Origin of the sequence: Endozoicomonas sp. G2_1, assembly GCF_017744155.1 — a bacterium.
Classification (GTDB): domain Bacteria; phylum Pseudomonadota; class Gammaproteobacteria; order Enterobacterales; family Alteromonadaceae; genus JAGHQT01.
This window is the reverse complement of sequence record NZ_JAGHQT010000015.1, coordinates 1-57,671: the sequence shown is the minus strand read 5'-3', so window position 1 is coordinate 57,671 and position 57,671 is coordinate 1. Positions and strand designations below refer to the sequence as shown.

Sequence of the window (57,671 nt, the reverse complement as noted above, 5' to 3'; positions counted from 1 at the left end):
CGCGACCATTGTCGTACATAACCAGCACAATATTGTTATCGGCCAAATCAAGAGTCATCCAAAAGTCAGTGGCACTGCTGTGACGCAAGGTATTGGTCATCGCCTCTTGAATAATGCGAATAATATCATTGGCAATCTGTAGCCCTTCGATATTGAGGACTTGGTCCACTTGCTCACTGCTTTGATAATGAATAGTTAGTTTGGGGACGTCTTTAATCAACATTTCAATGGCGCTGGTTAAATCCATGCCATCGTTCGCCTTAATCGTACTGACCGCTTCTCGCACATCGCTCAACAATAACTTAGCTAAGGCATAGCTTTGATCGACTTTGTCTTTTGCTTCTTGATTGCCAGCACTGGCGCACAAATGCGCGCTAACCTGTAAATTAATGGTCAATGCAGTTAAGTGGTGGCCCAGTAAATCGTGAAGTTCGCGGGCAATTCGAGTGCGCTCATGTTGCTGAGTTGATTGGGTTAATAAGTGTTGAGTGGCGAGCAGTTGTCGGTTGAGCTGATCAGCCTGTTCTCGAGCTTGCTCTGCTAGTTGAGTTTGCCGGCTCATCAACAGTGAAAACAAGTGGAACGTACCATAGAGTGACGCGGTAAAGTAAACGTGCTCTTTGTCCCAACGCCAACTGTAGAGTGAAAACCATACGATGACGACCGCAATTAAAATAACCACAGAAGTTCGAAAACTGAAAAAGTGAATTAGCATTCCCGCCCAAATAATCGTAAGAATTGGCGTATAGTCGGCGGGAAACATCAACATAATGCCAACAGCACTCAATAGCTGAACAAAATAAAATAACTCTTGGATGTACTTGAACGTGATAAATTGACCACTTCGAGTCGCGCCGAAAAACGCAATAATATAAAGCACAAAACAACCAACAATCGGTTTGCTAAACTCCTGATAATCAGCGCTGCTGCCCTGTAAAATAAACAGCGAAATAGCAAAAACTAGCCCCCATGTGACCACCGCTAAGCCATCTAACCAACTCAACTGTAGCGAGACTCTTTTCAGCTTCATACTTTCATTAACCTAATTGTGATAACCATATATTTTTATTGATTTTATTTACAAAAATACGTCATATAAATCGATTATCGCAAATACCTCAATAATTTCATATAGGCCAAAAGTCACGGTTTTAAAAAGTGACTTTTGGCACTGAAACTCAAGCTTTGTGCTCAATAAAATGGCGTCAACAGTCAAGGAGCAACACTATGTACTACACAACTTACTCATTTTTATTGTACTTACACATTTTGGTCGGCAGTGTCTCGTTAATCACTTTTTGGTTACCGGTAATTGCCAAAAAAGGCAGTGCCTTTCACATTAAAGCCGGCAAGTGGTTTGAATACGGTATGCTAACAGTCGCCGGCACCGGCATTATTATTACCTTGATGGTCTTAATTGACCCGCTCGCGGTTAAAGACCCTCAAATGGCCCTCTCTAGTTATCAGGTTGCTGTGGTCAGTGAACGCAGCCGACTATTTGCATGGTTTTTATTGATGTTGTCATTATTGGTACTTAACACCACCAGACATTCGATCTTAGTACTAAAATGTAAGAATGACCGGCAACCACTTCGCAAGTTACCTCACTTATTGCCAATTGTCATGATGGCCCTTATTTCGCCTTATGTTGCCTACCTCGGCATCACATCACAATTCGTATTACTGCAAATATTCGCTGCTTTGTGCTTAGTGAATTCATACCGACTACTAAGTTATATCTTTAAAAAGGAGCTTAAAGCACGTGAGTGGTTAGTTGAGCATTTGACCAACATCATCGGCGCTGGCATTGGTGCTTACACCGCATTTTTCGCTTTTGGTGGCAGACGTCTGTTAGAGGGTTTTATTGCCGAGCAATGGCAAATCATGTTCTGGGTATTACCAGGTGTTATCGGCGGCATTTGTGTGAATCGCCTCGCTAAAAAATACCGCCAGCAATATCGCGTTAACTAAAAGGAATGACACAATGCTTACACATAAACGAGATAAGCTAAATAAAGCGTGTAACTTAATTATTGAACGTAACTTAAATACAGAAAACCGTTTAAATTCAAAATACAAACTTAAGACAATAAAAGCGATTTTCCAAACAACAACAGTAAAAGGCACAAGCATGAAACAAGCGACCAATCACAATTCAACCGTTAAAAAACGTGGCAAACTAATGACCTGTGCTGTTTCGTTATCGGCAATGTTGGCGTTTACCGCTCTGCCGTTGTTCTCGCTAAATAGCTTGGCAGCACAAAACGGTATTGCTCTGTTCGACCAAAAACAATATCAACAAGCCAGCCAAGTGTTCAAAAGTAACATTGAAAATAAACAGTCATTAGCACAAAGCCACTTTTACCTCGGTCGTATTGCGCTAAAAAAGCATAATTTTAAACAAGCGGTAACTAACTTCGAACAAGCCGTTGAACATACTATTGGACAAGGCTTGAGTCAAAGCCTTGTCCAAAATAATAAAACAGGCCAAGTAGAAAGTGCTGATTATCATTATTGGCTTGGGGTCGCTAATGCTGAAATGTTGCAACGAAGTTCAATATTTAAAAAGCCGGGATATGCCAAAGCAACCCAAAAGGCTTTTGAGCGAGCCGTTGAGCTTAACAGCAAGCATCTGAAAGCGATGCAGGCGCTGGTAGTTTATTATCTCGAAGCCCCATCCATAGTTGGTGGCTCAAATAAAAAAGCCTTGGCAATGGCCGAAAAAATAGCTCAAGTTTCACAACTTGACGGTTTACTCGCTGAACTAAAGGTTTACTCAAATCAATCAGATACAGAAAAAACGCAACAAATTATCGCCAAGCTGACAACACTCGAGACCTTGTCACCATCGGCCAATGTTGAACTGGGTTTCCATTACCAAGCCCAAGAAGACTACGACAAAGCAATAGCCTATTTTACTCAAGCAACGCTAAACAATGAAAATGAAAGTCAACCGGTTAGTCCTGAACATTCACAAGCGAGCGTCAGTAAATACCACCAAACCAATCGTTATTACCAACAACTCGCTTATTACCAAATTGGCCGCACCGCGATGTTTGCCGATAACTATTATCAGCAAGGTATTAATGCACTGACTCACTATCGCGAACAAGAATTAAACGAAAATTTGCCTGACAAAAACTGGGCAGACTACCGCTTAGCAAGTCTTTACCAGATGGCCGATAACTCTTTAAAAGCAAAGGAGCTTTTTGATCAGCTCACCAGTAAAGAGCTAGAAGCTGATTTAAAGCGCAATGTAAAAAGAGCAATGAGGCGCTTGTAATGCAAATATATCCCCAATAGTCTTGAGAACATTGGGGATAACTCGACGCAACCTACCTTTTAGTCTTGTCGAATAAACACTTAGTAATAGCCCGTCAGTTTATATTTTTGACCTAGAACAACAAATAGAGTTAAAACTCTATTTGTTGTTTAATTTGCGTTCAGCCTCCCGTAAAATATCTGCACTAACAATTGATTAGCCAAAAGCTAATCTACAACATCTCAATTCGACATAAGCAATCACAGGAGCTTTACTTTGCGCGCGGCAATCAATGTATCAACTATCTCAGGGCTATTACTATCGTTGGTAGCTGCTAGCAGTAGTGCCATTGAATTAATTGAAAACCAAAGAGACAGTGGGCGTTTCTATGGCAGATTTACTGCCGATTACATTAATAATGATGACATTAGCGAGCTTACCGATAGCTTATCGCGCATTGGCATCAAATTTACTCGTAAGCTCGACAATCAGTGGCTAGCTTATGCTGGCGCCGAATGGGGCTTAGACATTATTGACACCGATGGCAGCCTAGCCTTGAGCGGTGACTCATTGCGAGCCGCCGATGATCAAGACGAATCAATATGGCAACGCCTTGGTTATGTCGGCTTATCTCACCCCAAATGGGGTAAATTTTCAGTTGGCAAACAGTGGTCAACCTATTACGACGTCACTAAATTCACCGACGTTATGAATACCTTCAGTGGCCGCGCCAGCGGTACCTTTAACTTTGGTACCGACGGCGGCGTTTCTGGTACTGGTCGAGCAGAGCAAGTATTACAGTGGCGCAACCAGTTTAATAAGTTTGAAGTTAGCGCTCAAATTCAAGCAACTGATGACGTCATTAACGTCGAAGACAATGATTTAGATATTGCCGGCGAAGGTGAATTAGACACCTCAATTGGCGCCTCGGTGATCTACAACATTAATCCGCTGGCCAAAATTGGCTTAGCAATCAACTTTGCCGACTACAAATTTACCGACAATAATGGCGAAAACATTACTATTGACGATAAAATATGGGCCTTGGGCGGTTACTACGGCCAATTCGATTTGGGCCTCTACGCCGCTCTTGTTTATTCGCAAAGCCAAGCCCATGAGATTGACAACCTTGGTCATTTAATCGACGCCAAGGGCCTCGAAGCTTATCTTCGTTATACCTTCACCAATCGCTACTCGATTTATTTGGGCTATAACCACTTGCAAGAAGACGATCAAGAATACGGCGAACAGCTCGGCCAAGACTATGAGCTTAAATATACTGTCCTGGGCGTCGCCTATCAATGGGCTGAAGATTTTAAACTGTACAGCGAATACAAGTTTGAAAGTTCAAGCTTAGCTTTTGCTGCTAGCGCCACTCAGGCGGTTGCGCAACCCGATAATACCTTGAGCCTTGGTTTGAGCTTTGAGTTTTAACCAACAATTTTACCCCACAAAAAGTTAAACATTTTACTGAGGAAATAACATGGAACTCGATGGTCGACAAACCATCTTAATGGCACTTTTGGTGCTATTTATTGGTCGAAAAATCAATAACAAAATCGCTTTTTTACGCAATTACAATATTCCAGAACCAGTAACTGGTGGCGTTTTAGCATCGCTATTGTTTAGTCTTATCTACTTTAGTAATGGCCTGTCACTGCAATTTCAGCTCGATATCCGCGATGAGTTACTACTAGTATTTTTCACAACCATCGGCTTGAGCGCGAGTTTTAACTCGCTAAAACAAGGGGGTAAACCACTGGCAATACTACTGGTATTAGCTGTAGTCTATTTGTTTGTGCAAAACCTCACTGGTATAACCGTTGCGGTACTCACAGGTATGCCAGCACCACTAGGTCTAGTGGGTGGTTCAGTATCATTGAGTGGCGGCCATGGTACAGCCATTGCGTGGGCACCAACCTTTATCGAAGATTATCAACTGGCTAATGCCATGACCGTTGGTTTAGCGTGTGCTACTTTTGGCTTGGTGCTAGGTGGTGTTGTTGGCGGGCCAATTGCCGAGTGGCTGATCAAGCGTCATGATTTAACGCCTAATCACGTCGATACGCCAAAACTAGCGATTAGCTACCAAGAAGAAACTATTTCTGAAATAACCCCTCAAAACATGTTCAGAAGTATTTTTATTATTGGTGCTTGCATTGGTATAGGGGTTCATCTCAATTACCTATTTAGTTATTTGGGCGTGAAATTACCTGCCTTTGTTACTTGTTTATTTGCCGGTATTATTGTCACCAACGCTATGCCTACGCTGTTTAAAAATATTCGCTGGCAACGCAGTGAGGCGAGCTTGCGCCTAATTTCTGAAATGTCGTTAGGCTTGTTTTTAGCAATGTCTTTAATGTCATTACAACTTTGGACACTCATTGATTTAGCAGGGCCAATTCTACTGATTTTGTTGGCTCAACTGGTGATAGTGACCCTGTTTACCGTTTTTGTCGTGTTTCGCGCTATGGGTAAAACCTACGACGCCGCCACTATGTCTGCGGGCTACGCTGGCCTAGCTTTAGGGGCAACACCGACTGCCATTGCCAATATGACAGCAGTAACAAAGAAATTCGGCGCGGCACCAACAGCTTTTATTGTTGTGCCCCTAGTTGGCGCGTTTTTTATCGACATTTCCAATGCGGTGATTATTAAAATGCTGTTGTCTTGGGTTGGTTAACCCCGAGTATTTACTGTTGCTAAAGCCAGGTAACGCTGTTTGATGTAACGAATCAAATGCTTGATTTGACTTTGAGCGTGTCTGCGCCCCAAATAGTAGGCGTACATCACTCTGGTTCGCGGTGTTAAGTCCTGTAGAGGTATCTCAACCATAGTGGTTGAATCAAACATTACTTGGGGCAACATCGCCATATATTGTCCCGAATTTACCGCGTGCTGGGCTAGCGCCAAATCATCAACCACGAGTGCTTTGTTGGGGTTTGCCGTCATTTGCTTTTGGCTAGTATCAACTAATGCCCAGCTAGAGGCAGGTTTTGCTATCACACTGGGCAGTTGTTCAAGTTCAGGAACACTGAGTGCTTTATCGAGCAATTTGTGCCGATTAACATAGTCGCGATGAGCACAGACAACGTAAGGTATATCCCATAAATGCAATGCTATTGCTGACGAATCGGGTAGTGGCCCAACTCGAAATGCTAAGTCTATTTCGTCTTTGATCAAATCTTTATTGGTATTCGACAGAGAAACATCAAGCACGAGTTCTGAATGCTGTGCCGCAAAGTCAATTAACCAAGGACCTAAAAAGTCCAAACCAGCCCGCACTGGCATCGAGACATTGAGCTTGCCTTTGAAGCTTACTTCCGCGTCAATTGCCATATTTACCGCACTAGCAATACTTTCAAGCATTGGTGAGCAGTCTTGATAAAGCTCAAGCCCTCGCGTTGACACTTTTACTTCGCGGGTTGTTCTGTGTAGCAGTGTCAAACCCAAGCTCTGCTCTAGCGCCTCAATACGGCGGCTAACCGTACTATGCGGCACTGACAAGCGCTCAGAAGCACGTTTCAAACTTCCTGTTTCAACCACGGCACAAAAAATATTGAGATCATCCAATATTCGCTTCATCAACTTTACTCGATTTAGTTAACACTCAATAATTAACCCGACAGGAGCAAACCGTGAAAGCAATCGTTATAGAACAAACTGGTGGTAGTGAAACGCTACAATATCAAGAAAGAGACAAGCCAAGCCTGCAACCGGGACAAGTCTTAGTAAAAGTTGCCGCAGCGCCTGTAAACTTCATTGATACCATTATTCGTCAAGGCAATATGCCACCGGGCATGATGCCAGCGTTACCACATGTTTCTGGTGTTGAGGGCAGCGGTATTATTGCCGATGCAAATGGCTCCGAGTTCAAGGACGGCGATAAAGTTACTTACCTTGGGCCAATTGGCGCAGCCATGTATGCCGACTACACAGTGGTAGAAGCCGATAAATTAATTCACCTAGATGACGATGCCAACCTTTTAGAAGCGGGAGCTATGCCCGTGACCTACTTCACGGCTTATCACATGTTGCACAATGTTGCCCGCGCCGAACAAGGCAAGTTTGCCTTGATTTACGCCTCAACCGGCGGCGTTGGCACTGCGTTAATCCAGCTCGCGAAAGCCGCTGCCATTAAAGTGATCGCACTAGATCGCAAAGATGAAAAAGTTGAGCAAGCACTTAAACTTGGTGCTGATTATGCTTTTAATTCCACCAAAGACTGGACTGAGCAAGTAAAACAGGTCACTAATGGCAAAGGTGTGAATTATATTTTTAATCCTGTTGCCGATGACACCATCAAACAAGATATCGAAGTATTAGCTACTCTCGGTCATATCGTAATTTTTGGCTTTTTGGCGGGGGCTGGCGACACTAACACACAAGCGCAAGTGCTCAACCACTTCGGTAAGTCACCAACTATTACCTACTCAGAGATCTACGCCACCTACTTTAGCAATTTTGATTTGGTAAAAGAATCACTTGCATCAGTCTATGAATTATTGGCACAAGGCAAAGGTCACCAATATTTCATCGAGTTCTTGAGAGTTCCATATAATATTATCGGTGACATTTTTATACCAAGTTAAAAAATCTGCATGAGACTTAATGTCGAAATCTGGGTAAATCATGGCAATAGAAGGTGTTAATCGATTTATGTAATACCCAGCCTCTCGCTGATGGTCTAGCGCTGCGAACCACTAGTAAATAAACGCTTTAACATCATTTTCACTCAACTGTGTGCGGGCTTGCTCTTGATAGCCCGAACTTAGACTATTCAAGTTAAGTGTGTTTGCTGGTTGCGCATCAACCGAACTTGATACGCTCGTCAAAAAAAGCGCTAGTAATAAACTTTTATAAAACATTTGAAATTCCTATTGTTGTTAATGCCAGTGAACGGGATCAACTTGGTAAAACTGTTTCAGCTGTTGATAGAGCTTGGGGTACTGCTGATAAAAAGACGACGCCTTTTCAAAAAAGACTTCACTGGCTACGGCAAAAAATTCAGCAGGCTCAGTAGCACCATAGTAATCAAATAACGACGGTTCACCTCTTTGCGCTTGCGCTCGCAAGTGCTGAAATTGCTCGTTAAAAACGCTTGACCACTCTTGGTAGCTTTGGCCGTTAACTAATATGGGAGCACCATTAGCAGCGCCGTTTTCTTGGTCGAGCTGATGAGCAAACTCGTGAATCACTACATTGTGACCATCATCGGGAATATCTGCGCCAACGACAGTATCTTGCCAAGACAAAATGACTTTACCAAACTCCCATGACTCTCCAGCCAAAGTTACTTTTTCAGCATAATTAACACCATCGGCGTTTTGTTTTTGCTGAGACTTAATAAATGCGCTTGGGTAAACCAAAATCGTTTGTAGCTTGGGGTAGTAATCGGTATCGCGATTGAGCAATAGCAAACACGCTTGTGCCGCAATGGTTACGCGAATTTCATCGTTAATCACCACACCATTGCAGCCAACAAATTGCTTTTCAGTTAAAAACACTTGTATATGCTGCTTTAACTGAAGCTGTAAATCAGCCGGCATTTGACGAAAATACGGCATTCGTCGCTGTAAAATTTGTCGCCATGACTTTTTAAATGGTTTGCGTTTAATCAACGCCCGTTGACGAGCACGCCAATAAGGTTTTGCCAGTAAGTAAGTGATTAACGTCATACCAATAGCAATTGGTAAAAGATAAGCAAGCATTAACTAATCAACCTTAAACTGTTATTAAACACCTAATAACTACATGGCTACCTTCGCTGAAAAATCAAGCAAAACACTGGCAACAACACTAAATTGCTGCCAGTGCTGAGATACGCAAAATTCACCAAATTGCAGGCTTTGATTAACTGACGCGTTTTTCGTGGCCATAACCGCTACTCACTCTAGCCACTTGTTTACCCAACAAACCAGATTTGAGCTGATTGTGCATTGCCGCCGTTAAACACTTTGGATTAAATGGCATCAAAGTAACCTCAGGCGTGCGCAAGGCTTTATCTGCAATCAATTCCAGCAAGTGATTCGCCATCATACTCAATTTTTGTTGAGCGCATAAATCATTGGCCAGCCAAGCACCACCAAGCGAAATCATGTTAATGGCAGGTGCTTTGGCAAAAAGTAGACCTTGATCAATGATTGGCAACGGGTTCAAACATGCAATTTTGCCGTTGAACTTGAGCAAACTTATGTTGCGCGCGGTTGACTCACCGCCAACAGAGTCAAGCACAGCATCTAAAGGCTGATAGCCAAGGGCTTTATTAATCCGCTCGGGTAAGTCTGGCTCGCGATAATCAAAAACGTCATCAGCCCCGAGGCCTTTTAGCAATTTGTGATTGCGTTTTGACGCTGTCGCCAACACAGTTAAACCCTTCGCTTTAGCTAACTGAATGGCAAATTGGCCGACTGCACCAGCACCAGCTTCAATTAAAATGGTTTGGCCTGCTTCTAGCGATAGTTTGCACAGCGCCAACATTGCTGTCATACCGGCGCAAGGGATAGTCACAGCGTCAGCTGGCGGTATCTGCTCAGGTACAATTGCCAGCGCATGGGCGTCCATTGCAATATATTGTGCAAGCGCCCCTTGCTTGGTTAAATCACTGTGCCAAAGTACCCTTTTACCTAGCAGTGGGCAGTGCTTTTGTTCGCTTTCAACAACAATGCCAACACCATCTAACGCTGGTACGTGCGGATACTGCCAGCTTTGGTGTCCAACCTTGGCAAGTTTAGTATCAACGGGATTCAAACCGGCATACTCAACCTTAATCAGTACCTGACCAGCAGCTAACTGCGGCGTAGGCAATGTCACTTGGGCAAGTTTGAAGCTGTCGCCAGCACTGGCTAAAGCCAATGCTGACATGGTTGAATTAGCTGAATGAGTTGAACTCTCAATATCTTGAGTTAACACTTTCGCAAGGTTATCCATGTTGCTCCCCCTGCAAGGTCACTGACTTTTTACTGGCCATCAGCATGTAAAACACTGGCGTAAACAACAAGCCAAATACCGTGACACCAATCATACCTGAAAATACCGCCACGCCCATTGCTTGTCGCATTTCTGCGCCTGCACCAGTTGCTAACACCAATGGCACAACACCCGCGGTAAACGCAATCGAGGTCATTAAAATAGGTCGTAAACGCAAACGACAAGCCTGCACGATTGACACCAGTGGCGATTGACCTCCATCTTGAATTTCTTTGGCAAATTCAACCATTAAAATGGCATTCTTACAGGCTAATGCCACCAGCACAATTAACGCGATTTGAGTGAAAATATTATTGTCACCACTGAGTAACCAAACACCGAGTAATGCTGAGAAAATCGTCATAGGTACAATTAAAATAATCGCTAAAGGCAAACGCAAGCTCTCATATTGCGCCGCTAGCACGATAAACACCAAGAGCACCACCAATGGGAAAATATAAACCATGGTATTACCGGCTAAAATTTGCTGGTAAGTCACTTCGGTCCACTCATACTCCATCCCTGCGGGTAAGTCGTCAGCTAATACTCGCTCAATCGCTCGTTGTGCTTGGTCAGAGCTATAGCCCGGTGCCGGACTCCCGTTCAATTCAGCACTTGGGTAACCGTTGTAATGCATAACGCGATCGGGGCCTGTGGTCGCGGTAACATCAACAACCGCGCCTAACGGCACCATTTGGCCTCGGGCATTTCTTACTTTTAGTCCTAATACCTGTTTTGGATCAGCGCGATAACTGGCATCTGCTTGCGCGTTTACCTGATAAGTACGGCCAAATAAGTTGAAATCGTTAACATAAAGCGAACCTAGGTACACTTGTAGTGCGTCAAAAACTTCAGTTAATTCAATGCCCAGTACCAATGCTTGCTCGCGATCAACAACAATATCCATTTGTGGTACTTGAATGCGAAAGGTTGAATACAAACCGGTTAATTCAGGCTGTTTTTCACCTTCATTAATCACTTTCGATAAGGTGTCGAACAAGGCATTAAAGCCCAAGTTTGCGCGATCTTCAATTTGCAGTTTAAAACCACCCGTTGATCCTAAGCCTTGAATTGGCGGCGGTGGGAAAATGGCAACGAATGTTTCATCAATAACTGAAAATTTATTGTTGAGCTCAGCGACAATGGCATTGGCTGACAAGTGCGGTTGATTGCGCGCTTCAAAGCCTTCTAAGGTAACAAAAACAATGCCGCTGTTGGGGCTGTTGGTAAAACCATTCACTGATAAACCCGGGAATGAAACTGTTTTCGCAACACCTTCCGTCGCTAAAGCCAACTGCTCCATTTCGCGAACCACGGCTTCAGTTCGATTTAAGCTTGACGCATCGGGTAACTGAGCAATTGCCACTAAGTACTGTTTGTCTTGCTGAGGAATAAAACCGCCGGGAACGCTGTTAAACAAGTTAACCGTGCCTGCTATTAAAGCGAGGTACAGCACCGACACTAACAATGAAAATCGAATCAGTTTTTTTACAATCGCTTCATAACCGCGTTCGCTTTTTTCAAATAATCGGTTAAATGGCTGAAATACTATCTTGCCAAGAGCTTTGTCAAGCGCACGTGTCAACAAATCGGGCTTGCTTTCGTGACCTTTTAACAGCAAAGCCGATAATGCTGGTGACAAAGTCAGTGAGTTAAACGCTGAAATCAAGGTTGAAATGGTAATCGTCAGCGCGAACTGCTTGTAAAACTGTCCCGATAAACCAGTAATAAATGCCGTTGGAATAAATACCGCACACAACACCAACGCAATGGCAATAATTGGGCCGGTAACTTCTGTCATCGCCTTACGGGTTGCTTCAAGTGGCGATAGACCCTCGTGGATATTGCGTTCAACGTTTTCGACCACTACGATGGCGTCGTCAACGACAATACCAATTGCCAACACTAAGCCAAATAGCGACAAAGTGTTAATTGAAATGCCAAGCCACTGCATAACGGCAAAAGTACCAATAAGTGATACCGGCACCGCAATCAATGGAATAATTGATGCTCGCCACGTTTGCAAAAACAAAATGACCACAATAACCACCAAGACAATGGCTTCGAGTAGGGTTTCAACAACCGCGTCAATTGAACCGCGAACAAACACCGTTGGGTCATAGGCAATATCGTAGGCAAGGCCCTTAGGAAATGCTGCCGAAAGTTTTTCCATGGTTAAACGTACTTGATCAGATAGCTCTATGGCGTTCGAACCCGGTCGCTGAAATATAGGCATAGCAACGGCTGGTTTACCACTTAGCAATGCTCTAAGCGCGTATGTATTTTGTCCCAACTCTAAGCGAGCAACGTCTTTTAAACGAGTCAGTGAGCCATCATCACCAACCTTAATAATAATGTTTTCAAACTCTTCAATAGAATTTAAACGGCCTTTAACATTCAATAATATTTGAAATTCATTGTCTAAAGCTGTTGGTTGTGCCCCCAAAGAGCCCGCTGCTACTTGGCGGTTCTGGGCGCGGATAGCGCCAACTATATCCATTGCCGTCATGCTGCGAGCGGCAATTTCTTCAGGGTTTAACCACACTCGCATCGAGTATTCGCCGCCGCCAAACAATTGAACATCACCAACACCATTTAAACGGGCGATTTGATCTTTGATGTTTAAGCTAGTGTAGTTAGACAAATAGCTAATCTCACGTGACTCATCTGGCGAGTAAATGTGAACAACCATGGTTAAGTCAGGTGATGCTTTTTCTGCAACTACCCCTAGCCTTTGCACGGTTTGAGGCAAACGCGGTAAAGCGCTATTAACTCGGTTTTGCACTTGCACTTGTGCTTTGTCTAAATCTGTCCCCAAGGCAAAGGTAACGGTTAACGTCATGCGGCCATCACTGGTTGCTTGCGAAAACATGTAAAGCATGTTTTCAGTTCCGTTTATCTCTTGCTCTAGCGGCGTAGATACAGTTTCAGCAATAACTTTCGGGTTAGCGCCCGGGTAGTTAGCAGTAACCACCACTGTTGGCGGCACAACTTCTGGATATTCACTGACCGGCAATTGAAACAGAGAAATTGATCCCCCAATCAACACCACCAGCGATAGCATGGCGGCAAATATCGGTCGTTGAATAAAAAAGTGAGAAAAATTCATGGTTTTCTCCTAGTGAAAACGGGCAGCAAGCAATGGCTGACGGCTATCGTCACGTTCGCTGTTTTGCTCTACTTTCTGCTTGAGAGTAAGGGCAACTTCAGACAAATCTAGTGATACTTCTCTTGGGGTAATCGCCATGCCAGGCCAAGCTTTGCCAGGGCCGTTGACGGCAATAACATCATTCGGTGTTAAGCCACTAACAATTGCACGGTAGTGCCCATAGCGCTCACCTACTTCAACCAAACGGTAATCAAGCGTGTTGTTTTCCGTCATCACTAAGACATAGCGGTTTTTTAAATCGGTGCCAATGGCGCGATCAGGTACTAGAACCTCTTTGTGTTTGCCTGACGACGCTAGTGTTAGCCGAGCAAATGAGCCAGCGCGCAACTGACCGTCGTTCTCTTCAAAATTAGCGCGCACCCGAATGGTGCCAGTTGACGGGTTAACGGCATTGTCGACAAAATCAATAACTCCGGTGAATCGGCTGTTTTTATCTCCGGTTAACGCCAGTAAAACAGGTAGTGGTTGATCGGCACTAAGCGTTTGAAACTCGGTATTCCAAGTGCGCTCATCAATATTAAAGTAAGCATACATTTGGTGGTCGGCAATAATATTAGTCAACACACTTTGGTTAGCGGTGACATTATTACCCTTAGTGATTTCAGCCCGAGAAATAACACCAGTAATAGGCGATTTTACTTCAGTGAAACCCAAATCGAGTTGCGCCGCATCTAATTCTGCGCGTAGTGCTAATAACTCTGCACGGCGCTGTTTAGTTTGCGATGAGCGCGAGTCAATTTGTTCAACGGCAATAGCACTGGTTTTACCCAAGTTTTGCGCGCGCTTTTCTCTGCGCTCGGCCTCTTCGAGTGCGGCTTCGGCACTTAGTATTTGCGCTTGCAAGCGGTTTACTTGCGCTTGAAAAGGTCTCGGGTCAATTTTAAACAGTACTTGCCCCTGACTAACCTTTTGCCCTTCAACAAAAGTAATTTGATCAACAACGCCAGAAACTCGTGGCATTAACACGACTCGTTCAGGCGATTCTAATCGTGTTGTATAGGTATGCCATGACTGTACTTCGCGGTACGCAACGTGTGCTACGTCAATAGGTGCTGTACTTGGCTGGCTGACAGTTTCGGCTGGCTCAGTGTTACAACCTAACAATGCCAGTGTAGAAACCAATGCCAAAGTAGCGATTTTCTTGTTCATATTAAAAACTCTCCCAAAAGTTGGGCGCTATTCTAAGGACTAAACTATTGCCAATAAATCACCTATAATCACACACAGTGTTGCCCATTTAGCACCAATAAAATTAATTGAAAGCAAAACAAAGTGAAGATTAATGGATACATCAAGCCGAATATTATTGTTTTTAGACGTTACTGAGCGAGGTTCTTTCGCCAAAGTTGCTGAGCACCGCCAAATAGATCGCTCAGTCGTATCGAAACAAATAGCCAAACTTGAACAAGAACTCGGCGTTCGATTGCTCAATAGAACCACGCGCTCGTTTTCAATCACAGGTGCCGGTAATGAAGTTTTGAGAAAAGCCCGAGAACTAAAAAGTTTGCTCGACGATACCTCGCGGCTTGCAGAAAACTATCACTTAGAGCCTAAAGGTCGGCTGCGCGTTACTTGTAGCTACCCGCTTGCGCAGCAAATACTGCAACCAGTAATCAACGACTTTCAGCAACGTTTCCCCGACGTTGAAATAGAGCTTTATGTTGGCGACCGGGTACTAGACATTGTTGGCGACGGCTACGATTTGGCTTTTCGAGTCGGTGAGTTAAAGGACTCTTCGCTGGTTGCCCGCTACCTTGCCAGAAACCGCCTAGTGCTGTTGGCATCACCAAACTTTTTAGCGCGCTACGGCGAGCCTCAAACTGTAGAAGAGTTAGCTGAGTTACCGGCAACATGCTACGCCGGTGAAAAATTTAGAGCAGACTATATTGATTATGTTGACGACAATAATCAGCCAGCTCGCATGCCGATGAATTGCCGCTTCGCAGCCAATGAAGTTGAGATCATGAAACTCAGCGCGCTCGCAGGTAACTGTTATTACTTAGCGCCAGCATTTCAAATTCACAATGAAGTAAAATCAGGACAGCTGGTGCCATTTATGAAACAAATGAAACTGCGCGACTTTGCCGCAATATACGCGGTTTATCCACACCGCGATTTGCCCCTGAGAACTCGACTGTTTTTTGAAGCGGTTAAAGAGTATGTTGGCAATCCTGTGCCCTACTGGGAGCAAAATATTCCCGGCTTTGCCGAAATGTACGGTAACCCAACACGTGAGCAGTGGCAGTATTAAATGCTCCCACATTAAGGCGATTTAGAGCTTTTACCTGATAGATTGAGAAAAGTTGTTTTTAAAGAGTATGTAAAAACAAAGCATTAGTGCGAGAATCGCAGTGGCCGCTTCAATAATTGGCGTGTGAACAGCGTGGTAATAGAAAGCTCCAACTAAAATGAAGCCCGAGGTGAAAGCAGATAGATTGGTGGCTACGCGAATAAATAGACCAATGCTCGTAATAACTTCGATAAACCCAATCAAGTAACCAGACCAAGATGGAAGCCCCAATACCGCAAAGCTAAGGTGAACATCAGGCATCACCATAAGTTTTGCGGCACCTGCACCTAGTAATATTAGTGACAATAGTAATTTGGCGAAAAAAAGTGTCTTAGATGATGTCATAAGTCATTGTTCTATCGTTAAGAAAGCTAAAAAAGTACTTAGGTAATCACCTAAACTATTAAACTTCAGTATTTTTATTAATAGCCGCTAAGCGAGAATCATGCTGGATGTAATAGTCAGCGATTTTTTTCAAATCTTTTACGGCTCCTGTCCGATGCCCTGTACTGTAGGAAATACAAAAAAATAGTGCTATCGCGACATAGATAATTAAATGAACGCTATGTGATAAAGTCGAGTCAAAGTAGTTAAGCACAGCAGCGGTAAATAAGGCCAGAGCAATAATTGACCTTATCACTAGTCGTCGTTGCTGCGTCTTTTGCGCTCTTTGATATAAACTGTTAATTTCGAGAGCCGTCATCACTATTCACCTAAACCGTCAGAAAACTGCCAGAGCTGACCTGTCGGTATTCTGACTACGTTTATATCCTGATAGCGTTTCGAAGCTTTTTCTGCATCTCTGCCTGAACTCTTCACTGGCAATAGTAGTGGCCAGCTTTTATGTGCGTCGTGAATTGCAAACAAGGTTTTATCACCGAGTAATTTAGTTCCCTCAACCGCCTCATCAGCTGTCATCACCAACTGATAAAAAGTCATTAGATGAACGCCATTAACCGGTAAAATAGCAATATCAACAGCACCATGTTGTTTCTTGTACTCAACAAGTGGTGGTAGGTCTCGTGCTTCACTGCCAAAAAATATCGCCGTATCTTGTAAACGCACAACATAATTATTAACAGTCCACTTCAACATTTTTTGCGCTTGAACTGACTCTATAATTAAGCCGCCCGCTAACACTCGTTTGTGCCCCCACGACAGCACTTCAACCTGTTTAAAACCAGCTTCTCTAGCACTTTCTGCTTGAGACTCCATGGCAACAAATAATCGAACATCATCTTTGTTATGGGGATAATCAACTAATCCATCCATTTGCCAATGGTCGACAACGTCATGGCAGCCTAAAATAGCCGTTAATGGCGGTAAATCTTTAACTGCTATTGCCGCAGGCTCCAAAACACCAATAAAAGGAACATCAATAAAATAGGGATCGGTAAAAATAAAATGTTCACCAATACCAATCAAAATACTCGCGTTATTTATACGTGTAATTGTAAATGGAACTTTCGCCATACCGTTTGCTATACCTCTACTTACGCTGCCAACTGTCGCTATATCTAGTAATAATGATTATAAATTTTGAATAACCAAATAAATAGTGGGCATAATCCTTAATCATTATTAGGTTTAACTTAACAATTAATTTATGCGAGAGTTCGTTAACGGCGTTACCTACAATCAATTAATCACTTTTAAGGCCATTGTTGAAGCAGGTAATATCAGTAAAGCATCTAAGCACTTGGGCATTAGTTCAGCATCTGTTAGCTCATCACTAAAAACACTGGAACAGCAGCTTGGACAAACATTATTCACCCGCACGACACGGGCGATAAAACTAACCGATATCGGCAACCAACTATATTGTTCTACACACTTTGCTATTGACGAGTTGGCTAAATCCGTTGAGGTTGTCTATGACCTCAATAATAGCCCGTGTGGGACCTTGTCACTAAACATAGCAACTACTATATATCATTGGTTTGTCAAAGATCTGCTGGTAAATTTTCAGCGCACCTACCCTGCTATTCAATTGGACATAACCTTATCAGATACGCTTGACCAGCACGTTGAGCAACAGTTTGATATTGGCTTTAGATACGGAGAACGAGTTGAAGAAAGTATGATTACGAAACCTTTTCACCCGAGTAAACAGGGAAATAGCCACATATTTAAAGCTGCTTTATTTGCTTCACAACGCTATATTGAACTCCAAGGTTTGCCAACCTCAATCAGTCAACTTTCAAGTCATGCCATGGTCAAACTGAGAATGCCGACCAGTAAAAAACTCGCGCCATTGCGTTTACACAAGCAGCCTACTAACAGCAGTGAAATAGTAAATATTGATACCAATACTGCGATGGTTGTTAATGACATGACCGCTTTAGTTGATATGGTTAGGCAAGATTTTGGCATTGGTATGATGATAGACTTTGTATTAGATGAGCAGTTTGAAAACGGCTCATTAGTGCCTATTTTACGAGATCACTGGTGCAACATTCCAAATATTTACATGCACTACGCTAAGGAAAGTAAGCAATCTCAGAAAGTTCGTTGCTTTTTAGAATTTATTGAACAACAAAGTTTTCAGCCTTTTAAAAACAATCATCAAGTTGAGTGAGCACTAAACAAGTTTTTTACTAAACAGAATTTTACCTGCGCCCTTAATACAGCCTTCTTGATATCCATAGATGTGGTAACCACTTGATATTAAGAGGTTTAACATGGCAGGAAACTGGTTCATTGATTTGACTTCTAGTTCTCGATAGCCATTGTTTTTTGCCCAAGACTCTTGAAACTCTCTGAGTTTAGTTGCAACACCACGCCCCCGATATTCGGGCAAAACAGCACCTAACCAGCTATAAAAAGTATCAGCAGAGTACTGATACCCAACCTTGTAGCCGATAAGCAGCCCATCGAGACGGGCAACTAAAACGAGGTGTTGTTTATCGCGCACTCGTTCCGTTATTTTCTCTTTCAATAGCTTGTTTTGATTAAATTCAGGGATTTGAGCATTCAAGCTAACAACATCATCTATTGAGCCAACGTCTATCTTCACCAATGTTTCAATTTCCTACTTTTTTTGGCGTGGGCTTAATGGATATTTGCCAGAGCCATTAAGCCAACATCTTTCACAAAAACTAATCGCCAAATGTGATGCGAATTCCTGCGTTAACCGTGAAACCGTCGTTGCGTGACCAAATATCGGTGGTCCAGCGGCCGCTCGGCGCTTGCTCTGGCAATAGCAGCGGATCTTCGCGGGTTTGCCGAACATTAAGCAAGTTTTCAGCATTTAAAAAGTAGCTAATGCTACCAACAGTTATTTGGCCGAGTATACCTAAATGCCAATAAGCATCACTGTAGTCGCGATAAGGGTTATTTTCTAATCGTTGAGTCCCTGTGTAATAAGCCTCAAACCCGAGTAAGTGGCTACCGTGTTCTTCCCACATCACGACTAGGCCCGCCGAGTGTTTCGGGGTTAAGGTAATAGGCACCGTGCCAACATTAGTATCACTTTGCTCGCTGCTGTCGGTATACAAGTAGCTACCAGTAAATTTAATGTCGCGCCAGCGATAGCGCAGCAATAGTTCCGTACCTCTTATTTCGCTATCACCTTGGGCGTTAACGATACGCACTTGTCGGTTGTTAGTGCGCTCAGCCTCATTAATAACTTCTAATTCGGTGACATTTTCAACATCAGAAGCAAAAAAAGTCACGCTAGTTTCGAGGTTGGCAATGGTGTAACTGACATCAACAGACGCGGTTGAAGCGCGTTCTTCTTCGAGGTTTTCTAGCGGAGCAAGCCGTGACAGTCCGGGTTCGTCAATGTCTTCAATAAACGGCGTTGGCGCGTAAAAACCTTGACCGTAAGCACCTCGAATCGTCCAATTGTCGGGCTGATATAATACAGATACCCGCGGGCTAAATTGCTTGCCATATTCGCTGTGCCAATCAACACGAGCACTTACCGACAGCGACACAGTATCGCTGGCATCGAGATCAAACTGCGAAAATACTCCCGGTACTTGGTAAGAATAATTAAACTCGGGGAAAGTTTCTGAATCGAATTTATCCGATTGTAAGGCACTGCCAAACAGCCAAGCACTGTTATCACTATAACCCGATACACTTGATTCAATTAGGTAGCTACTGTGATCATCAAACTCCAAAACACTGCCGTATTGATGGTCGTGATCTTGATTCATCGCAGAGCCGCGAACATTGAGGTTAAGAACTTCACCCAGCGGTTGGTCGTAAACAAAGCCAGTGTCGAGTCTTAAGGTATCTTGCTTTAGTTGGTATGGGTTACCATCAGGCGTGGTCGCCCTAAAAATAGCTGCATTATCTAAAGTTCCGCTATCGCGTTGCTCTTTCATCGCGCCAACGGTGACGTATAGGCTTTCACCGTCGTCACCTTGCCAATAAAATCGAGGACGAACAGTAGCACGCTCATAGCCGGCGATATCGATCCAGCCATCGTCGTCGAGATCTTGCGCTTTTTGATGATGAATACCCGCAGTGACCGAGCCACTGGTTTGTTCTGATAATGGTGTAGCAAAGTACGACGTAATGTCTTGGCCATTACGCGAGGTTGCATTTAATAACACTTCGCCTTCGGTTCGGTGTGACGGTGTTCGTGAGATAAGGTTGATGACACCACCTAATGCAGAACTGCCATAAAGCGATGACGCCGACCCTTTAATAATTTCTACGTTGGCCAGATCCGTTGGTGGGATTTGCAGTAAGCCAATCGACGCGGTTTGACCACCATAAAGCGGTAAACCATCGCTGAGCAACTGAGTATAACGGCCATATAAGCCTTGCAAACGAACATTGGCACTGCCAAGCGCTGGCGAAGTGGTTTGTACCCTAACTCCGCCCGTTTCCGCTACTAACATTGAAATATTACCGGGTCGCATTAACGCTTTTTCTTGAATTTCTTCGCCGTTAATAATTTCGGTTCGAGTTGCCGATTCGGTGACAATACGCCCTAAACGCGACGCTTTAACCTGAATTTTTTCAATAGCTTGGCTGTCGTGCTCATGTTCGTGATGACCATGGTCATTTTCACTTGCGTACACATTGCCGCCAGTACAGATAAGCAAAGGGAATAACAAACGTGTGCCGCTGGCACTGACAAAATCTTTAAGCATTTTTACCTCAACAACGCTTATGGCTTAACCAAAGTCAGACCTAGCTGACTGTGGAGCTAGCCAAATAAATGAATAAATAGATGGCGCTAAATCGCAATAGCAGGTAGCGGCTGAATAAAGCCACTAGGAGGTAAAAATCGGGGGCCGATACAAGGAAGATGTTAGGGCGTATATCTGCTGGAACTGATAGCCAAGCGTGGAACTTTCATCAAACAGCATTTGAATATCATCAATATCAAAACTGATATAAGCAAGGTTTGCACAGCCACTGGCTAAGCATAAACAGCCTAACTGACAGCAATCTGTGTCGCAGCAGTCTTCGCTTGCTTCATTGTACTCAGCGATATCAGCATCAACAGCGATATGTGTTAAATCCGCGATATGCTGCTCAGACTCACTAAATGAGTGACTATCAATACCTGTTTCGCACGGCATAGTATTAAGCGCAGCAAAAGCTTGGCCAACAAAGGCAAACAATACTGTTAGCAAAATAAGCGTTTTTGAAGCCAATGCTTTGAAAATAAGAGTCGGCATTTTAATCTCTCGGAAAAATCGCTGGCCATTTTAGCGAATAATATTGGCAGAAGCTATTACTCGCGTCGCTAGCGGTAAACATTACAATGACATTCGCTTGGCAAAAAACGAGAGAAAGACTGATATTCGCGACGATACTGCCGAGTTTCGGTAGTAAACCGCGTGGATTTCTTCTCTTGGGTTTGGCGACACAATACCGCCCGGTAGCAGTTCAACTAAACGGCCATTGGCAATATCCTCACTGACCATAAAATTCGACAAGGCCGCAATGCCATTGCCAGCAAGCACCAATTGCCGAATAGACTCACCATTACTGGCGAAAATACTCGGTTTAATGTTCGTCGCGTCACGCAGATGCCAATTATTGAGTTTAGCGTTGGCGACAAAACCAATTAGGTTGTGTTCACTTAGTTCTGCACTATTTTTAGGAGCTGAGTGTTGCGCCAAATAATCAGGGCTAGCCACCATCCGCAGCTTACTGTTGCCAAGCCTTTTCGCATATAAGTTTGAATCGCTGAGTTTACCAATACGGATAGCAACATCGGTTTTCTTTTCAATTAAGTCGACAATACTTTCGTTTGAAATCAACTCGATATTAATGTCGGGGTACTGCTTAGTAAAAGCTTGAATATGAGGAATAATTTGGTGGTATAAAAACGGACTTGCGGCATCAATTCTCAGCTTACCACGTGGCTCCCCTTTGAGGTTGTTTAGGGTTTCTTCGCCCTCGGTCAGTACCTGGATAGCTCGCTTGGCGTAGTTGAAAAAGACATGTCCTTCTTCGGTGAGTTCAACACGTCTAGTGGTTCGATTAAACAGCGTGATATCAAGCTCTTTTTCTAGTCGAGCAATGGCACGAGAAATCTTTGCCACTTGTTGATCAAGTATGGTGGCAGCCGCGCTAAAACTGCCACTGTCGACGACGGCAATAAAGTATTCAAGCTCTTGTGTCTTAGATTTAATCAAGCTTCATCCTAGTATTTTACGCGGTTAATCATAATTTCAGTGCTACAACTGACAATAACACTAGCTCGATTATATCTATTTTAACAAAAATATTTTGTTATTTATGCGGTTTTTGTCGTGCAGAGAAGTCTTGATAATAGCGCATCTTTTTAACTCACAGGAATTACAAGATGCCTTTAGCTCTATTTGCACTTACCTTAAGTGCTTTTGCCATTGGGACCACCGAGTTTGTGATTGTTGGTTTGGTACCAACTATTGCCGACGACTTGGCGGTTTCATTGCCGTCTGCTGGCTTACTCGTCAGCCTTTACGCGCTCGGTGTGGCGATTGGTGCCCCGGTATTAACCGCTCTCACCGGCCGCTGGAATAGAAAACTGGTTTTAATGACTTTAATGGCGCTATTTGTCGCCGGAAATTTATTGGCTTGGCAAGCGCCGGGGTATCATTCATTAATTGTCGCTCGAATACTGACCGGGCTTGCCCACGGTGTGTTCTTCTCGATTGGTTCAACAATTGCCACAGGTTTAGTGCCGAAAGACAAAGAAGCCAGTGCCATAGCCATTATGTTCACCGGGTTAACTGTCGCGCTAGTCACGGGTGTACCTTTAGGGACTTGGATTGGTCAAGAATTTGGTTGGCGAGCAACTTTTCTAACGGTTTCGTTGCTCGGTTTAATCGCGTTAATAGGCTCAACGCTGTTGGTTCCGTCAAATTTAAAACAAGCGGCGCCAGCCAAGTTCACTGAGCTAATCAAGGTGCTAACTCAACCTCGTCTACTGATTGTTTACAGCACGACCGCAGTTGGTTACGGTGGTACTTTTGTCGCATTTACTTATTTGGCACCTATTTTAGAAAACGTGTCTGGCTTTGCCTCTAGTTCAATTGGTCTAATCATGCTGGTTTACGGTGTTTCTGTTGCTATTGGTAACATTTGGGGTGGCAAACTTGCCGATAACTTAGGCCCAGTAAAAGCACTACAGATTATTTTCACTGCACTAGCTCTGGTGTTAGTTGCCTTTAGCTTTACTGCTAGTAATCCTGTTAGTGCGGTGCTTACCGTACTTATTTGGGGGGCATTTGCCTTTGGCAACGTCCCTGGCTTACAAGTTTATGTTGTACAGCTTGCTGAAAAATATACACCAAATGCGGTAGACGTTGCCTCAGGCTTAAACATTGCGGCATTTAACGTGGGGATTGCTATAGGGTCAATTGTCGGCGGTGTTGTGGTTGAAGATATGGCGCTACTCCATTTACCTTGGATTGGCGCACTAATTGTTGTACTAGCATTAGTATTAACGAGAATATCAGCCTATTTAGACAACCGTGATAAGCTAGGTACTAACGCCACACTTCTCCAATAAAAAGTCGATTAACACCCGTACTCGCTTCGCTTTTTGGGCATTTTTGTGAAAATAAACATAAAGTGGCGAGTATGGGTACCAATGAGGTTGCAAGACTGGTAACAGCTGGCCAGAGGCAAAGTAGTCTTGCACCATAGGTTCAACCATGCGGCCAATACCAAGGCCGGATAAAGCGCCGTCTAACATGATATCAGTGTCGTTAACGATTAGTGCTTTGGGCATATCAACGGTTAACGATTGGCCATTGTCGATTAACAGCAAAGGTGCCAATTGGTTTGAGGCGATAAATCGATACTGAACTAATTTGTGTGCGCTAAGTTCGATCGGGCTTTGTGGCGTGCCATACCGCTCAAAATAACGGGGCGATGCAAATAAGGCTTCTTTCATCGGCTCAGTTAAACGCCTTGCGATCATGCCTTCTTCCACTCGGTCACCAAAGCGAATGCCTAAGTCAAAACCCTCTTTTAAAATATCAATGGCTGCGTCCGATATCGATATTTCCAATTCTATCGAAGGGTAGCGCTGGCAAAATTCAAGATAAAACGGTTTCAACAAGTATTGATAAACAAACCTTGGCAGGGTTAAACGGACCTTACCTGAAGGTACTTTGCTTAAATCACTAACACGCTCAAAGGCAAAGTTTAAGTCGGTCATCGAGCTTTGTGTTTGCTCGTGCAATAACTTACCCGCCTCAGTTAATTCAATACGGCGTGTTGTTCGTGTAAAAAGCGGTAAACCAAGTTGCTCCTCTAAGGCTTTGAGCGCATTACTGACCGACGGCGAAGCAATTTCAAGCTTTTGAGCTGCTTTGGTGATACTGCCCTCACGAACAATGGTGTGAAACACAGTTAACTGATTAAACATAGTGCCATTCATAACAAAAGCCAAAAGGTATTTATGGGGTATTATTATGCAAAAACTAATAATTAATCTACAAATACCGCTTTTGCCATCTCATTTTAGTTTGCAAAGCGGGCAAATTTATCTCTATCAATTACCCCCAAAAGCAATATAATCAACTATATTGAGGGTTGAGCCAGATACTGACCAATGAAGTTAAACACAGATCGTTTGAACGCATTTTTTCAGGTAGGTATTGAAAGAAATTTTTGTAAAGCAGCTGACGTGCTTTGCATTACTCAGTCTGCACTTTCACAGCGCGTACTTAAACTCGAACAGGAGTTAGGTACCAACCTCCTGATACGCAACCCAGATGGTATTGCCCTCACAGAATCGGGCAAACTATTGTTTGATTATGTTCAAGATCTGGAGATTCGTGAACAAGAAGCCCTCAACCGTGTTACTGGTCAAAGTGCCATGGCCAATGGCATTATTCGCATTGGCGCCTTTAGCTCAGTAATGCGCTCAGTAGTGATGCCATCACTAATTCCACTGATTAATTCTCCTCATCAATTAAAAGCCGAGTTTTTGTCAAAAGAGCTAAGAGAACTGCCAGCGTTGCTGCTGTCGGGGGAAGTCGATTTTATTTTGACTTACGATCCAATTAAGGATCCCAGTATTGAGTCTTGTATCGTTGGCTATGAAACTCTCGTGCATATTCGCAATAGAAATGCAGAATTTCGCCAGTCACCACCATGCTTTTTAGATCACGATGTCCACGACATGACCACCTATGATTTTTTTGCCGAGCAAGGCATGCAAGACTTAGAGTTTGATCGCAGCTTTTACGACGATGTTTATGGTCTTATAGACGGCGTAAAAATGGGCTTTGGCGAGGCCGTTGCTTCAAAGCATATGGTTGTTGAAGGCGACTTAATAGAAATAGTTCACCATAAAAATAAGGTACAACTGGCCATAGTCTTAAGTTACGTCAAAAATAGATATGTTTCCGACTTACAAAAAAGAGTTATCGAGCATCTCCGCGATAATATGCCCCAATATCTTTAAAAAGTACAACGCCCCCTCTCTAAAACAAGCGCTGCTTCTGATGTTTTTTCATCAAGGCCTGACCAGCAAGCACATGATTTTTAAAGATTAAAGTTAAATTAATAGCGCTATTAAATTATATAATTTTACCCCACACCTGCGTTTCTTCTACCATGCACTGAGCTTAGTTAACGCGCCAACTTATTACTGAACCTTATTATCTCATTCGGTATTAACAACAGCGAAAAGTTAGCGCCAGTAGCTCAATAAAAAGATAGTCAAATACAATAAGGATTGGAGATATTACATGCAGGTAGTCAACACAAAGAATACAGTGAGCACATTGTTCGCCCTGTCGGCAATTAGCCTCGCGACCAGCGTATCGGCAGAGTCAGGCTATGTTACCGACAACATATTTCTCGATTTACGTTTAAATGTGCCAAACCCAGTTGTTGAGCTTAATATGCAAAACAACTCGGCAAGTACTAAGTTGAAAGACTTCACCATGGGGTATTCATCAGATGAAGTCACTTTTAGCGGTTTAACAGCTGTTAAGCAATGTGGCTATTCTAAGTACATCAGTTTTGGCGTTAGACGCAAGAGCTACATCGACAAGGAACACACTCAAGTATGGCTGGGAACGGGAGGCCAACCAGATATTGAATACTATCACCAATACGACCGCGGAGACTATTACGATGGCATTGCTTATCCTGCTGTCATCCCTGAAACTTGGCAGTTAAGAAACGCCAATAACCTAAATAGTTTGTCTATGATTGGCCGAGCGGCTGCGCCTTTTGACTTCAATATTCCAGTCGCTTCACTGCGCCATCCAAAGGGTGAAGCTACACCTGCAATTGATGGCGAAACTCTGTTTAATCAAGCCTTGCAACAACATATTGAAAATGGTGGTGATCGTCTTGAGTTCTTTAAACAAAATCACAGCTTTAGTATTGACGTACCACTCACGTTAGCAGCGTCTTGCTCAATTAAAGCGCCTGACTACATTTGGCCGTATGACCACGACTGGGATCCAACCACGCCGTTTTTCAGCTATTCTGAAGTTCCAGTAACAATTCGATATAACTATATTGGTGACCCAAAGCTCGAATATACGCCGAAAGTTGAACTTGGCGACGATGGCGGCATATTAAACCCGCTATTAATTGAAACGGCATCGATTAGCGTTGATCCTCCAATATCAACAGGCAAATGCCCGCGTAAAGTAACTGCGACGGCATCAATAGCATTAAACAATGCGTCAAACGTAACAAGAAAACTGCGCTATCGTTTTATTGAAAACGGCAAGCCGGTAACTAGCTGGAAACAAAAGTCATTTGTTAATACTGATCTAGTACTACTCACTCACAAAATTTCGATATTGCCCGCAAAATCAGAAGGTAAGGGATCACTTGCTAGCAACAATATACAAGCCATTGATAATGGTGGTTTACAAAGCCTAGGGAATAACCTAACGCTAAACCAAAAGCCTATTATCGCCGTTGAAGTGCAACTCGACGGTCAATCAAAAATGGTCAGTACACATTATAAAGCCTACTGCTCAGCGATAAAAACCACCTATTTATCACCAGATATCTTCGGCAGAAAAGTTGACTTAGTCTTACGGGGCGATTTAATCCTAGGTCAGACGATGGCACCTTGGGGCAGTACAATCGAACTCTCGCTAGATGATGCGTCAGCAATCACCGAACGCGGTTGCAGCTACCGATATGCGTACAATGTTTTCAATACTGAAACAGACAACGCCACCCAGTTCTCAACCAGTATCGCAGCAGGAGGCCTAATTAGGAAAAAGAATGACTTAGCAGGACTAAATGGCTACAGCTCAACCTTTGTTAACGGCTCGGTGACCTTACCAGCAGGTAAATACAGTATATTTGCTCAAGCTGACACTTTTGCTGAAGTAGACGAGACACTCGAAAACAACAACAAAGCTAAAATGAAGTTAATTGTGCCCAAGCAGTGTGGCGGCTCAATTAGACGATAAGGCTCAACAAAAATAAAACGATGCCACGCATCATAGACTTATATCTAAAGCTCTTTCTTTTGAAAGAGCTTTTTTATTGCGCCTAACATTTAGCAAATATCTGTAATCACAATAGTTACATTATTAGCTAAGGACTAATAATTATTTAGCTAATAAGCATCTAATTATTATCAATCTATTTTTCTACACTAGCCTTATTCCCGTTGCTAATAAAACTATCGAGTATCGACGTCAGCGACCTCAAACACGTTAGGAGTTTATCTATGTTAAAAAAATTAGCTTTATCATTACTCGGCGTGGCTTCTATTGCCTTGGTCAGTAATTCAATATTGGCAGATGATGCAAAAGCCATTAACCAAGAAAACCTGTGGCCAAAACCAGCTAACCCAGTTGCAAGTGGTTCTGAAAATAGTGCGGCATTAAAAGTAGTGCAAGGCTTCTTCGGTGCTTACGCAAAAGGTGACTTGGTGGCAATCAAACAATTTGTTGCTGAAGATGTTGAATGGCATATCCCCGGACGTCACAAACTTGCCGGCACTAAAAAAGGTATTGCTGAGTTCACTGAATTTTTCAGTCAGTTAGGCAAAGCAGGCTTTAAGGCAGAAGTAATGATTTTGGCAGCAAACGATACTTATGTCATCGATGCTCATCGCGGTTTTAGCAATACGGATGGCGAAAACATCGATATTAACTGGATACTGCTTTATCAGATTGAAAATGGAAAAATAAAACGCGTACAAAACTTTTCAGGCGACTTATATCGCTCAGACGCCTTCTTTAACAGCTTTTTTAACTAGGATTAATGATGACTAATATTCTCGTTGTCTCGGGTCACCCTAACCTTGCCGAATCAAATACTAATACGGTAATTATCGAGTCGCTTGAGCAGCAACTCGATAACCTCGAAGTGCGTAAGCTTCATCAACTTTACCCCGATTATCAAATCGATGTTGGCGCTGAGCAAGCGGCGCTGATCAAAGCAGATATTGTTGTTTTGCAGTTTCCATTTTATTGGTACTCAACGCCGGCATTGTTGAAAAAATGGTTAGACGATGTGTTTAGCTACAACTTTGCTTACGGTGCCAAAGGCGACAAACTAAAAGGTAAAGACTTAATTTTATCTTTTACCATCGGCGGGCCAAAAGACTCATATCAACCGCTTGGCTACAACCATTTCACTATTGAGCTGTTAATTTTACCATTGCAGCAAACCGCTTACTTGGCTGAAATGAACTTTGCCGCGCCTATTTACACTCATGGCATGGTCTATATTCCAGGGGTTTACAACGAGCTCGAAGACGTACAAAACTTAGCGCTAGATCACAGCCATCGCTTAATTGAACAAATTAACCAACTCGCTGGCTCTGCGGAGCAAAAAGTTGCTAAATTTGTCAACCAGTGGTTTGCCGATTTCGATGTACTAGCCGACGACGAAAATAAGTTTCTCGCTCATTTGAGTGACGATATTCGCATGGTAATGCCTGATGGTGAGTTTATTGGTCACGAAGGGTTCAGAGATTGGTACGCGATTGCCCGTGCGACTTTTAAACCAAACTGTGAACACATTGTTGAACAGCTAATTGTCACCGAAAATGACAAGCAAAATGCACCTGATGGTGTAACAAGCTGCGAAGCACAATTGCGCATAAGGTTAAAAGCCGATACCTACCCAGACTCAGCTCTCAAAGGCGAAAGCATTAATATGTTAGTTAACGAAACTTGGCAACTAACTCTTGATGACAGCGGCCATGTCACGATAAGTGACTATGTTGTAGAAGTGTTGAGTTAGTCTATACTCACGTCACCTTAAGCTAGCACACAGCAATTAACTCGGCACGGCAGTATACCGCCTGAGTAAATAGCCCATCAGCTAAAGCCGCGTAATGAATATTCATTACGCGGTTTTCTATTTTTTTTAAAGCTAAGCATAAAAGAACGAACATTACCCCACCAATATTATTAGGTAAAAACTAATAAAGCTTTAGCTAATAATCGTCTAATTTTTATCAATCTGCTTAGCTACACTTGTACTCGTTAAAAGATATTAGCTTCAAGACAAGCAAGAGAAATGAGGAAACAAGATGAAAACATTCACCGTAAATACCCGTGTTGGCGACTTAGCAGCAAACTTATACTTACCAGAGCAAGCTAATCAAACTGGCCAAAAGCCACCGGTTGTTATTGTTACTGGTGCTTGGACAACGGTGAAAGAGCAAATGCCAGCAGTTTATGCCAAAGCACTTGCTGAAAATGGCTTTGCCGCACTGACCTTTGATTTTCGCGGTTGGGGCGCGTCAGCCGACAGTATCCAATACTTAGAAGATCCGGCGAGAAAAACAGAAGATATTCGCGCCGTTATCACTGCAGTTAAATCACTAGCAGAGGTTGATTCAAGCAAAATTTTCGGTTTAGGCGTTTGTGCATCAGCCGGTTACATGCTCGACGCAGTTGCACAAAACACTGATGTTAGTGGTGCTGCATCAGTCGCACCTTGGTTACACAATCGCGAATTAGCGGATCAAATCTATGGCGGCGAAGCGAGTGTTAGTAACTTAATTGAATTGGGTGAAGAAGCTAAAGCGAGTAATGGCGTATTTATCGAAGCAGCAAGTGTCGAAAACGAAAACGCTTTAATGTATCAAGCCCCGTATTACACCGAACAAGGTCGCGGTTTAATTCCTGAGTACGACAATTTGTTTAACGTTGCCTCGTGGAAGCCTTGGTTAACATACGACGCAATTAGCCCTGCTAGCAATCAAGACAAACCTGTACTACTAGTTGCGTCTCAGGCTATGGCTTTACCTGCGGGGACCGAGCAATACCTTGCTAAAGCGAATACTAACGCCGACAACAACGTCTCTGTTTTATGGCTAGACGATGTCAGCCAGTTCGACTTCTACGATGTTGAACAACACGTTAACACCGCCACCAAAGCGGTTGCTGAGCACTTCAACGCTGTTTTAGCCAGCTAAGGATGTAATGTGCAAGCATTAAAATTTACAGACAAGTTTAAACAACTGGCCGCAGCCTTTTTAGTGCTGACAGCAGGAGTACCACATATGACGACACAAGCCCAAGATCAAGTGAATACACCGGAGCAAAGGCAAGTATTATCGTCCAATCAAACCCGTGACCAAATAACACGAAACATTAAGAGTTTTGCCAGTTTTGCCGACCAAAGTGCCTTTGAGTACTTGGGTGCACTTTTTAATCAACAAGTGACGGTTGATTATACCTCGGCCTTTGGTGGTGAGCCCGCCGTCGTTGATCGTGTCACACTGATGAAGCAGTGGGCTGGTTTGCTACCGGGTTTTGATTTGACCTATCACGATATCTCTAACATCAAGGTAAAAATTAGTGGTCTCGACGCTCGGGCAACGGCTGATATCACAGCCAGCCACTACTTAACAGAGACAAATGCTGAGGGCGATGTTACACAAGATTTTTGGCAGATTAGTGGCTACTACATCTTCAAGCTAAAGCGCGTTGAAGAGCAATGGTTAATTGAGTCGCTAACGCTCAAGCGTACTAACGAAAACGGCAGCCGAGAAGTATTGGCAAAAGCCGCAGCGTTAGCGCCGAAAAAACTTGCAGCTAAACAAGCGCAGTTAGTGGCGCTTTAATAAGCGCGTAGCTCATGCAACCGATGTTGACGTTATCTCACCCATAAATATGACCAAAGGTAGCGCTTAACTTATGTCTAACTTATGTCTTGTTTAATCAAAAAAATCGCACGGGCAAACTTTCTCGCCAGTGCGATTTGTCGCCCACATAGAGAGCAAACTATGTCTCAAACCAAAGTAGCACTGGTCACAGGTGCCAATCGAGGTATTGGCCTTGCCATCGCCAAGGGGCTGGCCAAACAAAACTACCACGTTTTAATGGGCTGTCGCGATATTAACGCAGCAGAGAAACTCGTTGATAAAACTGATGGCAAAATCACGCCAGTAACATTAGATTTATCAGATGCCGACGCTATAGCAACTTGCTTAAACGATATCGACCAACAATACCCCAAAATAGATGTTTTAGTTAACAATGCCGGTGTTTTAGAACGCGAGGAGTTAGATCAGCTAAGTCCAGAGCAATTGCAACAATCAATGCAAGTAAACGCGCTAGCGCCATTTGCTTTGATGCAGTTTTTTGCCCCTAAAATGGCTAAAAACCGCTTTGGCCGCATCGTTAATGTTTCATCTGGCTGGGGCGCAACGTCAGGTATGCTTGAAGGACCTGTTGCTTATGCTATCAGCAAATCCAGTCTCAACGTAATGACTCAAATTATCGCCAAACAGTACCGTAAATACCTCAAGGTAAATGCCATGTGTCCGGGCTGGGTAAGAACGCGAATGGGTGGTATGGCGGCTACTCGCTCACCAGAAAAAGGTGCAGAAACCGCAATTTGGTTAGCTGGCCTTAGCAACGACGGGCCAACTGGCGAGTTCTTTCGCGATAAAAAACAAATCGCTTGGTAGTTAGTGATAATTTTAAAGAAGGAGCTCAGCGAACTCGCCCATTTTATATTGTCAGGCACCGTATTCGCGAATTGCTAACGCAAGTAATCATATACCCAAGCCACTTCCCCCGATTACTTTACTTATTTGGAGGAATGGAATAAATGCCAACCGCATGAGCAACCGGGTTGTCATCACCATCTGAGTATAAAAAAACATCGCCAATGGCGAGTGTTTTACCGAGCTTAATCAGCTGACATTTGGCAATAATATCTTTGTCAGCGGCTGGTTTACGCAAAAAGTTAATGTTTAAATTAGTGGTTACTGCTAAGGCAACTAAACCTATTTCTGCCAAAATAGCGACGTAGAGTGCCGCGTCTGCCATAGCCATCAAGGTTGGTCCAGAAACCGTACCACCTGGGCGCAAATGATCATTGTTGATCAATTTGCGTAGCTGCGAGGATCTATCACCTGCAGATTCGATCTCAAAATTCGCTTGAGGAAATTCACGCTGAAAAAACGCCTTTAGTTCTTGCTTTGTTGCCACAAAATATCTCCTGTTATTGCGCTATATTTCATACAATATGCCCAAATAAAATTCTATAACCGGGCATAACAAACTAACCATATGGTCAAGTTTTATACCCATTGTTGGAATTTAGTTTAAAATGAGCAATTATCAAGCGACCATATATTTTCGCCTTTGAACATACTGTGTTAAACATAACGAATGCAGATGCTGATTGATTAATCACTCAAACTCGCGACTTGCTCCATTAATCTAACGGTATTTGATTTTGCTCAGACCAGTCTCTCAAGGCCTCTAAAATCGATAATGCGCTACGGCCGAACTCAGTTAGCTCATAAGTGACTGCAATTGGCCTTTGCTCAATGACCTCTCTTCGCACCATATTACGAGCTTCTAGTTCTTTGAGTCGCTGATCAATCATTTTTTTACTTGCGCCACCAAGTAGTCGACACAAATCATTAAAACGTACAGGCTCATCTTTTAAGTGATAGATAATCGAGCCAGTCCACTTGCCACCAATGAAGCGCATGCCTTTTTCTATCGCACAGGGTTCATGACAAACGTTAATAACTTTTTTTCTGCCATAACTATCTGTTTCTATTTTACTTTTCAAAAAAACACACCAATTAAAACCAGGTTACAAAAAGTATACTAGTTGATTGCAAAACTAAGGTAACTAAAATATACCACATGAACTGGCTCAAACAAATGACTGATCGAAGTTTTATTGGCCGAACAATCTACACAACTTAAAGAGACACTTATGAGCAACGTATTAATTATTAACGCACACCAGTATTACCCATTTTCTGAAGGCAAACTAAGCGCATCGTTAGTCGACCGAGCCGTCACCACTTTAAGCGCCAAAGGTCATCAAACTCGGGTCGTGACAATGAGTGAGCATATTGACGTTGAACAGGAACTGGTGAACCACCAATGGGCTGATATTATTATTGTTCAAGCACCGGTCAACTGGATGGGAATGCCTTGGTCATTCAAAAAATATATTGATGAAGTTTACACCGCGGGCATGGCTGGAGCCCTGTGTAATGGCGATGGCCGAACAACCGAAGCACCAACTGATAACTACGGTACTGGTGGAACAGCCCAAGGCAAAAAATACATGCTATCACTGACTTTTAACGCGCCAAAACAAGCCTTTGACAACTCGTCAGAATACTTGTTTCAAGGCAAAAGTGTCGATGATTTAATGTTTCCAATGCACATGAATTTTCGTTTCTTTGGTATCGAAGCATTGCCAACCTTCACCTGCTTTGACGTGATGAAAAATCCGAACATCGAAGATGATTTCGCGCGCTTTGAGCACCACCTCAACACTCACTTTTAGGAGAGCAACAATGACAGTTCAATACACAAACAAACTATTGGCGGGTGCTGAGTTCCCAATGATTAAAGTACCTTTATACGAAGGCGGCGAACGGGTGTTAGGGCATGTAGAGGAAGGCTTTGACTGGCAATTAGTGGTGATTTACCGCGGTCGACATTGTCCACTATGCACTAAATACTTAAACCAATTACAAGATTACAAAGCCCAACTCGCGGCACTTGGGGTTAGCATTATTGCAGTTTCAGGTGACAGTAAAGCCCAGCTGGAGCAACACATTCCCGAGCTAAAAATCGATTTACCGCTGGCTTACGGCTTAACAACCGACGATATGAAAATACTTGGCACCTACATATCAGATCCACGTTCAGCGCAAGAAACCGATCACCCTTTTGCCGAGCCAGCATTGTATGTGGTTAACGAACGCGGCACCGTACAAGTTGTCGATATCTCGAACAACCCTTTTGTTCGCCCTGATCTCGACAGCCTAGTTAACGGCTTAGCCTGGATTAAAAACCCAGACAATAACTATCCGATACGCGGTATGCATAGTTAATTGACGCAAACTAAAAAGCCCGATGTTTCAATAACAGCGGGCTTTTTAAGTTTTTAACCGAATAGGCGCAGTTAGAGACAGTTAGAGTACGCCGCGTTCCATTTGGTTGAGTTCGATAGACTTAAATAGCGCAGTGAAGTTACCTTCGCCAAAGCCTTTGTCGTCAACCCGCTGGATCATTTCGATAAAAATTGGACCAAAAATATTCTTGGTGAATATTTGTAGCAAGTAGCTATTTTCATTTTGGCTATCAACCAAAATTTGGTGCTCTCTAATGCGCTCTTTGTCTTCTTTAACCCAAGGTACTCGATCAAAAATATCATCGTAATACTCAGGCACAATATTCAAGGTATCAATAATTGATTTGTCGAGCTTGTCTAGCGAGCCGACCAAATCGTCGGTAATAAACGCTAAATGCTGAACACCAGGGCCATTGTATTCGTCAAGATATTCATCAATCTGGTTATTGTTAGTGCCTTTACCTTCGTTGATTGGAATCGAGAAAGTGCCACAAGGCGATTGCAACGCGTAAGACACTAGTGCCGTTTTCACACCTTTAATGTCGAAGTAACGCACTTCAGTGAAACCAAAGACATCTTTATAGAAGTTTGCCCACTTCTCCATAGTACCTTGATAAACGTTGTTGGTAAGGTGATCAACCGCTCTAAAACCTTTTTCTTCAACAACCACTGGCGTGCTGTGTTGCTCAAAATCGTCTTGATAAATACTACCTTTGTCACCGAATTTGTCGACAAAGTAAATTAAGCTATCGCCAATGCCGTAGATTGCAGGGTAAGGTAATTTGTTTGGTGCCTCTTGCGCAGATTTAGCACCGCGAGCTACAGCTTCTGCATAAGCATAAGCGGCGTTATCGACTCGCCATCCCATAGAGCAAATTGCCGGGCCATGTGCTTTAGCAAACTCACGAGAAAAGCCCGCTTGCTCGTTATTCAGTAAAAAATGGATATCGTTTTGGTTAAAGTAATCAATATCACGGCCTTTAAATTTTTTCGTTTTTGAAAAACCAAAACCGTAAAAAGCCTGCTCCATAAAATCACTGTCAGGGGTGGCGTATTCGGTGAACTCGATGCCACGTAAGTTCAGTGGATTTTTGTTATCGATTGCTGTTGTCATCTTGCTACTCGGCTTATTTCATTATTTTTCGATCAAAGTTTTCAGCATTAATTGGCGTTGAACCAAAATTGTTGTTAGCTGTACTTTACCCTTTGGGAACTAAGTATGCTTTCATTATTAAAAGGAAAAACTGAAAAAAGAAGAGTGCTCACGTGCGCGGTAATTTGGCGTATGTAAACTATCTGACACGAGATACTGAACGAAAAATGACAAACTTTTTGCAAGTTCTAGATAATTCAACCGCTACCGCTGTATAGAAAAAATTACACAAGAGTTTAACGGTCAAACCACTGACTTGAAGTGGCTCACTTACCCCAACAATTTATTGAGATAGCAATTGATAACATTTGGCTAATTGCCAAACAAAAGACATTAAAAAAAATTTGGGGATTACAAACAAAAACACCAGCCTGAGCTGGTGCTATACGAGCAGTATATTGCTCTAACGTCTACAAGACGCCAGAGCATAGTCGGCTAGTTAGCGCGACGAGGACGCTCGCGACGACGTGGACGCTCGGTCACCACTTGCGCTTCAGAAACCGAGATTTCCAATGCTTGACGACGAACGCGAACCGCTTTCAATTTCTTGAAAGTATCCGTTGGCATACCTTTAGGTAACTGCACGAAACTGTGACGTTCACACAAGTTAATTGCGCCAATGTAGCTGCTATCAAGTGAAATTTCGTTAGCAATTGCACCAACAATATCACCAGGCTTAGCGCCGTGCTCTTTACCTACTTCGATGCGATAGTTCTGCCAATCGACGTCGCTGCGGGCAACTTTTGGCTTGCGAGGACGATCACCGCGATCATTTCTGTCGTTGCGCACTCGACCTTGACGGTCATCACGGCCACGACGGTTATCGCGGTCGCGCATTTCACGGCGCGGTTTTGGATCTTCTTTCGGTTGTAGCGGTTGCTTTAACTGTTTTAAGTGCAATAAAGCAGCAGCTAAATCAGTGATTGACAACTCAGCATCAGCGGCCATGTTTTCAACGATTTCACGCATTGCCGTTAAGTCTTGCTGACCAATTAATTCAGCCAATTGATTTTGCGTACGTGCAACACGCGCTTTGCCAATTTCTTGAATGCTAGGCAGTTCAAACTGTTCAATAGTACCTGAGGTTAAACGCTCGTAGTGGCGCAATTGGTACATTTCTCTTGGGCGAACAAATGAGATAGACGTACCGCTGCGACCTGCACGGCCTGTGCGACCAATACGGTGAACGTATGACTCGTTGTCACCTGGTAAATCGTAGTTAACAACTAAGTCGATACGTGGAATATCTAAACCGCGAGCAACAACATCAGTCGCGATCAAAATTGATAATTTGCCATTTTTCAATTGGTCAACGGTGCGCTCGCGCTGAGCTTGGTTCATATCACCGTTAAGCGCAGCTGCTGGGTAACCTTGACGTTCTAAAAACTCAGCAACTTCAACCGTATCGTTACGGGTGCGCACGAAAATAATCATGGCATCGTAGTCAAACGTTTCAGCAATGCGCTCAATCGCAGTATTTTTGTTAATACCGCTCACTTTCCACGCGTATTGCTTGATGTTGGCTTTCGCTTTTTTAACCGCAGCAATTTTTACGTGCTCTGGCTCTTCTAAAAAGCGGTTAGCGACTTTGCGAATCGCTGGTGGCATAGTAGCCGAGAACAACGCCATTTGCGTTTCTGCTGGTAAATGCTCAAGAATCCACTCAATGTCTTCCAAAAAGCCCATGTTGAGCATTTCGTCGGCTTCATCTAAAGCACAAAAATTAACGTGGCTCAGGTTTAAGCTTTTGCGGCGTAAGTGGTCCATTAAGCGACCCGGCGTACCAACAACAACTTGAGCACCGCGCTCTAATTGAGCGAACTGTGGACCGTATGACTGGCCACCGTAAAGAGTTGCTACTTTTAAGCCTTTCATGAATTTGGCAAATTGCTCAATCGCTTCAGCAACTTGAATAGCCAATTCACGGGTTGGCGCTAATACAAGTAACTGTGGCTTGCGAACGCTAGTGTCAATATTGGCTAATGCCGGTAAACCGAAAGCGGCGGTTTTGCCGGTACCGGTTTGTGCTTCACCTAAAACGTCTTTACCTGCCAACAAATGTGGAATAGTTTGCGCTTGGATCGGTGTCGCCGATTCAAAACCCATGCTAGATAATGCAGATAATAAAGATTCAGGCAAGCCTAAAGCGTCAAAGCTCACAGGAGCAGTGCTGGTATTTGTCATATAATTTGTCTTCTCAAGGCAGGATGATCCTGCGTACATTTAGAGGAAACCACCAGGAAGACTTAAAGCTCTCAAGGTCTTGGCTATTTAGAAGAAAGTTAGCCGGTAAGTCTATGCGGCGGAATTAACCCCACTCATCACATTCAAGGACTTTTTTGTGTCGCTTGATTTGAGGCGCGCATCATACCGACTTAAATAGAATATGCAAGTAAAATTGTTGATTTTTAGTACAATAGTCGATTTAACCCATTAAAGTGTCATTTTGTTAACATTATTACTACATAACTCGACGATTTTGGCTAAGTTTAGCTAAAACAGATTTTATCGTTATCGCGGTTAAGGCAATTAAAAATAACGGCCTGAGACAACAGTAACTCAAAGAACATCGCTATATCGACTTTCTCGAACAATATCTACATAAAGTCCGACTTTGCTATATGGACTTTTCATGCCACTATTAAGATTATGAATTGTCTCCCTTTTAAACCAAACATCGCAAAACTAGTTGTGCTGTTATCGTCTTTATTCACGCTGTCACCACAATATGTTTATGCAACCTCTGAAACAGATAAATGGTCGCTAAAATCAGAAGCTAACCTTCGCTTCGACTACAACAGTGACCGAGGCTCTCGTTACCAATACCGGGTTCGTGCCTACCCAAGTTATCAAATCAGCGAAAATGTTGGCATCCATGGTTTTGTCACTACTGGTAATCGATTTGCTTCAAGCCACAATACAATTAACGCGAGTCAGAGTAACTATCTGTATTTGAGAAGGCTATTTGTCCGACAATCGGATCAGTATGGCAAAACAGAATTTGGTGTTATTCCAACATACAAGGGTCGAGTGTCGTCAACAGGCTTGTCAAAAGACGGTTGGATTGCCGGTTTGCGACGGGTAAACAAAGTTGCCAATGGTCAACTTGAGTTTGTCGTTGGTGAGCTTGACCGACTAAATCAACCAAGTGTCTTTAACTCGATTAATAAACTCAATTACTACGAGCTTGAATATTCGTTTGATTTAACTGCCGATTGGTCAGCTGAATTTAGCGCTGAGCGCTTGCTCGGTGGCAACTTTTTGCGCACTGAACTCAGGTACGAGCAACAAGAACAAGTTTATAGCGTCGAGTTTATTTATCGCCTCGATAACGATAACAGCAAAGTGGTGGCAAGCTGGCAACAAAATATTGAAATTTTCAATACGCCATTGGAGCTTTTTAGTGTCTACGCTCACGTCAGGCAAGGCTTTGGTCGCCGGGCGGAATTAACGGAAGACTTCCTCGAATTTGGCCACGCCGTGTCATTCGAATTAGAACCCCAAAATAACTTGGTATACGATCTTAAATGGTTTTCACGATTGGAGTTTTACGAGGGCCAGTCACGCTTTCTATTGGGGCTTAAAAGAAAGTTTTAATATCGCTCTGAAACAATAAGCTTTAGAACAAAAGTACACTAAGCTCTAAAGTGTGAGTAATCAGAATGAGCTAGTAATCAAGTTACTAGCTCAAAGTTTTAGATTGAAGTTAGTCGTTAACGGCGACTTGGCCTTTAACATCTTTAATGGTCACGCCGCCAGAGCCGTCTGAGATAATATTCAAACCACCAGCGCGTTTGACTTCGATACTGCCTGAGCCATCATCAATAGTCACGACTCCGCCAACATCGTGCACCGTTAAGCTACCTGAGCCATCTTCAATATCGGTATTACCTGATACTTGTGCAACTTCAATGCTGCCTGAACTATCGTCAATAGCAAGGTCGCCGTTAACCTCATTGATGTCGATACTGCCAGAGCCATCTTTGATATCGACGCTGTTGCCAACATTGGCAAGCTCGATTTTGCCAGAACCGTCGTTTATACGTACTTCACCAGAAACGTTAACCAACTCGATACTGCCAGAGCCATCGTCAATCGATACGGCATTATCGATGTCCCGTACGACAATTGCACCTGAACCATCTTCAATATCTAGCAGCAATTTTGCTGGCACATTCACCACAAGGTCAATGCGCGGTGATTGGCCTTGCCAGTTGCCCATGGTATCAATTCGAGAGATTAGCTCAGCCGCTTTCCCCTTTTTCTTTAAACTCAATTCAACCTTATGCTCAGCACCTTTCTCGTGATAGATATCTGCCTCTACTGTGATTTCATCAAGGCCAGTTTGTCCGTAAACCGATAAACTGCCGGCGCCAGCATCAATCATTAACTGATTCAGTGATTGAGTTGACAAGCTAAGAGACTGTTGGCTGTGCTGGTCGGCATAAGATGGATTGATCGCGATTACGCATCCTGTAGTTAACATTGCGGCAGCAGCGCCAATAAGCATGGTTTTATTCATGGTTAAATTCCCTAATTTTTATTTATATTCATTGTTTTGATTCAAGTGACAATGGGAGCTTCCTGCCCTCATTGTCATCAGATGAACCCTATTTGCACAAAAGTAATCAAAATCGATACCAAAAATAATTTTACATTATTATCAAATAGTTAACCTCAAAACGATTAAATGAGATTAACAGGCATGCGATAACAACACTAACTATTGGTAACTTTCACCAATAGTTAGTGTTGATTAAACAAAGAAAGGTTTAAAAGAAGAGGAAAATAAATGAACTAATCGCGTTATTCGTCGCTGCCATGCAATAAATCGGCGAAATGCGATAGCTTATCTAACGCCAAACCGTGAATAGACTTACGTGGGTAGCGACCCGTTTTGCTCATTTCTCCGGCATCAGTGGCCATTAACAAACTCAAAGCCTGATCAATATTGTCAACGGCGTAAATATGGAACTGCCCTTGCGCAACGGCATCGATCACTTCTGCATCGAGCATTAGGTTAATGACATTGGTTTTCGGGATAATAACCCCTTGCTGTCCAGTTAGGCCTTCGTCTTTACAGAGTTGATAAAAGCCTTCAATCTTTTCGTTAACACCGCCAATCGACTGTACTTCGCCGTGCTGATTAATCGAGCCCGTCATCGCCAGACCTTGCTCTATCGGCAAGTGAGTAATCGCTGAAATCAGGGCGCAAAGTTCGGCCATTGATGCGCTATCGCCATCGATATAACCGTAAGACTGCTCTATCGCTAAGTTGGCTGAAATTGACACTGGAAAATCTTGGCCATATTTGTGCCCTAAATAGCCCGTCAGTAACAATACCCCTTTTGAGTGAATTGCTTTACCAAGCTCAGCTTCGCGCTCAATATCAGTAACGCCATGACTACCGGCGTATACTGTCGCAGTAATTCGCGCTGGCGTGCCAAAAACACTGTCGCCAATTTCAAGCACAGTTAAACCATTGACTTTACCCACTTGCTTACCTTGGGTACTGATCAACACTTGCTGCTCTTTAATCTCGCTCAGCCAAGTTTCGCTAAGTCTGCCAGTACGACGCTGCTTGGCTGCCAACGCATCGAGAATATCGCTAGCGTGAATCATAGTAGACTGTTCAGCAGAGCTTTGTTCGAGGTGCGGCTCTTTAGTGGCTTTTTTTCTAACCAAATAAACGGCTTCGTCAAGTAAATCATTGACCTGAACAATATTGGCCGAAAGCTTGTTCTGATGCTCTGCACGGCGCAAAGCATAACGCACCAGCTCGGCAATCGCACAGTCGGCAATTTCGGGATAATCGAGTTTAGCCGCCCGCTGACGCATTAAATTAGCGTAAGCCAATAAGTTGTCGTTTTGATTGACTAAATAGCGGTCGAAGTCTGCTAAAACTCTGAATAGCTCAGTAAACTCTTGGTCGTACTCTTGCAGCGTGTAATAAAGCTCTGAGTCCCCCAGTAATACCACCTTTAATTGCAGCGGAATTTTTTCTGGCTGCAAGCTATACCAACTCGACTGACTGTGCTCAGCATAAGGGTTTTCCAAACTTATTTGCTGTGTTTTTAACGCTAATTTTAACCTCGACCACACCATAGGTTGGTTGAGTACTTTCTCGGCGTCGAGTAACAAGTAGCCGCCATTTGCGCGATGCAAAGCGCCCGGACGAATAAGGCGGTAGCTAGTATATGTAGCGCCTTGAAAGGTCGAAAAATCAACGTGGCCGAATAAATTCTGATAAGTCGGGTTTTGCTCGTAAACAACCGGCGCCCCTTGCTCTGCTTCACGTTCAAACAACAAGTTTGGCAAAAATCGTTCAACCATGAGTTTGCGCAAATCTTTGTCACTCGGATTTTCGCGATTTTCGCTGGCATCATCAGCAACTAAAGTCTCAAGCACTGCTTCTACAATATTTTCTTTAACTTGCTTAAGGTATTTAAGCACGCCTATGTTACTGGCGAATTCGTGTTCAAGCTCTTTTAACAAAGGTCTGATACTTTGCTCGGCGGTATCATTCTTTAACTTGCGCAGCTTATCTGAAGACTCTCGCTTCCATATCGGCAATTCCAACAACTGCTCAGCAAGGAGTTCTTCAAGTTTGACTAAAAGCTGATAAAAATCGCTACGCTTAGTTTCATCTAAGTTGGCAAACTCTTTATCGCTTAACGGTTTGCCGTCAACCACAGGGGTAAAACCGACCTCACCCGCTTCTTCGTATAACACAACATCGTGCTTGAGCGCGGTTTGCTCAACCAAAGCGATGGCTTCGTCGTATTTTCGATTAAACTCGCGATCAATTGCCGCTTTTTGACGTTGATAGCCCGGGTTGTCAAAAATCTCTGGAAACAAATCGAGTAGTTCATCAATAAAGGTATTAACGCGCTTGAGTAACAGCTTGCCGTCACCGGGGTTAAGGTAGAGCTTTATTGGCGCGTGACTATCTTCAAAGTTATTGATATAGCACCACTCTGGTGGTGTTTCTTGCTGTTGGGCATAATCAGTCAACATTTGTCTGATCAAGGTTTGTCGACCAGTGCCCTGTTCGCCCATGGCAAAAACATTGAAACCTTGAGCAGACATCGCCAAGCCAAATTCGAGCGCTTCTTTAGCGCGCTCATGGCCAATAATACTCTGTTGGTCTGAGGCTAACGTTGCTGTTGTTGCTGAGGAAAATAATTGTGGTGATAAATCAGCACTTAATTGCTCGGCTTTAAGTGCTAATTGCTCGACTAGATCTGTCATCTAATATCTCGTGGTTATTGCTTGAATTTCAAACAATTGCTGACTCTTACTATAATGAGATTTAGTGTACTCCGTTCACACTTAAAAACAACTTATGCTTGCCTCTCTTTTTATGTTTGTTGCTTTTATGGTTTAAGGGCTTTGCGAATAAAATGCTTACCGCCGCAGTGTGGGCAAGCGATTACCTGTGAATAGTGATAGACATGGGTACTGTGGTGGCAGCTATCACAAACCAGCTCACCAAAGCCAATGTAATCGCCTTCTCGATACTCGCCTCTATGCTCAAAGTCTTCCAGTAATTCAGCCCACTCTACTTGTGTTTTATCTGTCATTAACGCCAATTGCGCCCACCAATTTTCGGTGAGCAACCCCAAATAGGTTGAGCCTCGACTTTGATCTTGATATTGATGATAAAAGTCGACTAAATCATGCTGTAAATTATCGGTAAATTGCTGAAGTTGTTGCTCCGGAATTTGCTCAGCGGCATGCAGATATTGTTTCGTTTTTTCTACCAACTCAATCAAACTGACCAGCTCGTGTTGATTAACATCTTCAAGCCAAACACTCAGTTGTCGATAAACGCGATCAAATAAGCCCTGCTCTCGTTCACTCATAATCAACTCCTACATTATCTTTTTGTTGCGTTACGCTGCCTTAAAAGTATAGAACACTCTTGATGTTGCACGGCAATAAACTGTCAAAGCGCTTGTTGCTAGTAGCGCTATCGGGTATTCTATGGCGATATTTTTTACCTAGCGATTTTAGTCTTATTTACTGGGGAAAATAGGCGCGAGATATTACTGCTGTCTATAGATTAATCCCTTATTAAATGGCTGCGCTGCTCAATGAGATGTTTGAGAAAGATTTAATGGAATCTACATATAATCCGCAGGCGATTGAAGCCGAAGTACAGCAGTTTTGGCAAGATAACCAAACCTTCAAAGCACAAGAAAAACCAGGCCAAGAAAAATTCTACTGTCTGTCAATGTTCCCATACCCAAGTGGTCGTTTACACATGGGGCACGTGCGCAACTATAGCTTAGGTGACGTAATTTCTCGCTACCAGCGTATGCAAGGTAAAAACGTCATGCAACCTATGGGCTGGGATGCGTTTGGTTTACCGGCGGAAAACGCAGCGATTAAAAACAACTCAGCGCCCGCTAAATGGACGTATCAAAATATTGATTACATGCGCAACCAGTTAAAATCATTAGGTTTTGGTTACGACTGGGATCGTGAGTTAGCAACTTGTCGCAAAGATTACTACCGCTGGGAACAATGGTTCTTCACTAAGCTTTACGAGAAAGGTTTAGTTTACAAGAAAAATGCCACGGTTAACTGGGACCCAGTTGACCAAACCGTATTGGCCAATGAGCAAGTTATTGATGGTCGCGGCTGGCGTTCAGGCGCCTTGGTTGAGCGCAAAGAAATTCCACAGTGGTTTATCAAAATTACTGATTACGCTGAAGAGTTACTCAACGACTTAGACCAACTTGACGGTTGGCCTGAACAAGTTAAAACCATGCAGCGCAACTGGATTGGCCGTTCTGAAGGTGTCGAAATGACCTTCAAAGTTGCCAACAGCGACAGTGATGAAAGCTTTGATATCTATACAACTCGCCCTGACACATTAATGGGTGTGACCTATGTTGCCTTAGCCGCAACTCACCCACTAAGTGTAAAAGCATCACAAAACAATTCTGCACTTGCTGACTTTATTGCTGAGTGTAAAAACACCAAAACATCAGAAGCTGATGTCGCTACTATTGAAAAGAAAGGTGTTGATACTGGCTTGAAAGCGATTCACCCACTTACTGGTGAAGAAGTACCTGTTTGGGCAGCAAACTTCGTATTAATGGATTACGGTTCAGGCGCGGTTATGTCGGTACCAGGTCACGACCAGCGCGATTTTGAATTCGCGAACGCTTACGGTTTACCGATTAAACAAGTGATTGCTGGCGGTGAAAACGATGACATCAGCAAAGCAGCAATTACCGAAAAAGGCACACTGATTAATTCTGGTCAGTTTGATGGCCTGGATTTTGACGCGGCTTTTAAAGCTATTTCAGATGAGTTAATTGCTCAAGGTAAAGGTAAAGTTACCGTTAACTACCGCTTGCGCGACTGGGGCGTTTCTCGTCAGCGCTATTGGGGTACGCCAATCCCAATGATTAACCTAGCCAATGGCGAATCAGTGCCAGTGCCAGAAGATCAATTGCCGGTTGAGTTACCAGAAGATGTCGTGATGAATGGCGTAACATCGCCAATTAAAGATGATCCAGAGTGGGCTAAAACCACTTACAACGGTGAAGCCGCATTGCGTGAAACTGACACTTTCGACACCTTTATGGAGTCGTCTTGGTATTACGCGCGTTACTGCTCACCAGAAAACGATACCGGCATGTTAGATCCAGAAAAAGCTAACTACTGGCTACCTGTTGATCAATACATCGGTGGTATTGAGCACGCTATTTTGCACTTACTATACTCGCGTTTTTTCCACAAATTACTGCGTGATGTCGGTTTAGTTGATAGTGACGAACCGTTCAAGAGCTTATTGTGTCAAGGTATGGTGTTAGCCGACACTTACTACCGCGAAGCAGAAAATGGCGCGCAAGATTGGATTGCTCCAAGCGACGTTGAAGTGACTCGCAACGACAAAGGCCAAGTGGAAAGCGCTATCAGCAAGCTCGACGGCGAGCCGGTTATTTCGGCTGGTATGAGCAAAATGTCAAAATCGAAAAACAACGGTATTGACCCACAGCAAGTTATCGAGCAATACGGTGCTGATACTGTACGCTTGTTCATTATGTTTACATCACCACCAGAGCAAACACTAGAGTGGTCTGATTCAGGTGTTGAAGGCGCGCACCGCTTCTTAAAGCGGGTGTGGAAATTAGTCGCAGATTTTAATGCTGGTGAAACTAAACCGAGCCTAGAAGGTTTAACACTAAACAGCGCACAAAAACAATTGCGTCGTGAGCTTCACAAAACCATTGCTAAGGTAAGTGACGATATTGGCCGTCGCAACACGTTTAACACAGCCATTGCCGCGATTATGGAATTAATGAATCATCTAACAAAAGCCAAGCTTGACAGCGACGAAGACCGCGCCGTTATGTTAGAGGCGATTCGCTCAGTTATTCTAATGTTGACACCAATCGTACCTCACTTGAGCCATCACTTGTGGCAACTAGTTGGTGACGGCAACCCTGTTGAAGACACCTTATGGCCAACGGTTGACGAGTCTGCACTTGTTGAAGACGAGAAACTAATTATCGTGCAAGTTAATGGCAAACTGCGCGCTAAACTTACAGTGGCCGCAGATGCAAGCCAAGAGTCTGTTGAACAACTAGCACTAGGTGAAGAAAACGTGAGCAAATTTACCGATGGCAAAACGATTCGCAAAGTCATTTACGTGCCAGGTAAATTGCTAAATATCGTTGCTAACTAGTCGCATAAACGATTTCGATAAGTAACTAAACGCTAGACACAGCATAAGACTAATCAACACGGAGATAGCCATAAACATGATCTTTAAGCACTTAAAATCAATGTTTAGCCGGCAAATGACAAGTACTAGCGCCTTGCTAGTACTTGCACTTTCATTGGCAGTAACTAGCTGTGGCTTTCAGCTACGCGGCGATTATTTACTGGCGCCAGAGCTTAAAACCTTGTACCTGAGTTCACAAGATCGCTATGGCGAACTCACTCGATTAGTCAAACAACACCTGACTAACAATCAAGTTAACATAGTAACCAGTAGTCGTGGTGATTTGCCAGAATTGAGAATTTTGAAAGACCAGCTCGACCGCAGAACCTTGTCGTTATTCCCCAATGGACAAGTTGCCGAGTACGAGCTGATTTACACGGTAAAATATCAACTGTTAATTGCTGAGCAAGCGCCACAGGGTTTCAGTTTTGAACTCTACCGCGATTACCAAGACGATCCCAATATCGCTTTAGGTAAAAGTCGCGAGCTCGATTTATTACTCAGTGAAATGCGTAAGGTCGCTGCCGACCGTATTTTGCGCAACATGGCCAGTATTCAAGTCACTCAGCTCGACAATAGCCAGTCATAACAGCCTCTAAGCCGACGCCGTGAAAATTTACCACAACCAACTCGCCAACAAGCTCCAACAGGGGCTTAGTGGTGTTTATTTGGTTTTTGGTGACGAGCCATGGCAAAAACAGGATGCGCTCAGTCAAATCAAAGACTGCGCGCAACGACAAGACTTTAGTGAGTTAATTCGCTTTTACGGCGACGATAAGTTTGACTGGGCTGAGTTAACTCAGGAATACCAAGCCATGAGCTTGTTTGCCAGTCGGCGAATCATAGAGTTAGAACTCCCTACCGGTAAAGTCAATGAACGCGGTGCCAAAGCATTAATCAGTTTAACAGAAGCAATTGAGCCAGACGTTTTACTGATAATTCACGGCAGCAAACTCGACGGTGCAAGCCAAAAACGCAAATGGTTTAAAGCGCTAGAACAACACGCGACCTTTTTGCCGGTTTATGAACTTGAGGGTAAACATTTAAGCCAATGGCTTAATCAACGCGCGAAACAGCAACAAATCAGAATAAGTAACGAGCTTAGCCAGTTTATGCTGACCTTATTCTCAGGCAATTTACTCGCCTTAGCGCAAGAGTTGGAAAAGCTCGCCCTGCTCTATCACAGCGGTAACTTTTTTGAGCCAGAGCAATTCGACTCCCAAGGCGCTATCACTTTATCACAAGCTGAGCCACTATTGATTAATCAGGCGAGGTTTAACCCATTTCAGTTAATTGATAGCCTGCTCGCCGGTAACTTGCAACAATGTGCCACTATGCTAGAGGCAATGGCGCAAGAAGGCGTTGCCGCTGGACAGATTATTTGGTTGTTGCATAAAGAACTAGACCAACTCTATCAAATGAAAGCTGCTATGGTTTATCAACAGCAACAAGCTAACGAGTTGTTTAAACAGTTTCGCATTTGGCCAAAACGTCAGCCTCTGTATCAACAAGCACTGAGCAAAATATCAATAGCCAACATTGAACAAGCGATTAGCCGAATTGCCGATACCGATTTAATTAGTAAAAGCGCCAGCGAGTTTAACCCTTTCCTGTTGTTACTCGATGTTTGCCTGAGTCTTTACCATTCATCATTGGCAGAGCATTACTCACTCGACTACCTCAGTAGCAATACCCTAGGTACGCATTATGCTGGTGCTAACTTTTAACCAACTCGCCATTATAAGCAACATCGTTAACATCAAGAGAGCAAGTTAATGTCAGCTGACAACAGTGCCAAAAACAATGCAGAAAATAGCGCTGAAAAAATTGGTATTTTAGGTGGTACTTTCGACCCCATTCACCTAGGCCATCTAATGCCAACTCAGGAAATTGCTGAGCAGTTAACACTTGAACAAGTTTTTTTGCTACCAGCGCATATTCCACCGCATAAATCAGGCACTATTGCCAGCAGCGAGCAAAGAGTTGCCATGGTCAAACTCGCGTGTCAGGCAATGCCGTTATTTTGCTTAGATGACCGAGAACTCAAACGCGACAAACCGTCTTTTACCGTCGACACCCTCACCGAGATTGCCGCGCAATACCCTAGTAGCCAACGCTTCTTTTTTATTGGTATGGATTCTCTGCTGTCATTACAGAGCTGGCATCGTTGGCAAGACTTGTTATTGCTTACTAACCTTGTTGTTAGCGAACGACCGGGTTATTCACGTCAACATGCCGATGACAACTTGGCAGCAATAATTGAGCGACATCAAGTCACCGATATTGAAAAGATTAAACAAGGGCACGGTCAAATTATCTTTGCTCAGAGCCAGCAGTTTAACATCTCGTCAACGGAGTTAAGAGCAGCGCTAAAACAAGTGACTAGCATCGAGGTTAATAACGTCAGCCCATGTGAACAACTGAGTGAACAGTTAACGAAACAAAAACAGCTCAGTCAGTACCTGTTGCCAAATATTGTTGACTACATTCGAGAGCAGCAGCTTTATTGTGATTAATCGGCCGCGATAACATTTGCCGCTTAACTCATTTTGGCAAAAGTGCTACACTTCAAAAAAATACCAAAGATAGGAAAATCTCTTGCAAACCGACGCGTTAATCGCTTTTGTTACCGATAAAATTGACGATTTAAAAGGCCGTGATATCACGGTACTCGATGTAAAAGGCAAAGCCAGCTTTGCTGATGCTATGATAGTTTGTTCAGGCAACTCTAGCCGCCACGTAAAATCTATCGCTGAGCATGTTATTTTGGAAAGCCGCGCCGCTGGTGTTGAACCTTTAGGTGTTGAAGGCAACGACATTGGTGAGTGGTCATTAGTTGATTTGGGCGACGTTGTTGTTCATGTGATGACTGATGAAACCCGCGATACCTACCAACTTGAGCAACTTTGGAGCTAACCAAAGGCTATGCGCATTACCTTATATGCCGTTGGTACTAAAATGCCGGCTTGGGTGAGCCAAGGCTTTGAAGAATATCGCCGGCGCTTTCCTCGCGATTTGAGCTTTCATCTCGTTGAAATCCCACCGGGTAAACGCGGAAAAAATGCCGATATTGCTCGAATATTGGAAAAAGAAGGCGAGCAAACCCTCGCTGCCATTCCCAAAGGCAATCGCATTGTTACACTTGAAGTAGAAGGCAAACCGTGGACAACACCACAACTCGCTAACCAACTAGAACGCTGGCAGCACGACGGCCGAGACGTTGCTTTACTCGTTGGTGGGCCTGAGGGCTTAGCTCCCGCCTGTATTCAAGCATCTGAACAAAAGTGGTCATTGTCACCACTGACTTTACCACACCCTATGGTAAGAGTGTTGGTGGCAGAAAGTCTCTACCGCGCGTGGAGTATTAATAATAACCATCCGTATCACCGAGAGTAGGATATCAAGCGATGGCGAAGCCAAAACGAGTCACGATTCGCGATCACAGCGCTGAAGCAAACCTATTTGCTCGGCGCACTTTTATTACTTTTATAGGTGTTGTTATTATGTTACTGATTTTATTCAGTAACGTTTATCAACTCGAAGTAAAGTCATACGAAAAGTACCAAACCCGCTCAAACTCTAATCGCATTAAGTTATTGCCAGTCGCCCCTAATCGCGGCTTAATTTACGATCGCAATGGCGTGATGCTGGCGGAAAACAAACCGATTTACAGCTTAGAAGTGATTCCTGAGCAAGTCGAAGATATTGACGCCACTATAGCTGAAGTGAGTGATTTACTGGAACTGAGCCAAGAACAACAAGACAAGTTTTTTAAAAACTTAAAACGCAAACGCCGCTTTAAGCCCATTGAACTAAAATCGCGCCTAAGCGATCAACAAGTTGCTTTGTTCTCGGTCAATCAACACAAATTCCCCGGTGTTTTCGTTGAAGCGCGCCTTAAACGCTACTACCCATTTGCCGACTTAACCACCCATACACTTGGCTACGTTGCTCGTATCAATCGTCGAGACGCTAACTTGCTCGAACAAGAAGGCAAGTCTGAAAACTATGCCGCGACTCGAGATATTGGCAAACTCGGCTTAGAAAAGTACTACGAAGATATTTTGCACGGTCAAATTGGTTGGCAAGAAGTAGAAGTAAACAACCAAGGCCGAGTGCTTAGAACATTAGACTTCACGCCGCCGGTACCCGGTAAAGACTTGACCTTATCCCTCGACATTGAGTTACAGATGATCGCCAAGCGCGCACTGTCGGGAAAACGCGGCGCTGTGGTTGCGATGGATGCCCGTGATGGCGGCATTTTGGCGATGTATTCAAACCCAGCCTACGACGGCAATTTATTTGTCCACGGCATTAGTAGTAAAAACTATCGCCGGCTATTGAACTCAAAAGATTTACCGCTGATCAATCGCGCCTTACAAGGCTACCCGCCAGCTTCAACCATAAAACCATTTATGGCGTTAACCGGCTTAGAGCACGAAATTATCACCCCCGAAACCCGAATTTGGGATCCCGGTTGGTACCAAATCAAAGGGGTTGAAAAGAAATATCGCGACTGGAAAAAATGGGGCCACGAATGGGTCAACTTGTCGCGCTCGTTAGAGCAGTCGTGCAATATTTACTATTACGACTTAGCCTACAAACTCGGTATCGACCGCATTAGTACCATGATGGAAAAGTTCGGTTTTGGCGACTACACAGGTATCGATTTACACGAAGAAAGCCGAGGTGTCTTGCCAAGTGCTGGCTGGAAGCGCGCCCGTTACAACCAGCCTTGGTATGCAGGTGAAACAGTCTCTATTGGTATTGGTCAAAGTTACTGGACAGTAACACCGCTGCAACTGGCACAAGCAACCTCTATTTTGGTTAACCAAGGCGACGTTCACATTCCGCACCTGTTGCAAGCAACGACAACTTCTGTGATTCAAGGTTTACCTGAAAGTGAGGCGCAGCAACAAAACCAGCAAACAGCAAGCTATGTGCCAGGCCAAACTACCGTGTTAAAAACAGAAACAATTCACTATGAAGACAAGCCACCTGTTGAGCTTAAACAAGCAAAAAACTGGCGACATGTTTTAGATGCTATGCACAATACCGTGCAAGTTGTTGGTGCCACAGCTCATGATGCTTTTAAAGGTAGCAAGTACGACGCTGCAGGTAAAACCGGCTCGGCGCAGGTTGCTAGTTTAGGCGAAGACGAAAAGTACGAAGCCGACAAAATTCAAGAAAACAAGCGCGACAACGCCATGTTTATTGCATTTGCACCTTATGACAAGCCCGAAATTATTGTTGCTGTCGCGATTGAAAATGTTGCAAAAGGCGGTGGCGGTACCAATGCAGCTCCCGTTGCAAGGCAGATGATGGATCAGTATTTTGGTGAGCGAAATATTAGCGCAGAGCAAGTGGCAGTATTGCCGTTTGATAGCCTAAACCAAACGGGCCAACTCGCTGACCATTCTCAGTTAACACCTGAACAACACGCCAAACTCCATCAATCTCCGTTTAATTTTGCCTTAGGTGGTCACTAGTGCTAACCAGCAATGCCTTAGATCAAAGCCAACACCAAACCAAACGTTTATCATTATGGCAGCAACTTCACATTGATATGCCATTATTACTGGGCATTTTAGCCCTGATGTTGCTTGGCCTTTTCGTTGTTTATAGCGCGGGTGGTCAAGACCAAGCACTAGTGATTAGGCAAGCGGTTCGACTGGGGATTTCATTGGTGGTAATGTTTATTGTTGCTCAAATTACCCCGAGTTTATTTCGCAAATGGGCAGTACCCTTGTTTGTTATCGGTATTTTGCTGTTAGTCAGCGTATTGCTCTTTGGACACGTCGGTAAAGGCGCTCAACGTTGGCTCGACCTTGGTTTTTTCCGTTTCCAACCCTCTGAAGTGATGAAACTTGTCGTGCCAATTATGATTGCATGGTTTTTGAGCCGAGCTGACTTGCCCAGTAAAACCACTGATATTATTCTCGCCTTTGTCCTGGTATTAATGCCGACCTTACTTATAGCCAAACAGCCAGATTTAGGGACTTCACTATTGATTGCCAGCTCTGGCATCTTTGTCATCTTTTTAGCCGGTGCTAGCTGGCGATTAATTGGCGTTTGCACCGCCCTAGCCTCAGCATTTGCGCCAATACTCTGGTTGTTTTTAATGAAGGATTACCAGAAACAACGCGTACTTACTTTTTTGAATCCCGAGCAAGATCCACTGGGCACTGGCTACCACATTATTCAATCAAAAATCGCGATTGGTTCTGGTGGTATTTACGGTAAAGGCTGGTTACAAGGTACACAATCACAGCTAGAATTTTTACCAGAGCGCCACACCGACTTTATTTTTGCTGTTTTTAGTGAAGAGTTCGGGTTGATTGGCGTAACACTATTACTATTAGTTTATCTCGCCATCGTTATGCGCGGTTTATGGATAGCCGTTAATGCTCAAACTGCCTTCAACAAGTTATTGGCCGGTAGTATTACCTTAACCTTTTTTGTTTATGTTTTTGTTAATATCGGCATGGTTTCAGGCTTGTTACCTGTAGTTGGGGTTCCGTTGCCGCTAGTGAGTTATGGCGGTACGTCAATGGTGACATTAATGGCAGGCTTTGGCATGCTAATGGGTATTAGTACCCGAAAACGCTTTATTGGTTAGTTACCTTGATGAATAACAGTTCGCGCACTTGGCTCCCGTTGTTGCTAGTCAGTACAGTACTTTCTGCTTGCACTAGTAGCCAATACGGCCGCTATCAGCAAAAACACGATAGTATTCCAACTCGTCTGCCCAGTAGTCACGAACTAGAAGACGCAATTCCTCGCGCTGAGCCACCTAGCCGAGGTGGTAATAAAAACTATCAAGTAAGAGGCAAAAATTACCAAGTGTTAGCCAGTGCTAAAGGGTTTGAGCAAACTGGTACCGCCTCTTGGTACGGTAAAAAATTCCACGGTCATTTAACCTCCAACGGCGAAATTTACAATATGTACGGCATGAGTGCAGCTCATAAAAACCTACCGCTGCCAACCTATGCCAAAGTCACCAATACTGCCAATAATAAAAGTGTTATTGTTCGAGTCAACGACAGAGGCCCTTTTCACCAAAACCGTGTTATCGACCTATCATATAGCGCAGCATTCAAGCTCGATATGCTAAAAACAGGTACGGCACAAGTTCGTATTCAAGCGATAACTGAATTTGATCAATACGGACGGGCAATCATTCCCGGCACTAATCCCGAGTTACCGGTAAACACCAGCCAAAATACAGATATAGTTCAAACTGCCAATAACGACGTAACAAGCGCTCAAGAGCTTGTGCAGAGCAGTGTTAACACAGCAGCATCATTTGCTAGTGGGCCAGTTAATAATGTCACGCCCAACGACCCCAAAATAAATTCTAATTCAACGAATGCAAGCCACTCAACGCTATCCGCAGCACAAGCAACGCCAATAGATAGCGGTGGTTACAATAAGGTGATTCAAGTTTTTGTCACCCGAGATAAAAACACCGCCGATAAAACTGTCGCGGCTTTGAGTTCGCTTTACCAGATAACTGCTCAGAGCGCTGAGTATCAAGGACTTTATCGCATTCAAATTGGTCCATTTCAACAATCTAGCCGACTACAGCAAGTGCTTGAACAACTAAAAAGCTCTGGCTACCCAAACGCTTTTATTAAAACTCTCGTACCAGGCCAATAATCGGCGAAGTTCAAACTCAGTCACACTAATCTACCAGAGTAAATACTCAGTAAAACTTTTTTACTTTTTACTTGCAAATCCCTTGGTTTGAGCGTAGCCAAGCGCAATAAAGCTGGTATACTCTGCCGTTATACCTTTAAATATATCCTTGAGTTTATTGTCCTCCGATTAAATAGGAAAACTATGTTTTACCCCAATTCTTCTCATTATTTATTAAACAAACTCAGCCCTCTTTTTGCACGAATTAGTCGTAAATTTATCGCTGTTGCCAGCACTAGTGCGGTGGTTATTGCAACAACGACATCTGTCGCTCACGCGGCCACTATTATCCCTGATGCACCAACAATTAACGCCAAAGGCCACATCTTAATTGATTACAATACCGGCAAAGTGATTTCTGGTGAAAATGAAGACACATTATTGGCGCCAGCGAGCCTGACTAAGATGATGACCAGTTACATCATCGGCCAAGAGCTAAAACAAAATAACATTAAAGAAACCGACATGGTCACCATTAGTAAAAATGCGTGGGCTACAGGTTCACCTGTACTAAAGGGTTCTTCGTTAATGTTTTTAGAAGTAGGTACTGAAGTATCCGTTGGCGATCTCAACCAAGGTATTATTGTTGCCTCAGGTAATGATGCGTGTATTGCCATGGCTGAACACATTGCAGGTAGTGAAAGCGCCTTTGCCGACATGATGAATGCCTATGCCAAGCAACTTGGTATGGACAACACCTTATTTGAAAATAGCCACGGTTTACACAGTGAATCACACTACACAACTCCTCGTGACATGGCCGCTCTCGGTGTTGCACTGATTCGAGATGTTCCGTCTGAATACGTCTTGTACAAGCAAAAGTCATACACCTACAACAACATCAAACAATACAACCGCAATGGCCTGTTATGGGACAAAAGTATGAATGTTGACGGCATTAAAACCGGCCATACCTCTGAAGCTGGTTATAGCCTAGTGACTTCAGCGACTAAAGGCGGTATGCGCTTAGTGAGCGTTGTTATGGGTGCCGACAGCGACCGCGCCCGTAAAGTAGAAAGCAAAAAACTATTAACTTATGGCTTCCGCTTTTTCGAGACCTACACGCCGTATAAAGCTGGCGATAAATTGACAACTAATCGCGTGTGGATGGGTGACAGTGAGCAAGTTGAACTTGGTATTTTAACCGATACCCCAATCACCATTCCTCGTGGTCAACGCAAAAACTTGAAAGCAAATTTTGAGCTTGACCAACAACTTACGGCACCAATCAGTAAAGGACAAGTTGTAGGTAAGGTGTTCCTACAACTAGACGGGGAAGACATTGCTGAATATCCGTTAGTCACTTTACAAGAAGTTAACGAAGGCGGCTTATTTAGCCGTTTGGTTGACTACGTAAAACTACAGTTCGCCAACTAGTCGAGTCACTAGTTTTTTTGAGAAGCAGGTATGAACGAAAGTTCTACCTGCTTTTTTGTTACTGCTGTTAAACGCTCTACACTGCTCTCCTAGAATTATCACAATTCTATCACGGCTGAAATTTATACACTGACATTTGGGTCTGGTTTTCTAGCTAAATCAATTCCTGAGGTCGAGATATGTTTTATCGCAACATTTTAATCGCTGGCTTAGTGTCAGTTTTTTCTTTAACTGCTGCTGCCTCAGGTAGCACTGGCGGTCACTATCGCAACCTTCCCAAAGTGCAAACAGATCCAGTTTATGAAAAAGGCAAGAAGCTTTTCAAAGGCAGAACAAAAGCTTATGGCAGAGTAAAGTTTTGCTTTTTGGATGAAGAAAAAGCGGGTGCAGTTAAAAAAATAAAACGCAGCACGTTAAAAGCCTACAAAGGTAAAAAGTACAACGATTTAGCAAAAGCACTCTATCGCTGTGATGACACCAGCAAAGCCATCTACCAAGTATTAAATCGCGATGATTTATTCATCTACTTATACTTTGTCAACAACCGTTTTAAACTGCATTTGAGTTAATGCCTCCCCAATCGCTTAAATAGCAATTGCTGAACGGATTTACTACTCAAGATAAAGCCGAGTCCGACAAGACCAAACTCGGCAACTACCCCCCAATTGGGGTGTTGATAAGCCCCAAGTGTCAAAGACTCCAGATGCAAACCAATAATGTAACTCAAGAGTAAAGCGAGACTAGTCAACCACGCCCAAATACTTGGCCAAATGGCGGCAAATGCCAAGACCCAAACCCAATACCAAGGGTTTAGTACTGGTCCCAGTAATAAAAGCCCGGCAAATAAATAATCCATTCGAGGCAAATGAACACGCTGTTCTGTCGCTTCGCCCTCAAATAAACCGACTTTTACCATCTGCTCAGCAAAGATAAACTTGGCTGCTAGCCAACACCAAAGTCCAATGAATGACAAAGCAGTCAGTAGCTTGAGAGTAAACAAGTACTCAGCAAACAAAAGATAAAGTGGCGCGTTAAAAAACCAGCCCGACGACATCGCGTTAAAACCGTGCTCACTATTGGCAAAGAACAAACTGTCGGCAAATGGTAAATACAAGCAAACCAAAACAATGGTAAAGTACAGCCAAGCGCGAATCGAGCGAAGCAGCAGCAAAGGTATAGCTACCAGAGCGAACACTTTACTCGCTACCGCTAGTGCCGCAAAAGCGCCAAGCCATTGCGGTTTGTGTTTAAGAAAACAGAGACTAGCGGCGAGTAGAAAAAACACCGCCATAACATCTGGATGGGCGGTAAAAGCAAATTCTTTGATTAGCAAAGGCGACCACGCATATAAAAGGATATTCCTGTGGCTGGTTAACCCTTTTAGTAAGTAGATAACACCGAGATCAAACAAAGCAAAAATTAACTGCAACGGCCACACCTGGCCGGGCGCAATCAGGTAGCCTAAAGCAAAAATCAATTGATTGACTGGGCCGTATATTGTCGCGATATGAGGGTTATTAATGCCGTCAAGCGTCGATTGCATTAGCGCTGGAACCCCTTCGGCATCAAAGTAAGCCTCAGGTGCGATTCCGTAAGGGCTGCCATAAGTAACCAATGTGAAACCATCCCACAGATAACGATAAAAGTCGTCTTCGAGTATTGGCTCACCAACCAGTGCGATACTGCGAAACACAACCGCCCACAAAAAAATCTCAGCAAACGTCGGTTGATGGTTGCCCCACTTAAGGTAATACCAATAGCTGAACAGTAATAATGAAAAGGTAATGAGTATGGTCAGCGTTGGCGCGAGTGTCAGTAGCGTCTTGGATTGAACAGCTAAATAAGCGTAGCCAAGTGCAAACAGCAACCCAAGTAAAGACAAACTTGATAATCTTTTTTGCTGCACACTTTGTAAACAAACTTCTGCCATAAGTTTTTTGCGTTATCTTTTAATTGCCATTTAACTACTGCTTATTAGAGTGAGATTTTGCGGTTATTCTTTCGGTGCGAAGATATTGTTTATGTAAGTAGTAGCACTCTTCTTAATTCTTTGTAACTCTTCTGTTGTCAGCTTTAATGGTTTTACTCAATTTATAAAACAAAAACTGACTAACAAAAGTAAAGAATCCACCTTCTAAAGAAGGTGGCTTTGCGTAAGCCCCCTAAACAAGGGGGCTGGGTTATCCTAGTAAATGTAATTGACGTTTCTCTTCTTGTTTCTCCATCTTGTCTTGATGCCGT

General features: G+C 43.5%; 52 protein-coding genes (1 of these 52 running past the window's edge). 29 read left to right on the top strand and 23 right to left on the bottom strand.

The annotated features are described in order from the left end of the window. A protein-coding gene (locus tag J7384_RS14875) for a histidine kinase (RefSeq protein ID WP_209115288.1) crosses the window boundary here: on the bottom strand, window positions 1–1,030 show its 5' portion. Its footprint begins 149 nt before the window's first position; the window shows 1,030 of its 1,179 coding nt (coding positions 1–1,030); its start codon is at window positions 1,028–1,030; its stop codon lies beyond the left edge, outside the window. Between the two features lie 197 nt (window positions 1,031–1,227). On the opposite strand from J7384_RS14875, the gene J7384_RS14870 reads away from it, so the two are divergent. From J7384_RS14870 to gltS, 4 genes are all read left to right on the top strand, one after another. Continuing rightward, the gene (locus J7384_RS14870) at window positions 1,228–1,971 is read left to right on the top strand and encodes a hypothetical protein (RefSeq protein ID WP_209115287.1); all 744 of its coding nucleotides are present in this window, start codon (window positions 1,228–1,230) and stop codon (window positions 1,969–1,971) included. A 13-nt stretch (window positions 1,972–1,984) separates the two neighbouring features. Next, window positions 1,985–3,283, top strand: coding sequence for a tetratricopeptide repeat protein (locus J7384_RS14865; RefSeq protein WP_209115285.1), 1,299 nt, complete (start codon window positions 1,985–1,987; stop codon window positions 3,281–3,283). A 255-nt stretch (window positions 3,284–3,538) separates the two neighbouring features. Continuing rightward, entirely contained in the window at window positions 3,539–4,696 is a 1,158-nt protein-coding gene (locus tag J7384_RS14860; protein WP_209115284.1) for a porin, read from the top strand. A 49-nt stretch (window positions 4,697–4,745) separates the two neighbouring features. Continuing rightward, on the top strand, window positions 4,746–5,945 hold the full coding sequence (gltS, locus tag J7384_RS14855; protein WP_209115283.1) for a sodium/glutamate symporter: 1,200 nt from the start codon (window positions 4,746–4,748) through the stop codon (window positions 5,943–5,945). Here the strand turns inward: gltS and J7384_RS14850 are convergent. Next, window positions 5,942–6,847 carry a LysR family transcriptional regulator gene (locus J7384_RS14850; protein ID WP_209115282.1) on the bottom strand — a complete coding sequence of 302 codons (906 nt, stop codon included), beginning with the start codon at window positions 6,845–6,847 and terminating at the stop codon, window positions 5,942–5,944. The two genes, gltS and J7384_RS14850, sit on opposite strands and share 4 nt — an antisense overlap. Before the next feature lie 53 nt (window positions 6,848–6,900). Here J7384_RS14850 and J7384_RS19720 point away from each other — a divergent pair, with 53 nt between their 5' ends. Beyond that, on the top strand, window positions 6,901–7,854 hold the full coding sequence (locus J7384_RS19720; RefSeq protein WP_209115281.1) for a zinc-binding alcohol dehydrogenase family protein: 954 nt from the start codon (window positions 6,901–6,903) through the stop codon (window positions 7,852–7,854). A 294-nt stretch (window positions 7,855–8,148) separates the two neighbouring features. On the opposite strand, the gene J7384_RS14840 is transcribed toward J7384_RS19720, so the two are convergent. The 5 genes from J7384_RS14840 to J7384_RS14825 are packed head-to-tail and all read right to left on the bottom strand — an operon-like array spanning window position 8,149 to window position 14,549. Next, the gene (locus J7384_RS14840; protein ID WP_209115279.1) at window positions 8,149–8,973 is read right to left on the bottom strand and encodes a M90 family metallopeptidase; all 825 of its coding nucleotides are present in this window, start codon (window positions 8,971–8,973) and stop codon (window positions 8,149–8,151) included. A 39-nt stretch (window positions 8,974–9,012) separates the two neighbouring features. After that, window positions 9,013–9,141: a hypothetical protein gene (locus J7384_RS19625; RefSeq protein ID WP_280636396.1), complete on the bottom strand. Its 129-nt coding sequence runs from the start codon at window positions 9,139–9,141 to the stop codon at window positions 9,013–9,015. After that, complete coding sequence (locus J7384_RS14835; RefSeq protein WP_209115277.1) at window positions 9,116–10,192, bottom strand: zinc-binding dehydrogenase; 1,077 nt, start codon at window positions 10,190–10,192, stop codon at window positions 9,116–9,118. The genes J7384_RS19625 and J7384_RS14835 overlap by 26 nt, the downstream gene beginning before the upstream one ends. Next, window positions 10,185–13,340 carry a multidrug efflux RND transporter permease subunit gene (locus J7384_RS14830; RefSeq protein ID WP_209115275.1) on the bottom strand — a complete coding sequence of 1,052 codons (3,156 nt, stop codon included), beginning with the start codon at window positions 13,338–13,340 and terminating at the stop codon, window positions 10,185–10,187. The genes J7384_RS14835 and J7384_RS14830 overlap by 8 nt, the downstream gene beginning before the upstream one ends. Before the next feature lie 9 nt (window positions 13,341–13,349). Next, window positions 13,350–14,549, bottom strand: coding sequence for an efflux RND transporter periplasmic adaptor subunit (locus J7384_RS14825; protein WP_209115273.1), 1,200 nt, complete (start codon window positions 14,547–14,549; stop codon window positions 13,350–13,352). A 133-nt stretch (window positions 14,550–14,682) separates the two neighbouring features. Here J7384_RS14825 and J7384_RS14820 point away from each other — a divergent pair, with 133 nt between their 5' ends. Then, entirely contained in the window at window positions 14,683–15,651 is a 969-nt protein-coding gene (locus J7384_RS14820; RefSeq protein ID WP_209115272.1) for a LysR family transcriptional regulator, read from the top strand. A 30-nt stretch (window positions 15,652–15,681) separates the two neighbouring features. Here J7384_RS14820 and J7384_RS14815 read toward each other — a convergent pair whose 3' ends face one another. The 3 genes from J7384_RS14815 to J7384_RS14805 are packed head-to-tail and all read right to left on the bottom strand — an operon-like array spanning window position 15,682 to window position 17,163. Next, on the bottom strand, window positions 15,682–16,035 hold the full coding sequence (locus J7384_RS14815; RefSeq protein ID WP_209115271.1) for a DoxX family protein: 354 nt from the start codon (window positions 16,033–16,035) through the stop codon (window positions 15,682–15,684). Window positions 16,036–16,093: 58 nt separating this feature from the next. Further along, complete coding sequence (locus J7384_RS14810; RefSeq protein WP_209115270.1) at window positions 16,094–16,393, bottom strand: hypothetical protein; 300 nt, start codon at window positions 16,391–16,393, stop codon at window positions 16,094–16,096. A gap of 2 nt (window positions 16,394–16,395) precedes the next feature. Further along, on the bottom strand, window positions 16,396–17,163 hold the full coding sequence (locus J7384_RS14805; protein ID WP_209115269.1) for an MBL fold metallo-hydrolase: 768 nt from the start codon (window positions 17,161–17,163) through the stop codon (window positions 16,396–16,398). 133 nt (window positions 17,164–17,296) lie between these two features. On the opposite strand from J7384_RS14805, the gene J7384_RS14800 reads away from it, so the two are divergent. Continuing rightward, window positions 17,297–18,268 carry a LysR family transcriptional regulator gene (locus J7384_RS14800; RefSeq protein WP_209115267.1) on the top strand — a complete coding sequence of 324 codons (972 nt, stop codon included), beginning with the start codon at window positions 17,297–17,299 and terminating at the stop codon, window positions 18,266–18,268. 3 nt (window positions 18,269–18,271) lie between these two features. Here J7384_RS14800 and J7384_RS14795 read toward each other — a convergent pair whose 3' ends face one another. From J7384_RS14795 to J7384_RS14780, 4 genes are all read right to left on the bottom strand, one after another. Next, on the bottom strand, window positions 18,272–18,706 hold the full coding sequence (locus tag J7384_RS14795) for a GNAT family N-acetyltransferase (RefSeq protein ID WP_209115265.1): 435 nt from the start codon (window positions 18,704–18,706) through the stop codon (window positions 18,272–18,274). Window positions 18,707–18,788: 82 nt separating this feature from the next. After that, window positions 18,789–20,801 carry a TonB-dependent receptor gene (locus tag J7384_RS14790; RefSeq protein WP_209115264.1) on the bottom strand — a complete coding sequence of 671 codons (2,013 nt, stop codon included), beginning with the start codon at window positions 20,799–20,801 and terminating at the stop codon, window positions 18,789–18,791. A gap of 123 nt (window positions 20,802–20,924) precedes the next feature. After that, on the bottom strand, window positions 20,925–21,335 hold the full coding sequence (locus J7384_RS14785) for a hypothetical protein (RefSeq protein ID WP_209115263.1): 411 nt from the start codon (window positions 21,333–21,335) through the stop codon (window positions 20,925–20,927). Between the two features lie 81 nt (window positions 21,336–21,416). After that, window positions 21,417–22,301 carry a LysR family transcriptional regulator gene (locus tag J7384_RS14780; RefSeq protein ID WP_247741808.1) on the bottom strand — a complete coding sequence of 295 codons (885 nt, stop codon included), beginning with the start codon at window positions 22,299–22,301 and terminating at the stop codon, window positions 21,417–21,419. A gap of 170 nt (window positions 22,302–22,471) precedes the next feature. Here J7384_RS14780 and J7384_RS14775 point away from each other — a divergent pair, with 170 nt between their 5' ends. After that, window positions 22,472–23,662 (top strand): MFS transporter, encoded by a 1,191-nt coding sequence (locus J7384_RS14775; protein WP_209115262.1) that lies wholly within the window; start codon window positions 22,472–22,474, stop codon window positions 23,660–23,662. Here J7384_RS14775 and J7384_RS14770 read toward each other — a convergent pair. Next, complete coding sequence (locus J7384_RS14770) at window positions 23,633–24,538, bottom strand: LysR family transcriptional regulator (RefSeq protein WP_209115261.1); 906 nt, start codon at window positions 24,536–24,538, stop codon at window positions 23,633–23,635. The two genes, J7384_RS14775 and J7384_RS14770, sit on opposite strands and share 30 nt — an antisense overlap. A 174-nt stretch (window positions 24,539–24,712) precedes the next feature. Between J7384_RS14770 and J7384_RS14765 the strand changes: the two genes are divergently transcribed. The 7 genes from J7384_RS14765 to J7384_RS14735 all read left to right on the top strand — a co-directional run bounded on the left by J7384_RS14765 (window position 24,713) and on the right by J7384_RS14735 (window position 32,029). Continuing rightward, window positions 24,713–25,570, top strand: coding sequence for a LysR family transcriptional regulator (locus J7384_RS14765; protein WP_209115260.1), 858 nt, complete (start codon window positions 24,713–24,715; stop codon window positions 25,568–25,570). A 313-nt stretch (window positions 25,571–25,883) separates the two neighbouring features. Continuing rightward, a complete protein-coding gene (locus J7384_RS14760; protein ID WP_209115258.1) occupies window positions 25,884–27,557 on the top strand; it encodes a CARDB domain-containing protein in 1,674 nt (557 codons plus the stop codon). A gap of 263 nt (window positions 27,558–27,820) precedes the next feature. Further along, the gene (locus tag J7384_RS14755) at window positions 27,821–28,354 is read left to right on the top strand and encodes a nuclear transport factor 2 family protein (protein WP_209115256.1); all 534 of its coding nucleotides are present in this window, start codon (window positions 27,821–27,823) and stop codon (window positions 28,352–28,354) included. A gap of 8 nt (window positions 28,355–28,362) precedes the next feature. Then, complete coding sequence (locus tag J7384_RS14750; protein WP_209115255.1) at window positions 28,363–29,346, top strand: NAD(P)H-dependent oxidoreductase; 984 nt, start codon at window positions 28,363–28,365, stop codon at window positions 29,344–29,346. Window positions 29,347–29,638: 292 nt separating this feature from the next. Beyond that, window positions 29,639–30,529, top strand: coding sequence for an alpha/beta hydrolase (locus J7384_RS14745; protein ID WP_209115254.1), 891 nt, complete (start codon window positions 29,639–29,641; stop codon window positions 30,527–30,529). Between the two features lie 9 nt (window positions 30,530–30,538). Continuing rightward, on the top strand, window positions 30,539–31,180 hold the full coding sequence (locus J7384_RS14740; protein ID WP_209115253.1) for a nuclear transport factor 2 family protein: 642 nt from the start codon (window positions 30,539–30,541) through the stop codon (window positions 31,178–31,180). 162 nt (window positions 31,181–31,342) lie between these two features. Next, window positions 31,343–32,029, top strand: coding sequence for an SDR family NAD(P)-dependent oxidoreductase (locus J7384_RS14735; RefSeq protein WP_209115252.1), 687 nt, complete (start codon window positions 31,343–31,345; stop codon window positions 32,027–32,029). Between the two features lie 118 nt (window positions 32,030–32,147). Here J7384_RS14735 and J7384_RS19450 read toward each other — a convergent pair whose 3' ends face one another. Further along, window positions 32,148–32,555 (bottom strand): PaaI family thioesterase, encoded by a 408-nt coding sequence (locus J7384_RS19450; RefSeq protein WP_209115250.1) that lies wholly within the window; start codon window positions 32,553–32,555, stop codon window positions 32,148–32,150. A 229-nt stretch (window positions 32,556–32,784) separates the two neighbouring features. Further along, window positions 32,785–33,150, bottom strand: coding sequence for a helix-turn-helix domain-containing protein (locus J7384_RS14725; protein ID WP_209115248.1), 366 nt, complete (start codon window positions 33,148–33,150; stop codon window positions 32,785–32,787). A gap of 150 nt (window positions 33,151–33,300) precedes the next feature. Here J7384_RS14725 and J7384_RS14720 point away from each other — a divergent pair, with 150 nt between their 5' ends. Both J7384_RS14720 and J7384_RS14715 read left to right on the top strand, forming a co-directional pair. Further along, the gene (locus tag J7384_RS14720) at window positions 33,301–33,885 is read left to right on the top strand and encodes an NAD(P)H-dependent oxidoreductase (protein ID WP_209115246.1); all 585 of its coding nucleotides are present in this window, start codon (window positions 33,301–33,303) and stop codon (window positions 33,883–33,885) included. Between the two features lie 10 nt (window positions 33,886–33,895). Beyond that, on the top strand, window positions 33,896–34,438 hold the full coding sequence (locus J7384_RS14715) for a redoxin domain-containing protein (protein ID WP_209115244.1): 543 nt from the start codon (window positions 33,896–33,898) through the stop codon (window positions 34,436–34,438). Between the two features lie 81 nt (window positions 34,439–34,519). Here J7384_RS14715 and hppD read toward each other — a convergent pair whose 3' ends face one another. Together hppD and J7384_RS14705 are read right to left on the bottom strand one after the other, a co-directional pair. Beyond that, on the bottom strand, window positions 34,520–35,572 hold the full coding sequence (gene hppD, locus J7384_RS14710) for a 4-hydroxyphenylpyruvate dioxygenase (protein ID WP_209115242.1): 1,053 nt from the start codon (window positions 35,570–35,572) through the stop codon (window positions 34,520–34,522). 474 nt (window positions 35,573–36,046) lie between these two features. Further along, window positions 36,047–37,795, bottom strand: coding sequence for a DEAD/DEAH box helicase (locus tag J7384_RS14705; RefSeq protein WP_209115240.1), 1,749 nt, complete (start codon window positions 37,793–37,795; stop codon window positions 36,047–36,049). Window positions 37,796–38,302: 507 nt separating this feature from the next. On the opposite strand from J7384_RS14705, the gene J7384_RS14700 reads away from it, so the two are divergent. Further along, window positions 38,303–39,208: a hypothetical protein gene (locus J7384_RS14700; protein ID WP_209115238.1), complete on the top strand. Its 906-nt coding sequence runs from the start codon at window positions 38,303–38,305 to the stop codon at window positions 39,206–39,208. 109 nt (window positions 39,209–39,317) lie between these two features. On the opposite strand, the gene J7384_RS14695 is transcribed toward J7384_RS14700, so the two are convergent. The 3 genes from J7384_RS14695 to J7384_RS14685 form a co-directional block, all read right to left on the bottom strand. Then, the gene (locus J7384_RS14695) at window positions 39,318–40,133 is read right to left on the bottom strand and encodes a hypothetical protein (RefSeq protein ID WP_209115236.1); all 816 of its coding nucleotides are present in this window, start codon (window positions 40,131–40,133) and stop codon (window positions 39,318–39,320) included. Window positions 40,134–40,417: 284 nt separating this feature from the next. Then, entirely contained in the window at window positions 40,418–42,862 is a 2,445-nt protein-coding gene (locus J7384_RS14690) for an ATP-binding protein (protein WP_209115234.1), read from the bottom strand. A 125-nt stretch (window positions 42,863–42,987) separates the two neighbouring features. Beyond that, window positions 42,988–43,476, bottom strand: a complete 489-nt coding sequence (locus tag J7384_RS14685) for a zinc ribbon-containing protein (protein ID WP_209115232.1) — start codon at window positions 43,474–43,476, stop codon at window positions 42,988–42,990. 254 nt (window positions 43,477–43,730) lie between these two features. Here J7384_RS14685 and leuS point away from each other — a divergent pair, with 254 nt between their 5' ends. The 11 genes from leuS to J7384_RS14630 all read left to right on the top strand — a co-directional run bounded on the left by leuS (window position 43,731) and on the right by J7384_RS14630 (window position 55,999). Then, complete coding sequence (gene leuS, locus J7384_RS14680) at window positions 43,731–46,316, top strand: leucine--tRNA ligase (RefSeq protein ID WP_209115230.1); 2,586 nt, start codon at window positions 43,731–43,733, stop codon at window positions 46,314–46,316. 115 nt (window positions 46,317–46,431) lie between these two features. Continuing rightward, a complete protein-coding gene (gene lptE / locus J7384_RS14675) occupies window positions 46,432–46,944 on the top strand; it encodes an LPS assembly lipoprotein LptE (protein WP_209115229.1) in 513 nt (170 codons plus the stop codon). A 19-nt stretch (window positions 46,945–46,963) separates the two neighbouring features. Further along, a complete protein-coding gene (gene holA / locus J7384_RS14670) occupies window positions 46,964–48,082 on the top strand; it encodes a DNA polymerase III subunit delta (RefSeq protein WP_209115227.1) in 1,119 nt (372 codons plus the stop codon). A gap of 48 nt (window positions 48,083–48,130) precedes the next feature. Next, window positions 48,131–48,871: a nicotinate-nucleotide adenylyltransferase gene (gene nadD, locus J7384_RS14665; RefSeq protein WP_209115225.1), complete on the top strand. Its 741-nt coding sequence runs from the start codon at window positions 48,131–48,133 to the stop codon at window positions 48,869–48,871. A gap of 82 nt (window positions 48,872–48,953) precedes the next feature. Next, window positions 48,954–49,271, top strand: coding sequence for a ribosome silencing factor (gene rsfS, locus J7384_RS14660; RefSeq protein WP_209115223.1), 318 nt, complete (start codon window positions 48,954–48,956; stop codon window positions 49,269–49,271). Between the two features lie 9 nt (window positions 49,272–49,280). Next, window positions 49,281–49,751 carry a 23S rRNA (pseudouridine(1915)-N(3))-methyltransferase RlmH gene (rlmH, locus tag J7384_RS14655; protein ID WP_209115221.1) on the top strand — a complete coding sequence of 157 codons (471 nt, stop codon included), beginning with the start codon at window positions 49,281–49,283 and terminating at the stop codon, window positions 49,749–49,751. Between the two features lie 11 nt (window positions 49,752–49,762). Then, entirely contained in the window at window positions 49,763–51,844 is a 2,082-nt protein-coding gene (gene mrdA / locus J7384_RS14650) for a penicillin-binding protein 2 (RefSeq protein ID WP_209115220.1), read from the top strand. Then, window positions 51,844–52,974 (top strand): rod shape-determining protein RodA, encoded by a 1,131-nt coding sequence (rodA, locus tag J7384_RS14645; protein WP_348523878.1) that lies wholly within the window; start codon window positions 51,844–51,846, stop codon window positions 52,972–52,974. The genes mrdA and rodA overlap by 1 nt, the downstream gene beginning before the upstream one ends. An 8-nt stretch (window positions 52,975–52,982) precedes the next feature. After that, window positions 52,983–54,014: a septal ring lytic transglycosylase RlpA family protein gene (locus J7384_RS14640; RefSeq protein WP_209115219.1), complete on the top strand. Its 1,032-nt coding sequence runs from the start codon at window positions 52,983–52,985 to the stop codon at window positions 54,012–54,014. Window positions 54,015–54,197: 183 nt separating this feature from the next. Beyond that, complete coding sequence (locus tag J7384_RS14635) at window positions 54,198–55,430, top strand: serine hydrolase (RefSeq protein WP_209115218.1); 1,233 nt, start codon at window positions 54,198–54,200, stop codon at window positions 55,428–55,430. Window positions 55,431–55,609: 179 nt separating this feature from the next. Then, complete coding sequence (locus J7384_RS14630) at window positions 55,610–55,999, top strand: hypothetical protein (RefSeq protein ID WP_209115217.1); 390 nt, start codon at window positions 55,610–55,612, stop codon at window positions 55,997–55,999. Here J7384_RS14630 and J7384_RS14625 read toward each other — a convergent pair. After that, window positions 55,996–57,360, bottom strand: a complete 1,365-nt coding sequence (locus J7384_RS14625; protein WP_209115216.1) for a hypothetical protein — start codon at window positions 57,358–57,360, stop codon at window positions 55,996–55,998. The two genes, J7384_RS14630 and J7384_RS14625, sit on opposite strands and share 4 nt — an antisense overlap. Between the last annotated feature and the right edge of the window lie 311 nt (window positions 57,361–57,671).

Bases quoted from the DNA above. Each gene is read 5' to 3' on its own strand.
- J7384_RS14870 (WP_209115287.1), top strand. From the start codon at position 1,228: ATGTACTACACAACTTACTCATTTTTATTGTACTTACACATTTTGGTC.
- J7384_RS14865 (WP_209115285.1), top strand. From the start codon at position 1,985: ATGCTTACACATAAACGAGATAAGCTAAATAAAGCGTGTAACTTAATT.
- gltS (WP_209115283.1), top strand. From the start codon at position 4,746: ATGGAACTCGATGGTCGACAAACCATCTTAATGGCACTTTTGGTGCTA.
- J7384_RS14850 (WP_209115282.1), bottom strand. From the start codon at position 6,847: ATGAAGCGAATATTGGATGATCTCAATATTTTTTGTGCCGTGGTTGAA.
- J7384_RS14840 (WP_209115279.1), bottom strand. From the start codon at position 8,973: ATGCTTGCTTATCTTTTACCAATTGCTATTGGTATGACGTTAATCACT.
- J7384_RS19625 (WP_280636396.1), bottom strand. From the start codon at position 9,141: ATGGCCACGAAAAACGCGTCAGTTAATCAAAGCCTGCAATTTGGTGAA.
- J7384_RS14835 (WP_209115277.1), bottom strand. From the start codon at position 10,192: ATGGATAACCTTGCGAAAGTGTTAACTCAAGATATTGAGAGTTCAACT.
- J7384_RS14830 (WP_209115275.1), bottom strand. From the start codon at position 13,340: ATGAATTTTTCTCACTTTTTTATTCAACGACCGATATTTGCCGCCATG.
- J7384_RS14825 (WP_209115273.1), bottom strand. From the start codon at position 14,549: ATGAACAAGAAAATCGCTACTTTGGCATTGGTTTCTACACTGGCATTG.
- J7384_RS14820 (WP_209115272.1), top strand. From the start codon at position 14,683: ATGGATACATCAAGCCGAATATTATTGTTTTTAGACGTTACTGAGCGA.
- J7384_RS14815 (WP_209115271.1), bottom strand. From the start codon at position 16,035: ATGACATCATCTAAGACACTTTTTTTCGCCAAATTACTATTGTCACTA.
- J7384_RS14810 (WP_209115270.1), bottom strand. From the start codon at position 16,393: ATGACGGCTCTCGAAATTAACAGTTTATATCAAAGAGCGCAAAAGACG.
- J7384_RS14805 (WP_209115269.1), bottom strand. From the start codon at position 17,163: ATGGCGAAAGTTCCATTTACAATTACACGTATAAATAACGCGAGTATT.
- J7384_RS14800 (WP_209115267.1), top strand. From the start codon at position 17,297: ATGCGAGAGTTCGTTAACGGCGTTACCTACAATCAATTAATCACTTTT.
- J7384_RS14790 (WP_209115264.1), bottom strand. From the start codon at position 20,801: ATGCTTAAAGATTTTGTCAGTGCCAGCGGCACACGTTTGTTATTCCCT.
- J7384_RS14785 (WP_209115263.1), bottom strand. From the start codon at position 21,335: ATGCCGACTCTTATTTTCAAAGCATTGGCTTCAAAAACGCTTATTTTG.
- J7384_RS14775 (WP_209115262.1), top strand. From the start codon at position 22,472: ATGCCTTTAGCTCTATTTGCACTTACCTTAAGTGCTTTTGCCATTGGG.
- J7384_RS14770 (WP_209115261.1), bottom strand. From the start codon at position 24,538: ATGAATGGCACTATGTTTAATCAGTTAACTGTGTTTCACACCATTGTT.
- J7384_RS14765 (WP_209115260.1), top strand. From the start codon at position 24,713: ATGAAGTTAAACACAGATCGTTTGAACGCATTTTTTCAGGTAGGTATT.
- J7384_RS14755 (WP_209115256.1), top strand. From the start codon at position 27,821: ATGTTAAAAAAATTAGCTTTATCATTACTCGGCGTGGCTTCTATTGCC.
- J7384_RS14750 (WP_209115255.1), top strand. From the start codon at position 28,363: ATGACTAATATTCTCGTTGTCTCGGGTCACCCTAACCTTGCCGAATCA.
- J7384_RS14745 (WP_209115254.1), top strand. From the start codon at position 29,639: ATGAAAACATTCACCGTAAATACCCGTGTTGGCGACTTAGCAGCAAAC.
- J7384_RS14735 (WP_209115252.1), top strand. From the start codon at position 31,343: ATGTCTCAAACCAAAGTAGCACTGGTCACAGGTGCCAATCGAGGTATT.
- J7384_RS14720 (WP_209115246.1), top strand. From the start codon at position 33,301: ATGAGCAACGTATTAATTATTAACGCACACCAGTATTACCCATTTTCT.
- J7384_RS14715 (WP_209115244.1), top strand. From the start codon at position 33,896: ATGACAGTTCAATACACAAACAAACTATTGGCGGGTGCTGAGTTCCCA.
- hppD (WP_209115242.1), bottom strand. From the start codon at position 35,572: ATGACAACAGCAATCGATAACAAAAATCCACTGAACTTACGTGGCATC.
- J7384_RS14705 (WP_209115240.1), bottom strand. From the start codon at position 37,795: ATGACAAATACCAGCACTGCTCCTGTGAGCTTTGACGCTTTAGGCTTG.
- J7384_RS14695 (WP_209115236.1), bottom strand. From the start codon at position 40,133: ATGAATAAAACCATGCTTATTGGCGCTGCTGCCGCAATGTTAACTACA.
- J7384_RS14690 (WP_209115234.1), bottom strand. From the start codon at position 42,862: ATGACAGATCTAGTCGAGCAATTAGCACTTAAAGCCGAGCAATTAAGT.
- J7384_RS14685 (WP_209115232.1), bottom strand. From the start codon at position 43,476: ATGAGTGAACGAGAGCAGGGCTTATTTGATCGCGTTTATCGACAACTG.
- leuS (WP_209115230.1), top strand. From the start codon at position 43,731: ATGGAATCTACATATAATCCGCAGGCGATTGAAGCCGAAGTACAGCAG.
- lptE (WP_209115229.1), top strand. From the start codon at position 46,432: ATGACAAGTACTAGCGCCTTGCTAGTACTTGCACTTTCATTGGCAGTA.
- nadD (WP_209115225.1), top strand. From the start codon at position 48,131: ATGTCAGCTGACAACAGTGCCAAAAACAATGCAGAAAATAGCGCTGAA.
- rlmH (WP_209115221.1), top strand. From the start codon at position 49,281: ATGCGCATTACCTTATATGCCGTTGGTACTAAAATGCCGGCTTGGGTG.
- mrdA (WP_209115220.1), top strand. From the start codon at position 49,763: ATGGCGAAGCCAAAACGAGTCACGATTCGCGATCACAGCGCTGAAGCA.
- J7384_RS14640 (WP_209115219.1), top strand. From the start codon at position 52,983: ATGAATAACAGTTCGCGCACTTGGCTCCCGTTGTTGCTAGTCAGTACA.
- J7384_RS14635 (WP_209115218.1), top strand. From the start codon at position 54,198: ATGTTTTACCCCAATTCTTCTCATTATTTATTAAACAAACTCAGCCCT.
- J7384_RS14630 (WP_209115217.1), top strand. From the start codon at position 55,610: ATGTTTTATCGCAACATTTTAATCGCTGGCTTAGTGTCAGTTTTTTCT.
- J7384_RS14625 (WP_209115216.1), bottom strand. From the start codon at position 57,360: ATGGCAGAAGTTTGTTTACAAAGTGTGCAGCAAAAAAGATTATCAAGT.